The sequence below is a fragment of the Alteromonas sp. G4i35 genome (genome assembly GCF_054960375.1).
Window position 1 is genome coordinate 1 of record NZ_JBHNZD010000015.1, and the last position, 57671, is coordinate 57671.

Annotated in this window: 55 protein-coding genes (1 of these 55 running past the window's edge); 14 read left to right on the top strand and 41 right to left on the bottom strand. The window is 45.8% G+C overall.

Features of this window, described 5'->3' with window-relative positions; genetic code table 11:
- Positions 1–827 (top strand): LysR family transcriptional regulator (locus ACFI6L_RS11090; RefSeq protein WP_462574008.1); only part of this gene is annotated, 827 nt, incomplete at its 5' end.
- Here the strand turns inward: ACFI6L_RS11090 and ACFI6L_RS11095 are convergent.
- The 5 genes from ACFI6L_RS11095 to ubiG form a co-directional block, all read right to left on the bottom strand.
- The gene (locus ACFI6L_RS11095) at positions 817–1476 is read right to left on the bottom strand and encodes a glutathione S-transferase family protein (protein WP_014951077.1); all 660 of its coding nucleotides are present in this window, start codon (positions 1474–1476) and stop codon (positions 817–819) included. The genes ACFI6L_RS11090 and ACFI6L_RS11095 overlap by 11 nt on opposite strands.
- On the bottom strand, positions 1476–2084 hold the full coding sequence (locus tag ACFI6L_RS11100; RefSeq protein ID WP_462574009.1) for a glutathione S-transferase family protein: 609 nt from the start codon (positions 2082–2084) through the stop codon (positions 1476–1478). The genes ACFI6L_RS11095 and ACFI6L_RS11100 overlap by 1 nt, the downstream gene beginning before the upstream one ends.
- Positions 2085–2273: 189 nt before the next feature.
- The gene (locus ACFI6L_RS11105; RefSeq protein WP_462574010.1) at positions 2274–3287 is read right to left on the bottom strand and encodes a lipase secretion chaperone; all 1014 of its coding nucleotides are present in this window, start codon (positions 3285–3287) and stop codon (positions 2274–2276) included.
- Positions 3287–4276: an esterase/lipase family protein gene (locus ACFI6L_RS11110; protein ID WP_462574011.1), complete on the bottom strand. Its 990-nt coding sequence runs from the start codon at positions 4274–4276 to the stop codon at positions 3287–3289. The genes ACFI6L_RS11105 and ACFI6L_RS11110 overlap by 1 nt, the downstream gene beginning before the upstream one ends.
- A gap of 249 nt (positions 4277–4525) precedes the next feature.
- Entirely contained in the window at positions 4526–5278 is a 753-nt protein-coding gene (ubiG, locus tag ACFI6L_RS11115; protein WP_462574012.1) for a bifunctional 2-polyprenyl-6-hydroxyphenol methylase/3-demethylubiquinol 3-O-methyltransferase UbiG, read from the bottom strand.
- 164 nt (positions 5279–5442) lie between these two features.
- Here ubiG and ACFI6L_RS11120 point away from each other — a divergent pair, with 164 nt between their 5' ends.
- Positions 5443–5802 (top strand): DUF2237 family protein, encoded by a 360-nt coding sequence (locus ACFI6L_RS11120; RefSeq protein WP_014951082.1) that lies wholly within the window; start codon positions 5443–5445, stop codon positions 5800–5802.
- Positions 5803–5883: 81 nt separating this feature from the next.
- Here ACFI6L_RS11120 and ACFI6L_RS11125 read toward each other — a convergent pair whose 3' ends face one another.
- The 15 genes from ACFI6L_RS11125 to ACFI6L_RS11195 all read right to left on the bottom strand — a co-directional run bounded on the left by ACFI6L_RS11125 (position 5884) and on the right by ACFI6L_RS11195 (position 23976).
- On the bottom strand, positions 5884–7317 hold the full coding sequence (locus ACFI6L_RS11125) for an aldehyde dehydrogenase family protein (protein ID WP_014977646.1): 1434 nt from the start codon (positions 7315–7317) through the stop codon (positions 5884–5886).
- Between the two features lie 32 nt (positions 7318–7349).
- Positions 7350–8990: an acetolactate synthase large subunit gene (locus ACFI6L_RS11130; RefSeq protein ID WP_462574013.1), complete on the bottom strand. Its 1641-nt coding sequence runs from the start codon at positions 8988–8990 to the stop codon at positions 7350–7352.
- A gap of 151 nt (positions 8991–9141) precedes the next feature.
- Positions 9142–10026, bottom strand: coding sequence for a dioxygenase family protein (locus ACFI6L_RS11135; RefSeq protein ID WP_462574014.1), 885 nt, complete (start codon positions 10024–10026; stop codon positions 9142–9144).
- Between the two features lie 142 nt (positions 10027–10168).
- Positions 10169–10570, bottom strand: coding sequence for a DUF4112 domain-containing protein (locus ACFI6L_RS11140; protein ID WP_014977648.1), 402 nt, complete (start codon positions 10568–10570; stop codon positions 10169–10171).
- Between the two features lie 94 nt (positions 10571–10664).
- The gene (hemH, locus tag ACFI6L_RS11145) at positions 10665–11744 is read right to left on the bottom strand and encodes a ferrochelatase (protein WP_014977649.1); all 1080 of its coding nucleotides are present in this window, start codon (positions 11742–11744) and stop codon (positions 10665–10667) included.
- 212 nt (positions 11745–11956) lie between these two features.
- On the bottom strand, positions 11957–13558 hold the full coding sequence (locus ACFI6L_RS11150) for an AbgT family transporter (RefSeq protein WP_207198752.1): 1602 nt from the start codon (positions 13556–13558) through the stop codon (positions 11957–11959).
- Between the two features lie 295 nt (positions 13559–13853).
- Positions 13854–14735 (bottom strand): protease modulator HflC, encoded by an 882-nt coding sequence (gene hflC, locus ACFI6L_RS11155; RefSeq protein WP_014980558.1) that lies wholly within the window; start codon positions 14733–14735, stop codon positions 13854–13856.
- A 5-nt stretch (positions 14736–14740) separates the two neighbouring features.
- Positions 14741–15892 carry an FtsH protease activity modulator HflK gene (hflK, locus tag ACFI6L_RS11160; protein WP_014980559.1) on the bottom strand — a complete coding sequence of 384 codons (1152 nt, stop codon included), beginning with the start codon at positions 15890–15892 and terminating at the stop codon, positions 14741–14743.
- Between the two features lie 67 nt (positions 15893–15959).
- Positions 15960–17249 (bottom strand): ribosome rescue GTPase HflX, encoded by a 1290-nt coding sequence (gene hflX / locus ACFI6L_RS11165; RefSeq protein WP_462574016.1) that lies wholly within the window; start codon positions 17247–17249, stop codon positions 15960–15962.
- 17 nt (positions 17250–17266) lie between these two features.
- Positions 17267–17515: an RNA chaperone Hfq gene (hfq, locus tag ACFI6L_RS11170; protein ID WP_014951092.1), complete on the bottom strand. Its 249-nt coding sequence runs from the start codon at positions 17513–17515 to the stop codon at positions 17267–17269.
- 78 nt (positions 17516–17593) lie between these two features.
- The gene (gene miaA, locus ACFI6L_RS11175) at positions 17594–18487 is read right to left on the bottom strand and encodes a tRNA (adenosine(37)-N6)-dimethylallyltransferase MiaA (protein ID WP_051129072.1); all 894 of its coding nucleotides are present in this window, start codon (positions 18485–18487) and stop codon (positions 17594–17596) included.
- Positions 18488–18530: 43 nt separating this feature from the next.
- The gene (gene mutL / locus ACFI6L_RS11180; RefSeq protein WP_069945114.1) at positions 18531–20390 is read right to left on the bottom strand and encodes a DNA mismatch repair endonuclease MutL; all 1860 of its coding nucleotides are present in this window, start codon (positions 20388–20390) and stop codon (positions 18531–18533) included.
- Between the two features lie 94 nt (positions 20391–20484).
- A complete protein-coding gene (locus tag ACFI6L_RS11185; protein ID WP_462574018.1) occupies positions 20485–21834 on the bottom strand; it encodes an N-acetylmuramoyl-L-alanine amidase in 1350 nt (449 codons plus the stop codon).
- Positions 21835–21919: 85 nt separating this feature from the next.
- Positions 21920–22402, bottom strand: coding sequence for a tRNA (adenosine(37)-N6)-threonylcarbamoyltransferase complex ATPase subunit type 1 TsaE (tsaE, locus tag ACFI6L_RS11190; RefSeq protein ID WP_014951096.1), 483 nt, complete (start codon positions 22400–22402; stop codon positions 21920–21922).
- A 74-nt stretch (positions 22403–22476) separates the two neighbouring features.
- Positions 22477–23976 carry a bifunctional ADP-dependent NAD(P)H-hydrate dehydratase/NAD(P)H-hydrate epimerase gene (locus tag ACFI6L_RS11195; RefSeq protein ID WP_014977653.1) on the bottom strand — a complete coding sequence of 500 codons (1500 nt, stop codon included), beginning with the start codon at positions 23974–23976 and terminating at the stop codon, positions 22477–22479.
- 6 nt (positions 23977–23982) lie between these two features.
- On the opposite strand from ACFI6L_RS11195, the gene queG reads away from it, so the two are divergent.
- Positions 23983–25125, top strand: coding sequence for a tRNA epoxyqueuosine(34) reductase QueG (gene queG, locus ACFI6L_RS11200; RefSeq protein ID WP_014980562.1), 1143 nt, complete (start codon positions 23983–23985; stop codon positions 25123–25125).
- Positions 25126–25189: 64 nt separating this feature from the next.
- Here queG and ACFI6L_RS11205 read toward each other — a convergent pair whose 3' ends face one another.
- From ACFI6L_RS11205 to nudC, 3 genes are all read right to left on the bottom strand, one after another.
- Complete coding sequence (locus ACFI6L_RS11205) at positions 25190–25813, bottom strand: hypothetical protein (protein ID WP_014980563.1); 624 nt, start codon at positions 25811–25813, stop codon at positions 25190–25192.
- Positions 25814–25836: 23 nt separating this feature from the next.
- Complete coding sequence (hemE, locus tag ACFI6L_RS11210) at positions 25837–26928, bottom strand: uroporphyrinogen decarboxylase (RefSeq protein WP_014951100.1); 1092 nt, start codon at positions 26926–26928, stop codon at positions 25837–25839.
- Between the two features lie 268 nt (positions 26929–27196).
- Positions 27197–28030, bottom strand: a complete 834-nt coding sequence (nudC, locus tag ACFI6L_RS11215) for an NAD(+) diphosphatase (protein WP_080760052.1) — start codon at positions 28028–28030, stop codon at positions 27197–27199.
- Between the two features lie 161 nt (positions 28031–28191).
- On the opposite strand from nudC, the gene rsd reads away from it, so the two are divergent.
- From rsd to ACFI6L_RS11240, 5 genes are all read left to right on the top strand, one after another.
- The gene (gene rsd / locus ACFI6L_RS11220) at positions 28192–28656 is read left to right on the top strand and encodes a sigma D regulator (protein WP_462574019.1); all 465 of its coding nucleotides are present in this window, start codon (positions 28192–28194) and stop codon (positions 28654–28656) included.
- 35 nt (positions 28657–28691) lie between these two features.
- Positions 28692–29165, top strand: a complete 474-nt coding sequence (locus ACFI6L_RS11225) for a transcriptional repressor (RefSeq protein WP_014951103.1) — start codon at positions 28692–28694, stop codon at positions 29163–29165.
- Complete coding sequence (locus tag ACFI6L_RS11230) at positions 29155–29619, top strand: chemotaxis protein CheX (RefSeq protein WP_014951104.1); 465 nt, start codon at positions 29155–29157, stop codon at positions 29617–29619. Before ACFI6L_RS11225 ends, ACFI6L_RS11230 begins: the two co-directional genes overlap by 11 nt.
- Positions 29609–30046, top strand: a complete 438-nt coding sequence (locus tag ACFI6L_RS11235; RefSeq protein ID WP_039233612.1) for a secondary thiamine-phosphate synthase enzyme YjbQ — start codon at positions 29609–29611, stop codon at positions 30044–30046. The genes ACFI6L_RS11230 and ACFI6L_RS11235 overlap by 11 nt, the downstream gene beginning before the upstream one ends.
- Before the next feature lie 101 nt (positions 30047–30147).
- Positions 30148–31344 (top strand): OmpA family protein, encoded by a 1197-nt coding sequence (locus ACFI6L_RS11240; RefSeq protein WP_462574020.1) that lies wholly within the window; start codon positions 30148–30150, stop codon positions 31342–31344.
- A 126-nt stretch (positions 31345–31470) separates the two neighbouring features.
- Here ACFI6L_RS11240 and dnaB read toward each other — a convergent pair whose 3' ends face one another.
- The 5 genes from dnaB to ACFI6L_RS11265 form a co-directional block, all read right to left on the bottom strand.
- Positions 31471–32856, bottom strand: a complete 1386-nt coding sequence (gene dnaB / locus ACFI6L_RS11245) for a replicative DNA helicase (RefSeq protein WP_014951107.1) — start codon at positions 32854–32856, stop codon at positions 31471–31473.
- A 115-nt stretch (positions 32857–32971) separates the two neighbouring features.
- Entirely contained in the window at positions 32972–33442 is a 471-nt protein-coding gene (locus ACFI6L_RS11250; protein WP_278346268.1) for a hypothetical protein, read from the bottom strand.
- A gap of 254 nt (positions 33443–33696) precedes the next feature.
- Positions 33697–34698: a DUF4097 family beta strand repeat-containing protein gene (locus tag ACFI6L_RS11255; protein ID WP_278346269.1), complete on the bottom strand. Its 1002-nt coding sequence runs from the start codon at positions 34696–34698 to the stop codon at positions 33697–33699.
- Positions 34699–34711: 13 nt separating this feature from the next.
- Positions 34712–35209 carry a hypothetical protein gene (locus ACFI6L_RS11260; protein ID WP_039229236.1) on the bottom strand — a complete coding sequence of 166 codons (498 nt, stop codon included), beginning with the start codon at positions 35207–35209 and terminating at the stop codon, positions 34712–34714.
- Positions 35202–35777 carry an RNA polymerase sigma factor gene (locus tag ACFI6L_RS11265; protein ID WP_014951111.1) on the bottom strand — a complete coding sequence of 192 codons (576 nt, stop codon included), beginning with the start codon at positions 35775–35777 and terminating at the stop codon, positions 35202–35204. The genes ACFI6L_RS11260 and ACFI6L_RS11265 overlap by 8 nt, the downstream gene beginning before the upstream one ends.
- 117 nt (positions 35778–35894) lie before the next feature.
- On the opposite strand from ACFI6L_RS11265, the gene ACFI6L_RS11270 reads away from it, so the two are divergent.
- The gene (locus tag ACFI6L_RS11270) at positions 35895–36545 is read left to right on the top strand and encodes an MOSC domain-containing protein (RefSeq protein WP_282765255.1); all 651 of its coding nucleotides are present in this window, start codon (positions 35895–35897) and stop codon (positions 36543–36545) included.
- A 21-nt stretch (positions 36546–36566) separates the two neighbouring features.
- On the opposite strand, the gene ACFI6L_RS11275 is transcribed toward ACFI6L_RS11270, so the two are convergent.
- Positions 36567–37679: an MBL fold metallo-hydrolase gene (locus ACFI6L_RS11275; RefSeq protein WP_014977662.1), complete on the bottom strand. Its 1113-nt coding sequence runs from the start codon at positions 37677–37679 to the stop codon at positions 36567–36569.
- Positions 37680–37968: 289 nt separating this feature from the next.
- Here ACFI6L_RS11275 and ACFI6L_RS11280 point away from each other — a divergent pair, with 289 nt between their 5' ends.
- The gene (locus ACFI6L_RS11280) at positions 37969–38658 is read left to right on the top strand and encodes a response regulator transcription factor (RefSeq protein WP_014977663.1); all 690 of its coding nucleotides are present in this window, start codon (positions 37969–37971) and stop codon (positions 38656–38658) included.
- Entirely contained in the window at positions 38655–40085 is a 1431-nt protein-coding gene (locus ACFI6L_RS11285; protein ID WP_462574021.1) for a HAMP domain-containing sensor histidine kinase, read from the top strand. Before ACFI6L_RS11280 ends, ACFI6L_RS11285 begins: the two co-directional genes overlap by 4 nt.
- Here the strand turns inward: ACFI6L_RS11285 and ACFI6L_RS11290 are convergent.
- From ACFI6L_RS11290 to rpsF, 7 genes are all read right to left on the bottom strand, one after another.
- Complete coding sequence (locus tag ACFI6L_RS11290) at positions 40063–41193, bottom strand: PepSY-associated TM helix domain-containing protein (RefSeq protein WP_239244240.1); 1131 nt, start codon at positions 41191–41193, stop codon at positions 40063–40065. The two genes, ACFI6L_RS11285 and ACFI6L_RS11290, sit on opposite strands and share 23 nt — an antisense overlap.
- 13 nt (positions 41194–41206) lie before the next feature.
- Positions 41207–43252, bottom strand: a complete 2046-nt coding sequence (locus ACFI6L_RS11295; protein ID WP_061096100.1) for a TonB-dependent receptor — start codon at positions 43250–43252, stop codon at positions 41207–41209.
- 96 nt (positions 43253–43348) lie between these two features.
- Positions 43349–44437: an efflux RND transporter periplasmic adaptor subunit gene (locus ACFI6L_RS11300; protein ID WP_014951118.1), complete on the bottom strand. Its 1089-nt coding sequence runs from the start codon at positions 44435–44437 to the stop codon at positions 43349–43351.
- Between the two features lie 13 nt (positions 44438–44450).
- Positions 44451–47636 carry an efflux RND transporter permease subunit gene (locus ACFI6L_RS11305; RefSeq protein WP_462574022.1) on the bottom strand — a complete coding sequence of 1062 codons (3186 nt, stop codon included), beginning with the start codon at positions 47634–47636 and terminating at the stop codon, positions 44451–44453.
- A 459-nt stretch (positions 47637–48095) separates the two neighbouring features.
- A complete protein-coding gene (gene rplI / locus ACFI6L_RS11310) occupies positions 48096–48548 on the bottom strand; it encodes a 50S ribosomal protein L9 (RefSeq protein ID WP_012519953.1) in 453 nt (150 codons plus the stop codon).
- A gap of 26 nt (positions 48549–48574) precedes the next feature.
- Entirely contained in the window at positions 48575–48802 is a 228-nt protein-coding gene (gene rpsR, locus ACFI6L_RS11315) for a 30S ribosomal protein S18 (protein ID WP_012519954.1), read from the bottom strand.
- An 11-nt stretch (positions 48803–48813) separates the two neighbouring features.
- On the bottom strand, positions 48814–49215 hold the full coding sequence (gene rpsF / locus ACFI6L_RS11320) for a 30S ribosomal protein S6 (protein WP_014951120.1): 402 nt from the start codon (positions 49213–49215) through the stop codon (positions 48814–48816).
- Between the two features lie 246 nt (positions 49216–49461).
- On the opposite strand from rpsF, the gene ACFI6L_RS11325 reads away from it, so the two are divergent.
- The 3 genes from ACFI6L_RS11325 to ACFI6L_RS11335 all read left to right on the top strand — a co-directional run bounded on the left by ACFI6L_RS11325 (position 49462) and on the right by ACFI6L_RS11335 (position 52073).
- Entirely contained in the window at positions 49462–49749 is a 288-nt protein-coding gene (locus ACFI6L_RS11325) for a YebG family protein (protein WP_014951121.1), read from the top strand.
- Positions 49750–49971: 222 nt separating this feature from the next.
- Positions 49972–50775: an ABC transporter ATP-binding protein gene (locus tag ACFI6L_RS11330; protein ID WP_075177275.1), complete on the top strand. Its 804-nt coding sequence runs from the start codon at positions 49972–49974 to the stop codon at positions 50773–50775.
- Entirely contained in the window at positions 50775–52073 is a 1299-nt protein-coding gene (locus tag ACFI6L_RS11335) for an ABC transporter permease (protein ID WP_462574023.1), read from the top strand. The genes ACFI6L_RS11330 and ACFI6L_RS11335 overlap by 1 nt, the downstream gene beginning before the upstream one ends.
- Positions 52074–52190: 117 nt before the next feature.
- On the opposite strand, the gene ACFI6L_RS11340 is transcribed toward ACFI6L_RS11335, so the two are convergent.
- From ACFI6L_RS11340 to ACFI6L_RS11360, 5 genes are all read right to left on the bottom strand, one after another.
- Positions 52191–53774 (bottom strand): methyl-accepting chemotaxis protein, encoded by a 1584-nt coding sequence (locus ACFI6L_RS11340; protein ID WP_061486742.1) that lies wholly within the window; start codon positions 53772–53774, stop codon positions 52191–52193.
- A gap of 156 nt (positions 53775–53930) precedes the next feature.
- Positions 53931–55436, bottom strand: coding sequence for a sensor histidine kinase (locus ACFI6L_RS11345; RefSeq protein ID WP_462574024.1), 1506 nt, complete (start codon positions 55434–55436; stop codon positions 53931–53933).
- A gap of 87 nt (positions 55437–55523) precedes the next feature.
- A complete protein-coding gene (locus tag ACFI6L_RS11350; protein ID WP_014951126.1) occupies positions 55524–56606 on the bottom strand; it encodes a methyl-accepting chemotaxis protein in 1083 nt (360 codons plus the stop codon).
- Between the two features lie 152 nt (positions 56607–56758).
- Positions 56759–57160: a hypothetical protein gene (locus ACFI6L_RS11355; RefSeq protein ID WP_462574025.1), complete on the bottom strand. Its 402-nt coding sequence runs from the start codon at positions 57158–57160 to the stop codon at positions 56759–56761.
- Between the two features lie 44 nt (positions 57161–57204).
- On the bottom strand, positions 57205–57671 hold the 3' portion of the coding sequence (locus ACFI6L_RS11360; protein ID WP_462574056.1) for a sulfite oxidase. Its footprint extends 892 nt past the window's final position; 467 of the gene's 1359 nt are visible here — the last part of the coding sequence; its start codon lies beyond the right edge, outside the window; it ends in the stop codon at positions 57205–57207.

The following is a 57671-nucleotide window of genomic DNA, read 5'->3' on the forward strand; positions in this document are numbered from 1 at the left end:
CAGTGACCACAGGCGCGTTGTCTAAAGTAGTAAAGCGCATAGAGCATAAATTGGAGGTGCAAGTATTTGACCGAGTAGGTAAACATATTCGACTCAACCAACGGGGTAACAAATTTCTGCTTTATGCCACTCATCTTGTGCACGAAGCCGATCAAGCTCTCAGTGAGTTTAGAGGAAGTACTGCTGTATACAACGTTACTGTTGCTGGCCCATCGCTATTGCTTCAATACTACTTACCTACGTTGCTTTCCAAGCCCTCTTTTTTACAAACTCACTTTCACGTAAATATTAATGCTTGTTGGGAAGGTAAAGCGCTGGATAGTGTGTCAAAAGGAGGAAGCGATCTCGCTATTGCCACCTCTTTTGCGATGGAAGAACGAGAGAAAGACCCTTCTCTTCATCATATATCGCTAGGTTCGTCTACATATGTGGTCGCTGCAGCGGAAAACCACGCTGCGGTAACTGAAGCAAAGAACGGCGCATTAACAAGTCAAAGTTTGTACGGTTACGCATTCGCCTGCCCTGATGTTTCGCCCTTTTGTGGAATAAAACGCGGCATCGGTTCTGATGGATGGAGAGACGACAAAGTGCCCCGCTCAATTCGCTATCGATGTAATGATTTTGGCACGCTGATATCCATTGTTCGACAAGGACTGGCCTTGGCCTACGTGCCTGACTTCATAGCAAAAAGCCATAACCTTACTAGCGTCGATGTATTAGGTTATGACTTTTATCATACGGAGCACTTCGAACTTGTTTACAAACCTAGCATGGCATCGGGATGGCTCAACCGGTTTGTCGACTCAGTTAAAAGCGCTATTTCGTAACAACATTTTTAGCCCCTTTGATCAGTGCTTCTCTGTCAATTTTATTAGGGACTTCCACTCCACGCCGTGCGGCTGGCCTCGCTTCAATACTGTTTTTCCAACGGGTTAAGTTGTCTAACCCTTCTATGCTTACACCAGACCATTCATAGGTACGCACCCAACACCAGTTCGCCATGTCAGCAATACTGTAGTCGTCGACCAAATACTCTCGATTTTCTAGCCTCCCATCTAGCACGGTGAATAGGCGACGTACTTCGTTTTGATAACGTGCTATCGCCACCGGAATTTTTTCTTCTAAGTAACGGTGGAACACATTAGCTTGGCCCATCATTGGGCCTATGCCTCCCATCTGAAACATGACCCACTGTAAAACCTGGCTTTTGCGCTTTGCGTCGGAGGGTAAAAACATACCGCTTTTTTCTGCGAGATAAATCATGATAGCGCCAGACTCAAACACGATGTGACCGTCGGCTTCTCTATCCACAATTACCGGAATACGGCCATTGGGGTTCATTGCCAAAAATTCAGGAGTTTTCTGCTCTCCCTTCATCAGGTTTACGGCATGGGCGGTGTATTCAAGCCCCATTTCTTCAAGCGCTACCGACGCTTTCCAACCGTTCGGTGTGGCTGCGGTGTATAAATCGATCATTAGGCTTTTGCACTCTCTCTGTTACTTACCGCCTCATACCAGCGCGCCAGATTGACATGCTCGTCAGTCATACGAATTTTTACCACACGGGCGAAATCCATAGCGCATAACGCGGTTATATCAGCAATAGAAAAGGTGTCACCAGCAATAAACTCTTTAACACCAAGTCGACGCTCTAAAATGTTCAAATATTTCGACGCATTAATACCCGCTTCCTTACCGAATTCAGGAACCGGCGTCATACGATCTTTAAAGTAGCCTGTAGTATGTTGAAAACACATACCAATTTGCATCATAAACGCGAACTCTACTTGTCGTTGCCACATAGAAATAGTCGCTTTTTCAACGGGCGCTGTTCCCATTAGCGGTGGCTCTGGCTGCAGTGCTTCAAAATACGTACAAATGGCATCGGTTTCGGCAATACAGGTGCCGTCATCAAGCTCTAAAATAGGTATCTTTCCCAGCGGGTTCTTCGCGCGCATTTCCGCAGTTAGATTTTCACCCTTTTGAATGTCGACCTGAACGTAGTCAACGTCAATGCCCTTCTCAGCTAAAAACATTCGTACTCGACGTGGGTTGGGCGCAGTCTTTGTTTCGTAGATTTTCATAATGATGATTACGGGCCTTATGGTGATTAGTCAGGAATTGTAATAACCCAAGATTAGTAACTGTGCAGTACGCTTTCAAATCACTCTGTATATGACTCATACTATTCAGCGCCTTTATGGTTACACCTCTGTGTTTTTCGCAGATAATTAACCAGTTGCAGGTCTTGAACCAGCTCTATCTAGATGCTGCTACAGCGCTGTGAGTACTTTAAGACGCTTTATTTCATTGTCAGTAAAATGGGCAGATTGATACTCTTGCAGTGCTTTTTCTATTGCGTTTGAATCAAGAGATTGCTGAACCAAGTTATCGCGGAATGTTTTGTATTCGGCAATTCTGTTTTGCCACTGAGCTTGTTGTGCCCATGTTTTGGAAAAGCGTTCTGCAACTTCGCTACCAAATTCAGCCGCCACTGCGTTATAGCGATCGTTAATAGTGCTGTGGTTGTTTTTTATTTCGTTTATTCGATGCATATTAAGCGTGGGCTGGAAGGCTTCACGTTCGGCGGAGTTTCCCGCTTTAATTGACTCGACGATAAGGGCCTTTCTTTCGTCTCTGGACAAGGTGTTTTCTTGGGCAACACTTAAACGTGCTAGCGCCGCCTCATCTACCTGCGCTTCTTGACTAAACAGATAGTGGTATTCAGTATTATTAAAGTAAGTTCGCCTAATTTCCTCTCGCTCATCTAGCTTAAACGACACATCCTGCAAGCTGTGACTGGCAAGGTCGACGTCCAATTCAACCAAAGACAGCGCCACTTTGTAATCGACATACCGGACAAATAAGTCGATTGCGTCACCTTGCGTGCTGAGTGTGAATACTTCGTGAGCATGGGTTGTGTAGGCAAGTTTCACTGCTTGCGGCACTTCTGAGGAACGTGTAAATACGAAGCGATCGAAAGCGTCTTTGGTTGAGTAATTGAGTTCAAAGGGAATGAGATCAGCTTTTGTACGATCAGCTGCAATATCAGTGTCACTATCCCGATGACTACCTACATCAGTTACTTGATGTACTGCACCGCCTCCTTCTAACTCGTATTCTCCGGCTTTCGCTTGTGCACCTGAGGATGAGCGTTGACTGAAAATTTCTGAACTAGAGGTTTGAGATTCAGACGCTAACTGGTTGTAAAGAATAGTACCGAATACTAAGAGGGCAAGCAGCCCTCCTAGTATGGGAAAAACACGGCGTAATTGACGATTCGCCACTACAGCCCTAAGCCTTTCAGTCGGTTAGCCTGACGAACAAACACGTCTACTGGGTCGATTTCAAACCAGTGCGTTATGCCAAAGCTCTGGTTGACTTCATCAAGGTGGTTCATTTTATAGTTGTCTTTAAGTACTTTGCCTAAATGAGAACTACAGGTCGATACTAGCCCATCGTTTGGCTCTTTGAATGCGGTGCCAGTAATAGCCAAGAATGGGTCAACTACATCAAGTGCATTGGTGTAAGTTCTGCCTCCGCTCCACGAGAAATAGTACACGCCATTTTCAGCCAACATTTTTCCATCGTTGCGGCAGTAGGCAGTAGGCATCCCTTCTGGATATTTTTGATTGAAAGCAACAGAGCCAGACGTAGACAATGAATTAAGCGCAGCGATTGAATCTGTAGGTTTGTCTCGCGGATCTGACCCAGAGGCAATCTCGATGATATTGGCGAACGCATTAACTACAACGCCCGCAGCACCTTCGCCCACTGAACCTTCAGAAAAAGCGTCTCGTAGTTCATCTGCCACTTTGCTTCCCCAGTTTACGCCGGCAACTGAACTTACCGAAGCAACCTTATCTGGGGCAACGCTTGCGGCGTAACGTGCCGTTGGACCACCGTGACTGTGTCCAATTAAATTCACTTTGTCAGCTCCTGATAGCGCCAGAACTTCATCAATGTAATCGAGTAACTGTTCACCGCGGACTTCGGTCGAGTTTGCTGGTGAGACCTCTGCGATATAGACAACAGCGCCGTTTCGGCTAAGTTTGTGCGGTACCTTATAGAAATAATCAACAAATAAGATATCTTCGAACCCAAACAGACCGTGAACTAACACAATAGGGTGCTTGGTTTTTGCGTAGGTGCCAGCGTAGGCTTGGCCAGACAAGCCTAATGTCATACTGAACAAAGCTAATAACACGGCGAATTTACCGAGCCATGGTTTTGTAGAGCGTATTCTTATAGAGCGTAAGTGGTTATATAGTGTCATCGAGTGTGTCCCATAATTATGGTTATATGTGGTCTGTGGTCAGACCTTTGTTATAATTATGTAAACACTATGTAAAGATCAACCTTTGTGTGAAATCTTTAATAAAGGCTTTTACTGTGTATAGGTAAATTTTCGACGGAGTTAGTTATTATTAGTCAGTTAATTCAGAAAGATAGCGTCAGGTATGAAGTATGTTAACCCATACCATTTGCACTAAACATACAGGACATAAATAACACTTATAGTCGCTTATTTATGTTTGGAATATGCTTGAATGTAGTTTACCGCTAGGCTCGAAGTGGTTAGCCACTCTCCTTTAAGTGGGTTTAGCCTCATACCGACCTGATACTTAAGGGTAAACTCATTTCCAATCCAGCGTTTTAATTCGCAGGGCTTAACAAATTTCTTCCAGTCATGGGTTCCTATTGGTAAGTAGCGCATTACGTATTCCGCCCCCACTATGGCAACAACATAACTTTTCAGCGTGCGGTTCAGCGTCGCCAAAATCAGGAGGCCACCCGGCTTAACCAAACTTGCGCACTCGCGCATAAGCTGCTGCTGGTCAGGCACGTGCTCAACAACTTCGGCGTTAATTACCACATCATATTGCCGACCTTCTTCTACTACCTCGCTTGAGAGTTTATGCTGATAGTCTACCTTTACTCCTGTATTTTGAGCATGGCGCCTTGCCACTTCTATGCTCACCGCACTGGCATCTATTCCCGTAACTTGAGCGCCTAATTTTGCTAGCGGTTCGCTTATTAGCCCACCGCCACTGCCAATATCTATCACTGATAAGGCAGAATAATCGGGAGGCAAGTTGCCCTGACCGAAATGATTTTCTATTTGTGCTTTTATAACGTTTAGTCTTGCCCGATTAAAATCCAGCGCGGTTTTGTATTTGCCTTCTGGGTCCCACCAAGAGTCAGCCAGCGCATCGAAGCGCGCAATCTCTTGTTCAGAAAAGTTACTGTCACCTGTTTTTTTGCTTTTATCGAGCACGATTTTTTACCTTAAAACGTAGTTACCGTAGCGCTTATTGTTGACCCTTGTCGAGCAGGGTCATAAGGTGGATAGATAAGGTTCTATTCATCCTAAATTCGCTACTTGGCGATTTGAATAAGACATACCTATTAAACCATACGTTGTAAAAGAGGGTTCTGATTTTGGCGAACGCAAAAAATGTTTATGGACGCCCACTCCAGCTATGCTGTGGAAATACTGGATTTACTCGAGAAGGATTTTGCTATGTACCAGACGCTGATGTGGGTAATCACAGCGTATGCGCGGTTGTCACTGACGAATTTCTTCAATTTTCGCTACGACAAGGCAACGACCTCATCACGCCGTGGCCTAGTATGACATTTCCTGGCCTGTTAGCAGGCGACAGATGGTGTTTGTGTGCCGCTCGCTGGCTACAAGCCTATGAGGCAGGTGTAGCGCCGAAAGTACGCTTGGAAGCCACACATGAAAAAGCGTTAGATATTATTCCACTTTCACTGCTAGAAGAGTACGCGGCAGATTAATCTAAACCTGCCGCCTCGCCCTCGAATGCTTATATTCGCACTATTGCGCGAACATTGCTTGATTGAGCAGTGAAGTTCAATTTACTGCTGAGGAGTACGAATAACCATAAGTCGAGTCTCAGACATATCTTCAATCGCATAGCGAATACCTTCGCGCCCTAGACCTGAGTCCTTCACGCCACCATAGGGCATGTTGTCCACCCGCCAGCTAGGTACATCTCCAATGACCACACCACCAACGTCAAGCACGTCCCATGCTTTGTGCGCTTTGTATATATCGCGGGTAAACACACCTGCTTGAAGTCCGTAGCGGCTGTTATTTACTTCTTCAAGCGCTTCGTCATAGTCATCGAATGGCACCAGAATAGATAGAGGGCCAAACGCTTCTTCGGCACTGGCATCACAATCCTTTGGTACATTTTCCATTACCGTAGCCTCAAGCATGGCGCCGTCTCGTGTTCCGCCGCATAGAATGGTGGCACCTTTCTCTTTTGCTTCTTCAATCCAGCCGTGAAGGCGCTCTGCTTCGCCTTCTGAGATCATAGGGCCAATAAAGGTGTCTTCATTAGACGGGTCGCCAGACACTAACGCTTTCACTTTTTCCACATAGCGCGACTTAAACTCATCGTATATTTTGCTGTGCACTAAAAGGCGCTGAACACTTATACAACTTTGCCCTGATTGATAATAAGCTCCGACAATTACCCGGTCGATGGCGTCTTCAATATCGGCATCTTCATCAACTACACATGCGGCGTTACCGCCAAGCTCCAATACCACCGGCTTCTTTCCTGCTTTTGCTTTAAGCGCCCAGCCCACATCAGGTGAACCTGTGAAGCTAAGCAGCTTTAGTCTTTCATCAGTAGTGAATAAATCAGCGCCGTCGCGGCTACAGGGTAGAATAGAAAATGCGCCTTTGGGTAAGTCGGTTTCAGCTAATACCTCACCAATAATAAGCGCACCAATAGGGGTTCGCGAGGCAGGCTTAAGTACAAAGGTACAGCCTGCTGCGATTGCAGGAGCCACCTTGTGCGCAGCCAAATTCAGAGGAAAATTAAACGGCGATATAAATGAACATGGACCTATGGGGACCTTCTTGGTCATGCCCTGATAACCTTTGGCGCGCGCCGAGATTTCTAAATTCACCACCTCGCCGTTAATACGCACTGATTCTTCTGCCGCTATTTTGAAGGTATCGATAAGACGGCTGACTTCGCCCTTAGCGTCTTTAATTGGCTTACCAGCCTCTATACAAAGCGCTTGTGCCAACTCGTCGGCTCTTTCGGTAAAGCGCTTCACACAGTGCTCTAGCACCGCTTGTCTTTCGAAAGGAGCCATGGCGGCCATCGCAGGCTGCGCTTCTTCTGCTGCAGCAATGGCCTTATCGATGGTATCCGCATCGGCCATCGCCACCTTGGTTGCTACCTCTCCGGTGTATTTATTAGTCACGTCCAAGTCGGTATTGGCATAATGTGGCTCACTCGCTAAATAATAGGGATAGCTTTCCTTCAACATTTTTTACTCCTTACCTTTCTGTTACGTTTGGCTTAAAGCTTGGCGCTAAGCTCTTTAATAGTATGATTTAGTGTTTTGTCATTCATACTGTAATCAACTGGACAATCGATAATATGTACGCCTTTTGTGTTCAAACACTTATCAACCAAGTGAATAAGTACATCCGCATCGTCAACTCTCCAGCCCTGCGCGCCGTAACTTTGTGCGTATTTAACAAAGTTGGGGTTGCCATAATCTAAACCAAACTCATCGAACTGCATGTTTGCTTGTTTCCACTTGATCATTCCGTACGCATCGTCGCGCAAGATGATCACCACAAGGTCAAGCTTAAGTCTAACGGCAGTCTCAATTTCTTGGCTATTCATCATAAAGCCGCCATCGCCGCATACGCTTACCACAGGGACATCAGGCTTCACTAATTTGGCTGCTATAGCTGATGGCAAACCGGCTCCCATTGAAGCCAGTGCGTTATCTAAAAGCAGGGTATTCGGATGATATGCGGGGTAATTTCGGGCAAACCATATTTTATATACGCCGTTGTCTAACGTAACAATGCCGTTATCAGGCATAACTTTACGAATATCGCGTACAAGACGTTCTGGTAAGATAGGGAATCGATTATCGTCTTCTGCTTCAGCACGGTGGTCTACATAGGCTTGATGCACATCTTTGTAGAAGTCGAGTTTCCAACTGTCTTGGGGAGTAATGCCTTCTTTTATTTGCCAGATGCTGTTAGCAATATCTCCAACGACTTCGAGTTGCGGGAAGTAAACAGGGTCTACGGCAGCCGAATCAAAGTTGACATGAATCACTTTTTTATCGTTGTGATGCATGAAGAACGGTGGCTTTTCTACCACATCGTGGCCTACGTTGATAATAAGATCGGCACGCTCTATTGCCCTGTGTACAAAGTCACCGTCAGACAGAGCAGTATTCCCTGCAAAGCGCGAGTCGCTTTCGTTTAGTACCCCTTTGCCCATTTGGGTGGTAACAAATGGAATGCAGGTTTTATCAACAAACTCCCTGAGCATTTTCGCTGTTAGCTTTCTGTTTGCTCCGGCGCCAATCAATAACAAAGGTGACTGGGCTTCTTCAATCATAGTAACCGCAGCAGCAATTGCTTTGTATTCGGCGATAGGTCGACGGGCCATGCTAGGTGTTAGTATTTGGGCACTGGTTTGTTCTGCGGCAATGTCTTCCGGTAGTTCAATGTGTACAGCGCCCGGGCGCTCTTCATGGGCTAGACGAAATGCCTCTCGCACAGTAGAAGGTATTCTATCGCCACTCACAATCTGGTTGGTGAATTTAGTGATCGGCCGCATCATGTCAACGATGTCGATAACTTGAAAGCGACCTTGCTTGCTGGTTTTGATCGGCTTTTGCCCAGTAATCATCAACATTGGCATAGCGCCAAGTTGAGCATAAGCCGCGGGAGTAACTAGATTAGTGGCCCCAGGTCCTAAGGTCGAAAGGCACACTCCCACTTTTCCGGTAAGCCTGCCGTAAGTAGCAGCCATAAAACCAGCACCTTGCTCGTGACGCGTCAGCACCAGTTTAATAGAGGACTCGCGCAACGACTCAAGTAAGTCGAGGTTTTCTTCACCTGGGATACCAAAGACGTATTCCACGCCTTCTGCTTCTAACGCTTTAACAAATAAATCGGACGCTTTCATGTGCTGCACGCTCCTTGTAATTTGAGCAGAAAATAAAGTTCTTATTAGTTGTGCTACGAAACAATGCTGCGAATGGGTTTACTGTGCGTAATAAAATGCCCGTTGCTAACGGGCATGTTAAAAAATAGTGTATAGGAGAGAAAAAGGAAGTCTAATCACTGATTATTATGCGCTTGTATGCGAGCAAAGAACCATCTTCGTTTTGTGACACACTAAATGTATATTCATTGTAGTCACTGCCAAACACTGTATCTTGCCCCAGCAACGTGTCTGGCTCACCCCGGTGACTGTAGTCGGGATGATTGGTACAAATGTCTTGGCAAAAGCTATCGGAAAAGCCAAATTGAGAAACCAATTGATCAGTATTGTTGCGACGTATACGAAAATGGATGTGGATAGCTCGGCTACTGTACCAGCCGGGAAAACAGCTTTTTAGGTTTATTCTTCCGCTAGCATCTGTCACCGCAATACCTCTGAAGCACTTCGCACTTAATGCATCCGCTTCATTTCCCGTGCAAAATGCCGAATTAAATCCGCTGGCATCGACACTATCACTGGTATCTCCTGAATAAACGCCATCTACATCGCAATGCCATACTTCAATTTCATAACCCGATAGGGGATTACACGCTTCATCAATTAACTGAAGACACAACATCATCGGCAAACCTGTTTGCTCATATGAGATGTCGTCAAGATAGTCACTTTGAAAATAGCACGGGCCTTCCGTTTGAGAACCTGTGAGAGCCACACTGCATACAGAAGCAGTGTCAAATAAACTATCGTCTGGAAAGTCTGACGTCATAGCTGACGTGCCACCGCTTGCCCAACCGTCAAAATCTTCTTCAGGTTCGGCATTTGAATCGGTGTCGTTATTGGAAGATGAGGAGTTAGATGCTGTGGAACTTGTAGAGGTGGAATTAGAACCTCCACAACCCCACAACCCGATAGCAATAGGAGCCAATGTAAGCCCCACCGCTGTTTTCATAAAGCGGCGTCGCTTGAGCGGCTTTTCCGTTAATTTTTTTGATGTCATCGTGCGTTGCCCTTGGTTGTCTTTGCAAAAAAGACATTTAGCTAAAGGACAAGGTTCTCTTATTTACTCAAGCTTTACGTAGCTTTACACAGTAAATAAGCAAAGTGAAAAAAGCGCAGGTATTTGGGTAACTAAACCTAGGTTATTCAGCACTCCATTCGGATAGTGCCTTCTGTGTTACTTTATCTACCTCATGTTTATTTTCGCTTATCCACCAGCGCTCCATAATACGGACATTTTTCTGATTGGCTTTATAGAATATATCCACAATGTCGCCAACAAATGGAATAAAACCTAAGCCAAAGTCGATTGCTGAGTTTTTTACCATTTGAGCTATTAGCGCTTTGGGCATACCCAATGATTTTCCCAGCCAAACTATTCGAAGTGAAACGAAGAGCATCAGCGCGTCACCGGCTCCTGGGATAAGGCCCACGATTGAATCCAAGCCTATTCTTATTGGGATAAAAGGGAGCTTTACAGCAGTATCCAGCAAGTTCGCCAGTTTTTGCGCTTTAAGTAGTGCCTTTGGTGCTTTTCCTTCCACGACCTTATCTCCCTTTTAATATAATAAATGCGCCACCAAGGGTGATTTCCCTATTGGTTTTTCTCGAAACGTTTACTGTCAGCTTTTTTAAACGCTACTTTTCAGCGCCTAGCGCTCTTGCTAAGCCTGCGCGCAAACCGTTGTCCGACTGTACTGTCCACCCATGCAGGTTTTCTTGCACTATGTCAAAAAGCACGTCTATATGTTCTTTGTCACTGTTAAGTGCCGCGATGTATTCATAGCGCTCACCACCAGCTTCCATAAAGTACTCGCGATTCTCTTCACCAATTTCTTCAATAGTTTCCAAGCAATCGGCTGAGAAGCCAGGGCACATAACCTGAATGGATTTCACCCCTTTTTCAGGTAAAGACTTTAACGTTTCATCTGTATACGGTTTCAACCACTCTTCTCGACCAAAACGAGATTGGAAGGTTGTCATATATTCGTCGTGTGAAAGGCCAAGTTTCTCGGCAAGCAAGCGCGACGTTTTGTGGCACTCGCAGTGATAGGGGTCACCATTCATTAAATAGCGCTTAGGAATACCGTGGTAAGACAAAATAAGCTTGTCCGCTCTTCCATGGGTTTCCCAATGCGCTTTTACTTTGTTCGCCAGCGCGGTAATGAAATTATCGCGGTCGTGATAGTGATTCACGAAGCGAAGTTCTGGGAGCCAACGGCGAGAGGTGAAATCCTTAGCGATAGCATCAAATGTGGAGCCAGTTGTCGACGCGCTGTATTGAGGGTAAAGCGGTAAAACGACGAGTTTGCGTACGCCTTTTTCCAACATGGACTCGATGGTATCACCAATGGCGGGCTTGCCGTAGCGCATGGCAAAATCAACAATTACGTCATCGCCATATTGGGTTTTACAGCGTTCAGCAATAGCTGATGCTTGCGCTTTAGTAATAGCCATAAGTGGAGAGCCTTCTTCCGTCCATACGGTGGAATAAGCCTCAGCAGAACGCTTAGGGCGAAAGTTTAAAATGATACCATTTAATACAAACCACCAAATCGCTTTAGGCACTTCCACAACCCGCGGGTCAGAAAGAAACTCTTTCAAATAAGGGCGTAACGCCTGCTTAGTTGGCGCTTCCGGTGTCCCCAAATTCGTTACCAGTACGCCAATTTTATCTGGTTGCCCGTGAGTAAAACCTTTGTTCGATTTGTATTTCATGTATTCATAGTCCGAGAAGTACTGCGCTATATCCGTATTATACTGAATTACCTTAGATTATGATCTGCTATAACGCCAAAAAAGTGCGATTGCGTTAATAGTTTTTGGGCATTAAAAAAGCGACAGGTGTTCGAAAATACTTTTCAAAAACACATGCCGCTTTCTTAGTTTGCTGCCGCATTATGCGTGTGGCAGCCCGTAAAGCTATCTATTTAAGGCTGATAGTAAGTCGCTGCGCCCGGGCCTACCGGCATACCGAGTAGGAACACCCAAATGTAGAACAAAATTGTCCAACCTACGATAAACACCATTGAGTAAGGCAGCATCATGGCAATGAGCGTGCCCATTCCCAAGTCTTTCTTGTACCTTGCAGCCATGGCCAAGATGAGTCCGAAATAGCTCATCATAGGTGCGATAACGTTTGTGACTGAATCACCAATACGGTATGCAGCTTGAATCACTTCAGGCGCGTAGCCTATGAGCATGAGCATTGGCACAAAAATAGGTGCTGTTACCGCCCATTGCGCTGATGCACTCCCTAGCGACAGGTTCACTACACCACACATCAAAATAAACAGAATAAACACCGCTGGGCCATCTAACCCTGCCGCTTGTAACAACGCAGCACCTTTAACGGCTAATACTGTGCCTAGGTTTGTCCACTTGAAAAACGCAACAAACTGCGCAGCAAAGAATACTAGCGTAATGTAAAGACCCATTGCCCCCATGCTTTTAGACATGGCATCAATAACATCTTTGTCGTTCTTCATCGACTTGGTAACTTTACCGTAAACAAAGCCAGGAATAGCAAAGGTGATAAATATGAATGCAACAATGCCTTTAAGGAACGGAGAGCCCGCTACTTCACCTGTTTCTGGATGACGCAATATACCGTTTTCTGGCACTACCGTCAGCGCTAGTATCGCGCAAACAATAACAAACGATATACCTGCCCAACGCAGGCCTTTCTTTTCTAAATCCGTAGGCGCGTCCATTGATTGCTTGCCTAAATCTATGGAAGCATCAGCAGGGTCAAATTTACCGAGTCTCGGCTCAACAACCTTTTCGGTGACCAACGCGCCCATTGTGGCTACAACGAAGGTACTGATGAACATGAAGTACCAGTTTACTTCTGGACCTACCATATAGTCGGGGTCAATCATGTGAGCAGCGGCTTCCGTGATACCCGACAACAGTGGGTCGACAGTTCCAAGCAGTAGGTTGGCGCTATAGCCAGCCGATACACCTGCAAACGCGGCGGCCAGACCCGCTAACGGGTGACGACCTAACGAGTGGAAAATCATCGCTGCCAGTGGAATAAGTACCACGTAGCCAAGCTCTGATGCTGTGTTTGAAATGATACCTGCGAAGACGATAGCAAAGGTCACGGCACGTTTAGAGGCATTCATTACCAACGCGCGCATTGCTGCTGATAACAGGCCAGAATGTTCTGCTACCGATACACCAAGAAGCGCAACAAGTACGGTACCCAGTGGCGCAAAGCCTGTGAAATTGGTAACCAAGCCTGTCACTATTCGCTGCAAACCTTCTGCGCTCATCAGCGATATGACTTCAATCATACCGTCTTCTTCACGCCCCTTTGCACCTATTGGGCGAGGGTCAGCTACAGCAATGTCAAAGTAACCAAGTATCCCACTAAGTAACACAATGAAAAGTGAAAGCAGAGCGAACAGCGTTACTGGATGTGGGAGCAGGTTTCCTAACCATTCCACCGTGGTGAGAAATCGCGAGAATAACCCACCTTGTCCGCCCCTATCATCGGCAGACACTGTATTTGTATTTTCCGTTGTCAAAATCTTCCCTCTGTCGTTTATTGACGTCTACCACACCAAGGTTAATGCTGGGAAGGCATCAACCTTGTACATAAATAGTGACGTGTTTTAATAGTATTCAGACGGTATTTTACCCGATTTAGTAAAATTTTGGCAGTAGATAGGGTAAATGAAGGGTTAAGTCAGTGTACATTTTCCTAAATTGCCCGGCTACACAGATTAAATATAACTCGCTATATCATACCGTTAGCCTTTCAAAAGGCGTAAAAAAACCAGTCTAAAAAGACTGGTTTTTAAAGCTTCAAATTACGGCTATTTAGTTACCGTTTGACTTGTTCATATACTTGAAGAAGTCGCTGTCTGGTGCAATAACCATGACATCTTGTTTGCTGTTAAAGCTTTGCTTATACGCGTCCATACTGCGCAGGAAGCTGTAAAAATCAGCGTTCTTTGAGTAAGCGTCAGCGTAAATTTGTGCCGCAATCGCATCACCTTCACCGCGAAGTTGACGTGCATTACGCTCAGCATCAGCAAGCATTACCGTTACCTTCGCATCAATGTTTGCCTTAATGACTTCGGCTTGCTCTTGACCTTCTGAACGATGCTCACGAGCTACGGCGGCACGCTCTGCGCGCATACGCTGGAAGATCGAGTTGCTCACTTCAGTGGGTAAGTTAATCTGCTTAACGCGTACGTCTACAATTTCAATACCAAGCTCATCAGACGATGTAGAAGCTTGTTCCATTGCCTGGTTCATAAGCGCTGAACGCTCACCAGAAACGATTTGTGCAATAGTACGAGTACCAAACTCAGAACGTAGGCCGTTGTTTACTTTTTGCTTCAGTAGCGCTTCTGCTTGCAGCTTGTTGCCACCCGTTGATAGGTAGTAACGTGCAAAATCTTCTATGCGCCACTTAACATAAGAGTCAACAATCAGGTCTTTCTTCTCGCTTGTTACAAAGCGATCAGGCGTTCCATCCAACGTTTGAATACGCGCATCTAAATGGCGTACTGAGTCAATGAACGGAAGTTTAAAGTGTAAACCTGGCTCAAAAACTCGAGTTTCACCGGTCGCGTCATCGCGCTGAACCTTACCAAACTGAATAACAATGGCGCGCTCGCCTTCTTTAACTGCAAACAGTGAGCCTGATGCAAGCAATACAAGAAGAACGAATACTGCAATTAACAAATTCTTCATTGTGCTTATCTCCCCTCTCTGTAGCTATCGCCACGCAAGCCTGTACTTGGCGAGCTGTTGCGGCTGCGGCCGTTAGCATCAGTTACTGGTGCTTGTAAGCCTTCCAGTGTATTGCGCGTATTCTTGTTGTTAGTAGATTGCTGACGTTCCATAATCTTATCTAAAGGCAAATACATCATGTTATTACCGCCTTTGCTATCAACCATGATTTTACTGGTGTTACCCAACACTTCTTCCATGGTCTCTAGATAAATACGTTCGCGAGTAACTTGAGGAGCACGCTCGTACTGAGGAAGCAGCTCTTCAAAACGTGCCACTTCACCCTGCGCTTCTAACGTTACACGTTCTTTGTATGCTTGCGCTTCTTCATTCATACGATTGACTTGACCACGTGCACGAGGCTCAATTTCTCTCGCATAGGCTTCTGCTTCGCGAATGAAACGTTGTTCATCTTCCTGTGCAGCAATCGCATCATCAAAAGCATCTTTAACTTGCTCTGGTGGGCGGGCATCACGGAAGTTCATATCGATAATGGAAACCCCCATATTGTAGGGTTCAATGATCGCTTGAAGCTCTTCCCATACACGCTGACGCGTTACTTCACGGCCGTCGGTAAGTACGTCGTCCATTTTGGAGTGGCCAACTACGTAGCGAATAGCGCTATCAAGAGACTGACTTAAACTCTGCTCAGGGCTTTCAACGGCAAACGTCCAACGATATGGGTCTACAACGCGAAATTGCATTTCCATTTGAACGCTTACCACGTTTTCGTCCTCTGTAAGCATAGAGCCTGAAGATGACTGGTCGCGAATTGACTGAACATCAACTGGGATTACTGAGTCAATAAACGTTGGCGCCCAACGAAGACCCGGCTCAACCTGCTCGTGGTACTCACCGAAGCGAAGCACTACGCCACGTTCTGCTTCACGAATAGTGTAAAAACCACTAATGAACCAAATTACGACAAGTAAACCTACAAGAATACCAGCGCCGATACCACCTAGGCTTTTGCCTGAGCCACCGCCGTTGCCACCTGACTTTCCAAACTTACCAAATAAGTTCTTAAAAACATCGTCCAAATCTGGGGGACCTTGCTCTTTCCCACCGCGATTCTTCCACGGGTCGTTATTATTGCCACCCGGCTCATTCCAAGCCATGCTGATACTCCATAGATTACTGTTATATTTTTGAATTTCGCATGCTCAATGCAGTGACTAGCACTGACTAATGTCGCACAACATACTCTGATATTCCGTTTTCCAGACGTTTTTCAAGTCTGTTCCAGTCAGCGGCGGGCATTCTTACATCAACTACCCAGTCTCCCTGACTGTCGTATTCTTCACTAGCAATACAGTTTAGTTCGTACAACACGCCGCGCAATCGACTTTGTGCAGGCGGAATCTTTAATGTGTAATTCACCATACTTTTACCTAAACATTCGGTTAAAGCTTGGCTCAATAATTCCGTTCCTTCGCCTGTTTGTGCAGATAGCCACACTCTAACAGGCACGCCTTCGTCGTTTCTTTCTATACGCGGTTGAACGTCGTCTAGTTTATCAATCTTATTACAGATTAGTAATTGTTGAATCTCTCCAGCTTCAATTTCTTCAAGTACATCATTAACTTCATCCATGGTTTCGCGATATTTTGCATCAGCAATATCAACCACATGGAGCAGTAAATCTGCTTCTTGAGTCTCTTGAAGTGTCGCTTTAAACGCAGCAACGAGGTCGTGGGGAAGATGACGAATAAAACCTACCGTGTCGGCTAAAATAGCCGGCCCTACGTCTTTTAAATCGATTTTGCGTAACGTGGGATCTAGCGTTGCAAACAGCTGATCGGCAGCGTAAACGTGTGAGTCGGTAATGGTGTTAAACAGCGTCGATTTTCCCGCATTCGTATAGCCAACTAAGGATACCGTTGGAATTTCAGCGCGTTTGCGCGAGCGGCGACCCTGCTCGCGTTGCTTTTGCACTTTTTCCAAACGACGAAGAATGGCTTTAATACGACCACGAAGTAGTCGACGGTCAGTTTCTAGCTGTGTCTCACCTGGACCGCGAAGACCAATACCACCTTTTTGACGCTCAAGGTGGGTCCATCCTCTGATGAGACGAGTTGAGATATGCCTCAACTGGGCTAGTTCGACCTGAAGCTTACCCTCATGTGTTCTTGCGCGCTGCGCAAAAATATCAAGAATTAGCCCCGTTCTATCTAACACCCGGCATTTACACACCGCTTCTAAATTACGCTCCTGAGAAGGAGAAAGCGCGTGGTTGAAAATAACAACGTTGGCATCGTGTGCTTTCACTGCCGCTGCTATTTCCTCTGCCTTACCTGAACCAACAAAAAACTTAGCATGAGGCGCACTGCGCGAAGTCGTAATAACTTCTACCGCATTAACCCCTGCTGAAGACACAAGCAATTCAAGCTCACTTAAGTCTTCTTTACTGTTCTCGTCGGAAAAATTAACATGAACAAGTACAGCCTGTTCACCGGCTTTATAACGGTCAAACAAGCGCGTTACCTTTTAAATTATTCACCTTTAGTATTTTCAGAATCTCCTGCGCTAGGCATTGTGATAGCGCGTGCTGGAACAACAGTAGAAATCGCGTGCTTATACACCATTTGGCTTACTGTGTTCTTCAGTAAAATTACGAACTGGTCGAAAGATTCAACCTGTCCCTGAAGTTTAATACCGTTTACCAGATAAATTGATACTGGAATACGTTCCTTACGCAAAGCGTTCAAGAATGGGTCTTGTAAAGATTGCCCTTTAGCCATTTGATATCCTTAGTTTTTATTATTCGTGATAGGAATTTCACTATCACTGCACGTCTAATATATACCACACTCAAACATTTAAAGTGTGACTTTCGCTGTAATTTTAGTCAAATTATCGTTAGCAAATGTGTCTAGCCATGTAACCTGCTCCCAGCCCCGTAACCACGTGAGCTGACGCTTGGCGAGCTGCCTTGTAGCGATAATGCCTCTTTCACGCATTTCTGCGTAACTCAATTGGCCGTCTAGGTACTGCCACATCTGTCTGTACCCTACCGAACGAATAGAAGGCAAATCTTCATGAAGATCACTGCGTTCGTAGAGCTTTACTACTTCATTCTCAAACCCTTGCTCCAACATCAAATCAAAGCGGGTCGCTATACGTTCGTGCAACACTGCCCTGTCTGCGGGCGCTATGGCAAATTGTGCAATGTTATAAGGGCACTTTTCACCCTCTTGTTGTTGCCAATGTGTCAACGTCTTGCCGGTACTTCTATACACTTCCAGCGCACGGGTAATTCGTTGTGGGTCGTTGGGGTGAATTCTCTCACCACTAATTGGGTCTACACCACGTAATTCATCGTGTAATTTAGACCAACCCAAGCGTTGTGCCTGCTGTGTTATTTCGTCCCGTATCTTTTCATCTGACTTAGGTAGTGGCGAAATTCCATTTATCAAGGCATTAAAGTACATCATTGTACCTCCAGCCAAAATTGGCACCTTGCCACGCGCTAAAATATCGCCAATTAGCGCATTAGTGTCGTTTACAAATTGCGACACCGAATAGCTTTGTGCAGGGTCGATAATATCAATTAGATGATGTACTACACCTGCTTGCTCTTCCTGCGTTGGCTTCGCAGTGCCGATGTCCATACCTTTATAAACAAGGGCTGAATCAACACTAATTACTTCGCTTTCAACCTTGGCCGCTATATCAAGCGCCAAGCCTGTCTTGCCTGATGCCGTGGGGCCCATAATTGCTATTACTGGCAATGCAGAATTTATGCCATTGGACACCTTATTCTCCCCATACATCTAGCACTGAATTTAAGGGGCGCACTTTAGCAAATTGCTCAATAATTTCCCATTGTTTCACTTCGCTCTGCTGATCCAACCAGTACCACAGCGCATTTGATGTCTCTTCATCTAAAACATGTTCAGGCAAAACCAATGATTTTACGGCATCATCAAGTGAATTTACTTCATCATTTAGTTCAACTAATAAGAAGTATTCAAACCACTTGAGCCACGGCAAGTGCCTGGTGCCGGCCGGCACCTGTTGCAGCCGATATTTGCCAGCCACTTTATTCACTTCAAAATGCGCGTCGTTTAGCAGTGTAACCAATTGCTCATTGACATTATTGAGCGAAACAGCAACGGGCATTAACAACGGTTGTCCATGCTGCGCTTTTAAAAATAGTTCGCTTAACCAGATACTTGCAACTTTAGTTGCACAAAGAAGGTAAATTTTTTCTGATTTTGGGTAAATTCTACACTGGGAAGTTAGATTAACGTGCTCTGCAACGGGCATCGGGTCTGCATTGTTGTTAATAATGTCGCTATTTGGCGTCATTAACGCATTATAATTTGACTGATATGCCGCACTTGGCCCTCGACTTTGCTTATGTGCAGCGCCACCACTTCGTCCACCACTGGCACTTCCCGAGGATGTATTTCTTGGACTGCCTGTAAATTGCCCATAAGACTGTGGCGCGCCTTGCGAGACTCCCCCCGTCGAGTAACGAGAAGACTCGTTGAACGCCTGTGCATTATCCGACGTTTGATTCTGTAAAGGCCTAATGTAATCGTGCTCTACCTGAGAAGACATGAAATCTGAGCCCGAAGGACGGCTTGCGTCCATTCCTGATAAAGGCTGTTCGTCGGTCATGGCATGCAGTGCATCACTCACGGTTTTACAGATAAAGTCGTGTACCAATCTGCCTTGTTGAAACCTCACCTCATGCTTGGCGGGATGAACATTTACATCCACATCTTTAGGGTTAACCGTTAAGTACACTACAAAGCTTGGTTGCTCCACCACACCCCAAACGCTTTCGTACGCTTGGCGAATAGCGTGCATAATAAGCTTATCTCGCATGCCTCTGCCGTTAACAAAACTGAACTGGCAATCATTGCTGCTGCGAAGCATGGCCTCATTACCTAGCCAAGCATCAATGTGAAGACCTTCATACTCGGTACTTATATGTACGGCGTTTTGAACAAACTTTTGTCCAACCACAGCGCCAATTCGGGTGGCTAAACTGCCTGCTTTGTCGGCGATAAAGCGCTTTGCTACTTTATCGTTGTGTTTTAAAACAAATGAAACCTTGGGATAGCTCAGTGCTATGCGTTTTATGACTTCTTCAATATGCTGAAATTCGGTTTTTTCGGTGCGTAAAAACTTACGTCTTGCTGGCGTGTTGTAAAACAGATCCGCCACGTCAATTGTGGTGCCAACAGGGTGGGCCGCTGGCTGAATATTTACCGCCATTTCCCTACCCTCACAGTAGGCCTGCCACGCCTCTCCTTGAGACTCAGTGCGTGATGTCAGTGTTAACCGGCTTACCGAGCTAATACTGGCCAGCGCTTCGCCACGAAAGCCAAGAGAGAGAATTTGTTCTAAGTCATCCAGAGTGGTGATTTTGCTGGTTGCATGGCGACTTAATGCCAGCTGCAGTTCACTTTTGACTATGCCTGACCCATTGTCTTTTATTCGAATGCGTTTGTGGCCACCTTTTTCAATATCGACTTCTATTTTGGTGGCACCAGCATCAAGGCTGTTTTCTAGTAATTCTTTAACCACAGACGCGGGGCGCTCAACCACTTCACCAGCGGCAATCTGGTTTGCAAGTTGGGGAGATAAAAGCTGTATAGGCAAAGGACTACCCTATGATATTAACTATATGGATTCGTGGCGATACGACATGTAAGTGCAATGAGTGCTGAAAAAGCCGATGAAACAAAACCTAGGTTTAGGTTCTCGGAATATTTAGTACCTGCCCTACGCGTACAACATCACTTGAAAGATCATTCGCTGCTTTGATGCTGCTTACTTTTACATTGTAACGCTGTGCTAATAATGAGAGCGACTCGCCGCTTCTTACTTTGTGCGTTCGGTTGTTCGCCCTTTCTTGTGCCCACAGTGTACCATCAGGGGGAACTTGCTTGAAGTAACGCTTAGTCGCATTAAACATGGCATTCGCTAAGCGTTCGCGATGTTTAGACCAGTTCAGATTCTTCTCTTCTTGCGGATTAGAAATGAAACCAACTTCGACCAAAATAGAGGGGATGTCAGGCGCGGTCAAAACTGCAAAACTGGCGGCTTGTGGTTTTCTTTTATGCAGACTGGTCACCTGCTTTAGCTCTTCAACCACTTTATTACCTAAATCGTGGCTGGTCGCCATACTGTGATCCATCGATAAACCCAGTATGGTTTCAGTAAGATATCTCTCGCTTGATTTATCATTGATCACTTCAGCTGCACCACCGAGTAATTCAGAGTGACGTTCAGATTTCTCTAGCCAGCGGCCTAATTCAGTGTCTGCTCTTCGCATGGATAGTACCCACACCGAACCGCCTCGCGGTTGAGGCTGACTAAACGCATCGGCGTGGATGGAAATAAGCAAATCGGCTTTTTTCTCGCGCGCAATTTCAGGACGTCGATTAGGAGAAACATAATAATCATCGCCACGAGTCATGATGGCGCGCATACCTCGCTCCCGGTTTATCATGTCTTCCAGTTTTTTGGCGATACTCAGGGTGATGTGCTTTTCATAGGTACCAGCCGGACCGATTGAACCTGGGTCATGCCCACCATGCCCGGCGTCGATGGCGACGATAATGTCTCGGTCTCGGGCACTGGTAGAATCATCAATAACGACCGAGCCAGTTGATGCCGACGCTGATAACGTTGGCGACGGCTTCGGCGCGCTATCTGGTAAATCGACAACCAGCCTGTGTCCGTAAGCACCATCGGGGGTTACTGCAAATAACGAAGGCTTTGTATTTCTATTGAGCTCAACAACCACTCTGGCAGATGATTTGTTTTTCGGTGTGGAGTAGCGCAGCTTTTTAATCAAATCACCGCTGTTTTCAATGCCAGAAAGCTTAGCGGTGTCGCTGGTGTTGTTAAGATCGATGACAAGCCGAAGCGGATTTTTAAGTGTAAAATAGGTGAACTCTGGCGCTGATTTCATATCGAAAACAACGCGCGTATTGTCCGGCAACGGCCATATCCTAACCCCGTCGATGTTATTTTGCGCACCGTGTGCGAATTGCACGACGAAACACAATAATAATACCGAAACTATACTGCGCACCATAATTAGCCTTTCTGTTATTGTTATGCTGCTCTCGTCAACTCCGGAGCGGCTATTTATTCAGTTTTTCTTTCATTTCGCATTTGCGCTAAACGCGCTTGCATTGCTGAAGCAATTTCGCACCGTGGGCACTTTTTGCTTCCAAATTAAACTGCCTACCCGATGGCGTAATATTTATACTAATCACTAAGTCTGGGGATGCCAAGTATTCGCCCCCTTTTTCCGACCATTCAATAAGCGCGATAGCGCCCGAACCAAAGTAATCGCGAATTCCCATGAACTCTAACTCTTCTGGGTCGGCTAAGCGATACAGGTCGAAGTGATAGATATTGACGCCATCCAACTCATAAGGTTCAACCAATGTATAGGTTGGACTTTTAACGCTACCTGAATGACCTAAAGATTGAATGAAATATCGGCTAAATGTCGTTTTCCCTGCACCTAAGTCGCCGTTTAAATAAATAACAGCATCGGTAGGGAGTTGACTCGAAACAGCCTGCGCTAAATCTCTGGCAAGCTGCGCAGTATCATCTACTTCATTAGCAAAAAAAGAGGTATGCGGGTAAGACATCAACAATATTCCACAGTAACAGAAAGCCGAATAACACAGTAGATGCCTGCCCGTTCAAGACAAAACCACGCTAACTAGTGGTTTATAAGCGCACGTACTGCGTCAAACAAATCGCTCGCTATCATACCACGTTGACCATACAGTTGGGCAATATCATCGCCAGCCTTAGCATGAAGCACTACACCATATTTCGCTGCAATATCTGTTTCTACGCCTTGCGCGAGCAACGCGCCCAATATTCCGCTTAATACATCACCGCTTCCTGCGGTAGCCATACCTGGATTACCGTGACGGCAAACCCAGGTTTTCTTTTCATTGTCGATAAGCGTGCCCGCCCCTTTTAGTACACAGACCGCATGGTATCGCTGTGAGCACTGCCTTGCGTAGTTAAAACGGTCGCTTTCTACATCATCAATAGAAACACCGAGTAAACGCGCAGCTTCGCCCGCGTGAGGGGTTAAAATACTGTCAGACAAGGTGTACGCGGTTGACTGCTGACACAACAGATTTAGCGCGTCAGCATCAATGACCACAGGCTTATTTTGGCTTTGACAGTGCTTCATGGTGGTTTCAAATGCGCTTTCTGCCCATTCATCTTGCCCAAGACCCGGTCCAATAACCACACAGGTTGCCCAAGCTAATGCATCTTCCAAATTAAAGTCGGTGACCATGAGTTCAGGTCTGCCTGCACTGACCTGAACGACTGACGACTCATGGGTATACACGCGCACCATGCCCGCACCGCTTCTCAGCGCGGCTTCACTGGCGAGTCGAATGGCACCTGCTGTTCCGCGGTTACCGCCAATGCACAACAGTCGACCATAAGTCCCTTTATGACTGTTAATCTCCCGTGGCCCCATACCTTTAAAGTGGTCGATATTTAGCATGGTCGCGCTCGCTTTAGCTAATGCTTGGAACGCTTTGCCGATACCCAAGTCCGCATACACTAACTTACCGCACGATTGTTTACCCGCACCAGTAACAAGCCCCGGCTTAATGCCCACAAAAGTAACGGTGATATCAGCCTGAACACATCGCCCCAGGCTCTGTCCTGTATTTGCATCAAGCCCTGACGGCACATCAACGCTTACAACCGGTGTTGATGACGCATTCACCGCATCAATGATGTCTGCAAACTCATTGCGAATATAGCTATTAATACCTGTACCAAGAAGCGCATCTATCACTACGTCAGACTTCTCGAGGAGCGCAGCGTCAAACCCATTGATACTGCCTCCTGAATCGAGCCAGCGCTGCTGTGCTTTGCCAGCATCACCATCCAGCGTACGTTCAGGCTCAACCGCACATAAATGCACTTGTTTACCCGCAAGTTTTGCGTTTATTGCTGCAATGTAGCCGTCACCCGCATTGTTACCTTGGCCCACCAGCACTAAGTAAACGTCTGAGTTTGGCATAAGCTCAAGACACTGCTTAAACACCACATCACCAGCTCGTTGCATCAACGTGAACATATCGCAGCCCGAATTCGCGGCGGCTTGTCCCTCATTTTCCCTAACCTGATCGGCCCGAAATAATTTGTATGATAAACTTGACGTTAATTGAGTATCTAGCATGAGCACATGTCCGAATTTAGTTCTATCGACCTTGTTGAATTAACCAACAATATCAAGGCTTGGGGTACAGCGCTAGGCTTTCAGCAGGTTGGCATCAGCGATATTGATCTACATCAGCACGAGGCACACCTTCAGGAATGGTTAGACAATGGGTATCACGGTGACATGGCCTTTATGGAGAGTCATGGGATGAAGCGTGCCCGGCCTGATGAGTTGGTCCCAGGGACATTACGGGTTATCAGCGTTCGCATGAACTACTTACCTCCTGACGCCTCGTTTGCTAAGCATTTAAAAAAGCCAGAAATAGGATACATCAGCCGCTATGCATTGGGCCGTGACTACCACAAAGTGCTGCGCAAACGTCTGAAGCAATTGGGAGAGAAAATCACCGCATCCTTGGCGCATACCCAATATCGCCCGTTTGTAGACTCAGCCCCCGTATTGGAACACGCTATTGCTGAAAAAGCGGGTATTGGCTGGACGGGGAAACACAGCCTGACACTCAACAAAGAAGCCGGCTCTTGGTTCTTCTTAGGTGAGCTGTTCATCAATTTGCCATTACCCACTGACTCACCAATTGAAGAGGGTTGCGGCACCTGCACGGCGTGTCTAACCATCTGCCCGACCAATGCAATTGTTGCGCCTTATAAAGTAGATGCCCGTCGCTGTATTTCCTATCTCACCATTGAATCAGACAAAGATATTCCCGAAGATTTACGTCCCATGATGGGCAATCGCATTTATGGCTGTGACGATTGCCAACTTGTTTGCCCTTGGAATCGCTTTGCCGATGTTACCAGTGAAGAAGATTTCCACCCGCGACAAGTGCTTCACGGCCAAAGTCTCAATGCGCTTTTCGGCTGGTCTGAAGAAACCTTCTTACGCAATACGGAAGGCTCTCCCATCAGGCGGATTGGCTTTGAGAAGTGGCAGCGTAATATTGCCGTTGCGTTAGGAAACGCTCCGTATGATGAACAAAGCATTCTGCTTTTGAAAGAAAGACGAGGGAGCGTGAGTGACTTGGTGGACAGACATATTGATTGGGCTCTTAAGCGGCAGCAAGAGAAGCAACAAGCGTCTGATGCAAAAAACAGGCAGCAAGCGCGGCTTATTCGCGTAATTGAAAAAGGTTTACCAAGAGACGCCTAACGCAGTACACGCTTGAATAAGGCATACCGCGAATTCATTTAGTTTAGCTATATAGGTTTTCGGGTTAACCCGCCGAAGCAAGCTGACTGTTTAAATCGGCCTGAGTGCTATTCCGATAACGCACACGAGCATTTGGCGAATGGGATGCAGCGAAAGAAACGTTAAGTTTCAGGCCTCGCTGTGCCACTTGCGTGGTTATGATGGGCGAGCCGAATTCCCACCACGGCTCCTGTTCCAATGCTTCAATAACTCGCGACAGCTCAGTTTCAGAACCGTCATACTCACCCGTTATTTCGCAATGTCCGTTCTCACATTTTACCGAGTCTAAAACAAAGCGCTCATTGTTAGGCGGCAGCGCAAAAAACGTATTGAGTGAGCCTTCGGTTTTCGTGTAGAAAACCTCTGGCGCCATGATTTGGACATTCTCAGCAACGGGGGCAACATTCATCTCGCCGTTTTTCGTAACGCTTGTATCCAAGAGCACCGCACCTGCTTCATTCGAAACCAACTTGGCGGCGGGCTTAATAACTTTCAGCTCACTCGTTTCCGTGGCACGAGAGCGCGCTAACACATTGGTTAGTCGCTCTTTTTCTGCATTGGATTCACTGAGTTGGTGTTGATAGCCAGAAAATTTATACCCCGCTATCAATGCAAACGCTATCAGCAACAACACAAGCCACGTTTTCATTTTACTTCCTTTATCGAAGTCGCTTACTTGTGATATTGCTTACTAAGTTCATGTACCGCATTAACGAACACACCTGCATTTTCAGGTGGTACGTCTAGATGGATACCGTGACCTAAATTAAATACGTGACCGCTACCTTCACCGTAACCTTCTAGAATGGACGCCACTTCTTGCTCAATTCTTTGCGGTTGAGCATACAGCATTGATGGATCCATATTACCTTGAAGTGCAACTTTATCGCCAATGCGCGCACGCGCTTCTTTAATGTCGATAGTCCAGTCTAAACCTACTGCGTCGCAGCCTGTCGCCGCAATCGATTCTAGCCACATGCCACCGTTTTTGGTGAACAAGGTAACAGGTACTTTACGGCCTTCATTTTCACGGGTCAGCCCACTTACAATGCGCTCCATGTACTGAAGCGAGAATTCTTTGTAGTCACGAGGAGATAACACGCCCCCCCAAGTATCAAATACCATGACTGACTGCGCGCCCGCAGCGATTTGAGCATTTAAATACTCAGTAACAGAATCAGCCAGTTTTGCTAGTAACGCATGAAGCGTTGCTGGCTCAGCAAATGCCATTTTCTTGATTTTGGTAAAGGCTTTACTTGAACCACCTTCAATCATGTAAGTCGCGAGTGTCCAAGGGCTTCCAGAAAAACCAATTAATGGCACTTCACCTTTAAGCTCACGGCGAATAGTACGAACGGCATTCATTACGTACTGTAATTCACCTTCTGGATCAGGAAGGCCTATTTTATCCACATCCGCTTTACACGTGATTGGATTTTTAAAGCGAGGGCCTTCACCTGTTTCAAAGTAAAGACCGAGGCCCATCGCATCTGGAATGGTCAAAATATCCGAAAAGAGAATTGCAGCGTCGAGAGGAAAACGACGTAAAGGTTGTAGCGTCACCTCACATGCAAGTTCTGCATTCTTGCACAACGACATAAAATCGCCTGCTACTGCACGAGTCGCTTTGTACTCTGGGAGGTAGCGCCCGGCTTGTCGCATCATCCATACAGGTGTGACATCAACCGGCTGCTTAAGTAACGCACGTAAGTAACGATCGTTCTTTAACGCGGGCTTATCAACACTGGGGAAATTTTGCGACATATAACTCACCTAAATTACTGAAGATATTTGAGCGCGAAAGTATACCAGTATTCTTAACTAAGGTGTGCTAAAACCTGTATTAAAAAATCAATGTTTTAACGACAAATCGGTGTAGTGTCGATTATTAAAGACAAACAATACTTGAACATTACTTTAAAAAGACGCTTGCACTTAAAGTGAGTGTTTGCTATTACTATAACCGTTAAAGAAAAGAAGCCCTACATGGGACCGTGCTAAACTTATTGAAACCCTGCTTCGGCAGGGTTTTTTATTTGTCGCCGATCAGAGACACCGTTTCAGCAATTAATTGTCCCGCAATAGACACTTTCGGTGGAATAGTCGGCAGCGCATCTATATCAAACCATTGCGCATCATCTATCTCGTTCTCCTGACAACGAATTTCCCCTTCGTCATACTCGGCAACAAAACCGACCATTAAGGAATGTGGAAATGGCCATGGCTGACTATTGTAATAGCGCAAGTTTTTAACCTTAACGCCAACTTCTTCGAAAACTTCTCTGTGGACCGCTTGCTCCAGACTTTCACCACTTTCTACGAAGCCTGCAAGGGTTGAATACATATTGGATTCTCGGTGGCGAACGCCTTTGGCCAACAATATTTTTTCGTTGTCGTGTATAGAAACAATGATACAGGGAGACACTCTTGGATAACTGCGATGTTGACAGCGGTGACAATGCATTGCCATTTCCCAATCTACGCGTTCAGTCTTGGCTCCACATTGCCCGCAAAATTGATGAGTACGCAAGAAGTGGATGTATTGCCAGGCTCGCCCAATAACGGAAAAGGCAATATCGTATTCGGCAAAAAGAAGCTGTCTAAGCGATACCCGTTCCCAACCGGGTTCGTCAACATGCTCAGCGCCCAAATCAACAACATATACGGGCAGATCTCTATGCGCCGTCTCATTGAGCGGCGGAAGTTGATGAATTTCATCGACATAAGATGCTAAAAATGGAATATCACTCAGGTAAGCAACGGGGATAGACTCAGACGATTCTTGTACTACAATTTTGCCGCGACTAAAAACTACCCACAGGGCTTGCTGAGCAGCTAGTTTCGCCTCATCCAACTTTATCATCATTGCACATCACTCCTGTTCTTTAATGCTTCATACTACACTAAATACTGAGCGTATAGATCGCCACCATACATTTTGAAACGAACTTTTTCGCGCAAAATTTGTGTCGCTAGTGCACAGTGTTATACTGAAACTTATTGTCGCTAAACGGGTAACACATCAAAATGTTGCAACAGTTAGAAAGCGTTAAATCAAAATGGGGCGGGAAAAGCCACGTTATTGACCGCTGGTTAATGGACAGACAGGCACTGTTAGTTTCTTTCTGTGAACTAGCAGGTATTAACAAGCGAAGCGAGTGTTTACCTGACCCAGATGAAATAGACAACTTTTGCAGCGCATTACTCGATTATTTGTCGGTAGGACACTTTGAGGTTTTCGATATGTTGGTTGAAAACGACAATGAAGGCCTTGCACTACGAGATAAACTTTACCCCAGATTGACAAAAACCACTGACGCAGCACTCGCATTTAATGATACGTTTGCACAAGCAGTAACGCCCGAGCAGGCCGCTGATTTTGATTCAGCCCTAGCCAAGCTTGGTGAGACATTAGAAGAGCGTTTTGCCTTGGAAGATGAGTTAATAGCTCATGTACACACTAAAAAACGTGATCCAGAAGTGACGCTTTAATATAACAATGAAAGTCGAGTTTACGGTTATCATCAATGAACAAAACCACACTTATTCATAAGGCACGGGCTTATTGCGAGCAACGCGGCGCCAGATTCACACCGCTTAGAGAAAAGGTGTACGAAATTCTTGTTTCAAAGCACGGCCCTATGGGTGCTTATGAACTACTCGACTCACTGAAAGAAACAGAGTCTAGTGCCAAACCTGCGACAGTCTATCGCGCCCTTGATTTTCTTCTCGATTTTGGGTTTATTCACCGTTTAGAGTCTACTAATGCGTTTGTGGCCTGCTATCATTTTGGTTGTAACCACCCTGTTCAGTTTCTAATTTGTGACAGCTGTGGTGATGTTGCTGAAATTCAATCTGAAGGTCTTCAAGAGACCCTTGATAGCCAAGCAAAGCAACACGGATTCAAAGTATCGAAACAAACTATAGAGGCCCATGGATTATGTGCCGATTGTCAACAAACGGAAGATCACGCTGCCCAGGAGAGTGTACATGAATGCTGATTTTGTGAACCCGTTTATTGCTGGTCTTTTGAACGTGCTTGAAACCATGGCTCAAACTAAATTGACCCCGGGCAAGCCCAAGCGCAAACAAAGTGATATCGCCAAAGGCGATGTATCGGGGCTAATTGGCATGGTGGGCCCTGACGTTCGCGGCTCTATGTCTATTACTTTTGACGAGTCGTTGGCCCTGACCATAATGGAGAGAATGGTTGGCGAGCGCCCTGAGAAGCTTGATGCAGAAGTAGGCGACATGGTTGGCGAAGTTACCAACATGATTTGCGGTAACGCAAAACGAGACCTTGCTGAACGGGGTTACGAGTTTGGAATGGCAACACCCATCGTTGTATCAGGAAAGCAACATACGATTAGTCACCAGGTTGATGGTGCTAAAATTATTCTTCCTTTCATGTGCGACGAAGGGTTAGCGCATTTGGAAATCTGTTTTGACAAATAATTTCTGGCAGTCTGAAAAAATTACACTCGACAGCTACCCGAGAGGATTTCACCTGATAACACAGCAGGTGGAATCTGCACTACCCAGTATTCGTCATGTTGAAGTCGGCCTTTTGCACCTATGGCTTCAGCATACAAGCGCTAGTTTGACAATCAATGAAAATGCCGACCCTACAGTGAGGCATGATATGGAAGCGTTCTTCAACCATAGTGTAAAAGAAGAGCTTTCTTTTTTCAGGCATACTTATGAAGGTAAAGATGATATGCCTGCTCACTTAAAATCGAGTATACTAGGGTGTCAACTTACTATACCTGTCCAACAAGGCAAGCTTGCACTTGGCACGTGGCAGGGTATCATGCTCGGCGAACACCGAGATCATGGTGGAAGACGAACAATTATTGCCACATTACAAGGGATCGCAGCCTAACCCATATTATAAATGGCACAATTTGTGCTAGCGTTAAACGTTAAGCACAACACAAAATTATCAAAAATCGATAATCACTCAACGTTAAACAGGATGTGACTATGAAACAACACTTTAAAATGGCAGCGCTATCTCTTGCTGTAATTTCTTCGACTAATGCATTTGCACAAGACTCTTCTGAGCCAGAGTACAAAAACTGGTTTGGTTTGTCTGGCATGTATTACAACACTGACGACTCACGTCCGTTAGATCTAACTGACGGCGGCCTTTACGACGATGGTCGTGGCGTAGCTTTTGAATACGGTTTCCGTTTTACTCAAAGCTGGGCAGCACGTGTTGAATTTACAGCCCTAGACCTTGATTATGCAGGCGGCGGTGATGAAAGCGGTGAAATGGTTGGTGTTGACGCACTATACTTCATGCCAAATGATGCATGGTTCGTTTTTGGTGGTGTTAAGCGTCAAGCAGTAGGCGAATCAACTACGCTTGGTAACATCGGTATCGGTAAACACTGGGACATCCACGAAGATGTTAAACTTGTTACTGAAATCGCCGCTTATCACGACTTCGGTGAAGATTACAATGACTACAGTGTTAAAGTTGGTATCGCGATCCCATTTGGTAAAGGCACTCCTGCCGCACCTAAAGACAGCGACAACGATGGCGTTGTAGACAGCAAAGACCAGTGCCCAATGACACCAGCAGGTGTTCGTGTTGACGCAAATGGTTGTAGCATCGATGATGATAACGATGGCGTTCTAAACAACGTTGACCAGTGTCCTAACACTCCAGTTGGCACTAAAGTAGATGCAACTGGCTGTGCAATTAAAGATTCGGACAACGACGGCGTTGTAGACAGCAAAGATATGTGCCCTGATACACCAGCTGGCGTAAAAGTTGATGCAAAAGGTTGTACAGTATTTGACGAAGAGACAGTAGAAATCACACTACGCGTTCTATTCGACAACGAAAGTGCTGTAGTTAAAATGCCAAAAGATCCAGAAATCTCTGAATTTGCTGAGTTCATGAAGCAGTATCCTTCAACAACTGCGGTAATTGAAGGTCACACTTCTGCACCAGGTAGTGAAGCTTACAACATGGACCTTTCTAAGCGTCGTGCTGCGAACTTCAAAGAAGTAATGGTAGACATGTACGGTATCGAAGGTTCTCGTTTAGAGACTATCGGTTACGGCGAAACTCAGCTTCTAGACAATGGTAAGAATGCTGAAGCACACCGTGTTAACCGTCGCATTTCAGTGACAGTTAAAGACACAGTGAAAGTAGCTGAAGAAAAGTAATTCATTGTATATGAATTGAAAAAGGCGCCTTACGGCGCCTTTTTTGTGTCTGAAATACTTTAACTTGTTAACCCTTAAAATGTAGACCGTGGCCGCGGTCGAAGCCTTTTGTCGCTATAAGAGGGGCTAATATTCGTCGGCTATGGCAGGGCCTGCATAGTTGTCAAACCGTGAGAACTGACCTTGGAACGTAAGTCGACAGGTACCAATTGGGCCGTTACGCTGTTTACCAATAATAATCTCTGCAATGCCCTTATACTCACTGTTTTCGTGATAAACCTCATCACGATAAATAAACATAATAAGGTCGGCATCCTGCTCGATAGAGCCAGACTCACGAAGGTCAGAGTTTACAGGACGTTTATCGGCGCGTTGTTCTAGCGTACGGTTAAGCTGTGAAAGGGCAACTACCGGCACTTCAAGCTCTTTAGCCAATGCTTTCAGTGAGCGAGAGATCTCTGCAATTTCCAATGTTCGGTTGTCGCTAAGAGAAGGTACGCGCATCAACTGAAGATAATCCACCATGATTAGACTGATTCCACCGCGTTCGCGAGCGAGTTTTCTTGCGCGACTTCGCACGTCCATTGGTGTAAGGCCTGATGAATCATCAACAAACAAACAATCTTTGTCTTTGAGCATCGCCATGGTGTTGGAGATACGTGCCCAATCTTCATCATCCAGCTGCGCAGTACGAATTTTGGTTTGGTCAACGCGGCTTAATGACGCCAACATACGCATCATGATTTGTTCTGAGGGCATCTCAAGACTGAAAACAAGTACAGGTTTGTCTTCTGCCATCATGGCGTTTTCAATCAAGTTCATGGCGAAAGTAGTCTTACCCATCGATGGACGAGCCGCCACGATAATAAGGTCAGAGGGCTGCATACCACTGGTCATTTTGTCTAGGTCGGTAAAGCCGGTAGTAACACCGGTAACGTCTTTATTGGTTTTCACCAATTCTTCTAGACGGTCAATGGTCTTCCCTAAGATAGACTCGACATCGCGAGGACCTTCGTTTTCACCAGTTCTTCGCTCGGCAATTTCAAATACTTTACTTTCGGCCAGGTCAAGAATGTCTGCACTGTCACGGCCTTCGGGGTTGTACCCAACTTCCGCTATTTCATGCGCCACGCCAATAAGCTCTCGGGTTATCGCGCGCTCACTGATAATTTGCGCATAAGACACAACGTTCGCAGAACTTGGCGTGTTTTTGGCAAGTTCACCTAAGTAGGCAAAACCGCCGGCATCTTCCAGTTCATCATGCTTTTCCAGCTCTTCTGATACTGTTATAAGATCTATTGGCTGGCTACTGTTTAGTAGTCGAGTGATAGCACGAAAGATAATTTGGTGTGAGCGATTGTAGAAATCGTTATCGGTAACAAGCTCCGCGACTTTGTCCCAGCTTTCAGGGTCAATAAGCATGCTGCCCAAAACAGATTGCTCAGCCTCAATGCTATGAGGTGGAACCTTCAATTTTTCAACATTCTTATCGTTTTTAGACGCAGACGCCACGAGTGAAACCTATTCCAATGCACAAAAGTCAGTTGGATATTATGCGCTTTTAACGTCCATCACTCAACAAAGGAAGTCGTCATTTTGTTGCAAAAGCGCAAAAAGACAACATCGTTTAAAGCGTTTTCTCCAGCTTTAAAAACGTACCGTCAACCAAGGTGTAGGCGCTGCCACCTTCCTGAAAAATGAGTGTAGAACCCATGATTGCTGAATTATCAAGGCACGACAAACTTACTTCAGTAATCTTGTCGTCGCTAAAGCCGAGCGATGATGGAGAGGCTTTAAAAGCAGCATAAAAATCTTGATTACTGATATTTTTCGTTGAATACACCGGTGACTCACAGAATGCCTGATCGAGTTTAGCCGAGTCTGAAGCATAGGTTACCGAGCGACCCAAAAACTTTTCTGACTCTATTGATGAGTGAGCTGAAACACCTATATTATAGGCCTTAGTCACCACCCAAGTACCTTCGTAATAAGCGGGTTCCTGAACAGCACAGCCTAGCGTAAATGCGCATATTCCAAACGCACCAATAATTAGACTATGAAATCGCCAAAACCTTTTGACGTGTCCAACAATACTCAATTTAACCTCCAATCAAAAAATAACAAACCATGTGATGATGTGGGTGAAGCGTGCAGGTCCGCTAACTTGTAACTAAGAGCCATTAAAACGCACTTTTGTTACTTACAAACGCTCAGCTACACATTTTTAGCGACCAAACAAAAAAAGCTGCGATCACTCGCAGCTTTTCATTAATCACCACATGTCTGATTAATAAATGTGGACTAAATTCATTTTTTCAACCTAAAGTTTCAATTATGTTGCCTATAGCTTATTCACTTTTGGTCTATTTCAATTCGCCCGTGTACCGTAGAGATGTCTACATTTGCAGCCCCACCGTTGTGGATAAAGCGTAGCCAGCTACCTGGGCCATACTTAGGCTTTTGCGACTTTTCATCACTGATATTGTTTACAATGTTGCCGCCAGCGTGCGTCTCAATATCAAATTGTGCCGATACGCCATCTTGAAAGACAAATTCCATCGCACCGCCTACAGAATTCGCTTTTACGCTACCGTTCTTATTAAGACCTAAACTTGCGTAAGTCCTTCCATTAACCGTATTGATTTGCAGTACGTCCACCGCTTGAAGAGACACATCGATTCGACCGTTGACGGTTTCTACTGATACGTCTGGGCTATCGGAAGTGATGTCGAGCTTGCCATTAACTGACGCAAAGCTCACTGGCGTTTTTCCTGAGTGTGACGCTTCAATTTCGCCATTCACTGTTTCCGCCTCTAAACGGCCTCTCACATTCTCAAGCACGATATCGCCATTAACCGACTCAACTTCAACCCGCTCACCTATGTTTTTAAGGGTTACGTCGCCGTTTACCACCTCAACATCTACTGCTTTTGTTATACCTTCTGCAATAAGATCAGCATTGACCGCGGTATAGTGAAGGTCGCTTGCTGAAGGTATATAGATAACAAGGTCGTCGCCATCTTTACCTTTATTAAACCAGCTCTTTGAGTGGCGCTCGACTTCAACGTGTATAACCACGACATCTCCACGTCTTTCAAAGATAAACTCTTCAGTTTGATCGCCCAGTTCACCGGTGACACGAACCTGAGACTTATCCCAAACTCGGATGTCTGCTTTTCCGTTGATGTGTTCAATGTCCACTTTCGGCGAAGACGATGTGTCGATGGTCTTATCTACTTTTTCTCCTGCAAACGCCGCAGTAGCGATACTTAGCAGCGCAGTAGTAAGTAATACCTTGGCCCCCAAAGGTGCCATGAACGTGTGCAAAAATGTGCTTTTCGTATTTATATTCATCTTTAAACCCTTATTAAATTTGCTGCCACTTTGGCGCGTGCACTCGCTCAATTAAGGCAATCTGCTGTTGATATACGTGATGCAGCATTTTAATTAATGCTGAGTTGTCTGGATCGTCCTTTAATGCCGCTTTAATAACATCTGCAGCATCGTCCAATTCTTTCAATTGCTCTTGCCAATCTTCCGTTAGCGCTGTTGTACTTTCATAACTAGCAAGAAGACTATTCACTTGTTGTTGCTGCTGCATACTCATTGCGTCAATCAAGGCATAGCCATCGCTTCGACTTTCATCAGCTTTAAACGCAAAAGGAGCCGCAAACCACAATACAGTAACTAAACAAACGCTTGCGGCTATCGCCATCCACTGTTTTGATGTAACCGTAGATGATGAAGCGTCGCCTTGCTGCGATGTTATGCCGAGTTCAATACCTCGCCACAAATCTCGTTCTGGCTGCTTCTCTTTTGATATCCCAGAAATATGCTGAGCAAGCTTGTCGTCAAAATTACTCATCATCGACTCCCATAAAATCTTTCAATAATTGCTTAGCACGGAAAAATTGTGCTTTGCTTGAGCCCACTGCCATGTTCAACATGCTGGCAATGTCTTCGTGTCTGTAACCTTCAATTGCATGGAGGACAAAAACCATTCTGGCTCGCTCGGGTAAGCGAATAACTAATGCTTCTAAATCCACATCGGTGCTGTTTTCTTCAGCCGGCATCTCGTTAATGCCGCTGTTTTCCAAGTTAAACATCCGCTGCACCCACCCTTTCTGCTTACGCATATAAGAGATGGTAATGTTTGCCGTAACACTGTGTAACCATGTGGAAAATTGGCTTTGCCCATCAAAATTACCCAATTTTTTCCATAGCTGAATAAAGACTTCTTGCGAAGCATCTTCTGCCATTCCCTTTTCACCTGTAAGCCGGTAACAAAGCGCGTAGACTCGCCCAATATGTTCATCGTAAAGGGACCGAAACGCCTGCTTATCGCCCTTTTTCGCTTTAGATATCAGCTCATTTTCGCTTTTATTACCAAACACCACATTGGCGTGTACAACACGTTGTTGTGTGTGTTCCATTCTTTTCTCTTTGTTATTTGTGGTGCTGATTAGCATTAGCACTTGTTAGTGTTATAAGGTTAGTCGTACCCTATAGTAGAAAGGTTTAAATGCACAAAAATATTTTTTGGAGATGCCATGTCTACCTCATTTTCTGTTAACGCTCTGTTTGCTGGAAAACCTCAGCCGCTAGGCCCTCGTGGGGCACCAAGCAGTATTGTTAAAGCCCCCGTCGACGCGTTAACGGTACATAGGGACAGAACCGATGAAGACGAACAGGCCAACAAACGGCTTCACGGTGGACCGGAGAAAGTGCTGCATCAGTTCAACCCGACCAACTATCTGACATTAAGAAAGCATTTTCCTGAAGGCGCCTTTTCGCTGGGCAGCATTGGCGAAAACATCAGTGTAGAGGGCATGGACGATGCTACCGTTTATATCGGCGATATATGGAAGTTCGGCGAGGTAGAACTGCAAGTAAGCGCACCCCGTGCCCCTTGCAATAAAATCTCGCAACGCTTCGAAGTGCCCAATTTAGATAGATTTGTCGGAGAACGAGGTATCACTGGCTGGTATTACCGGGTTATTAAAACCGGAACCATCAGTGTTGGCGACGAAGTAACACTACTGCACCGTGAGGACGATACCGTTAATGTTCACACCCTAATGCAATGCGCCCATACCAAAGCAGACAAAGCCCTGGCCCAAAAGCTAGCGAATCTTGAGGCGCTTGATGACGAATGGCGCGGAAAATGCCAAAAAATTGCGGATAAGATTGCGGATAAATAAGCCATTTATCCGTAGCTTAAATTAAAAAGACGCCTGTTCACCTTCATTCAAAATAACCCAAGGCATTGCAGGGTTTAGCTGCTTCTTCATTTTCATAAGACGAAATAGCGCAGAATGTGACGTCTTGTCACCCATCATCCAGCTGGCATTTCCATAGCCCCAAGGCACTACGGCTTTACAGCCTAGGTCTTGGGCCGCAACAATGGCATCTTCTGGCGTAGTATGTACCTTGCGATACCATTTAGGTGAGGTTTCGCTGAAATAAGACGCTATAGGTAACAGGCAAACATCTATTTCACCAAAGCGCGCTTTAATATCCTTGAAGTGCGGTGAATATCCCGTATCCCCCGCAAAGAACAATGTTTTGCCTTCACTCTCAAATACCCAACCACCCCACAGTGTCGCATTGTCGTCCTCGTACAAATAAGGCACCCAAATTCGGTTACTGAAATGATGGGCCGGCACGAAGTGGATAGAGGTTTTGCCTACGTTTTTGCTGGTATACCACGCCATTTCTTTAATGGTGTAGCCTCTATTAGGGAAGTGCTCTGCGAAACCTAACGGAACAAGATATTCGGGCTTTGTGCCTAATTCGGCAATATCGGCTTTATTGAAATGATCATAGTGAATATGGGAATAAACCACAGCATCGGTTTGTGCGAGTTTGTCTTCACCTACCTCAGCGGGTTCGTTGCGGCTGAACCCCTCCGCCAATCGAAAAGCCCAATTGACGGGCCAATCAAACTGCCCAAACACAGGGTCAATAAGTATTTGCTCACCACTTGCGGTGTTAAGTAAAAAACTTGCGTGCCCTAACCAGGTGACATTAAAGCCGGTGTGCGAGTTCACTGTCGGGTTGTTGCCAACGAACTGACAATTTTGCATGTCACTTTCACATTCAATATCGGCAGACGCTGGGTAGCAATCATTAGTGCACGTGACGGGGTATGCTTTAAAACTGTCGTAAATATTGCTGAATCTGTCCTCATACCCAGGCTCATTGGCGTGCTTGATTACAGCATTTTCACCTTCTATCTGAGTAACATGATTAGAGCTGGCGCAACCAGTAACGACACTTCCTGCTACTACTAGCGACGCCGACAACGTCGTTAACTTCTTTAAACTCATTACCATTTTTAAGATCGTGTCCTTGTAGCTCCAACCTAGGAGGCAAAGCGCTTAGTTGACTGCTGCGTCTATGCTTTATTTACTCAATTGTGCAGACATCAAGAGCACCGCAGTTTAGCGCAAGCACTAAGATAGCTGTTAACCGTTATTGTAAAGCGAGAAACCATCAGCACCACAGTAAATTTGTAACAATATAAAAGCGCGCGTTAGCGGCCCCATTTATCGTCACAAACCGATTAGTTGCAAATGATAACTATTATTAATAGTATGTTTAAAATTCTTTCCTGAAGCCATTATGCGTAAAACCCGAATACTCATTGTTGAAGATGACGCGACGTTAAGTGAACAAATCACACAGCTGTTGCAGTCTCGAGGATTTGACACTCGCCACGAAAGTGACGGTAATGCTGGATTACAAGCTGTGCTTGAGGAGAACTTTGACCTTGTGTTACTCGACATACGCCTTCCCTCTTTAAACGGCTTGTCGCTGTTAAACCAATTAAGGCAAATAAAGCAAACACCGGTTATGATGATCACCGCGTCAGGTGCCGAGCAAGAAAGGATTGAAGGCTACCGTAAGGGCGCAGATGACTACTTACCCAAGCCCTTCAATTTTACTGAAATGATGCTTCGCATCGACGCACTGTTGCGACGCAGCAAAACACTAAACGACTCAGGCACGCAAAAGTCGGAAATCATTGTTGATGTGCTTTATTTAAATCGCATTCAGCAAGTTACCAAATACCACTCAAGACTACTCGAATTCACGCCAATACAATTTAAGCTTCTTTGGATGTTAGTAGATAACAAAGGGGAAACGTTGAGCAAAGCATTTCTTTATCACAGCGTGCTTAACAAACCCTTTTCGAGGTACGACCGAAGCTTAGATATGCATTTGTCTAGAGTACGCAAAAAGCTCGTTGAGACTGGCATGCCCCCTGAACGCCTTGCCACTGTCCACGGCCAAGGATATCGCTTTTCGTGAAAAATAAACTGCTATGGCGACTGTGCGCATTTATTGCCGTTGGTACTGTTCTGTTATTTTGGGCCATCGCGTGGCTTACCAATCATACCGAGACCAGCATGAGTTTTATCGATAAAGCTCATCAAGAAACCCTTTATTCCTATGGTCAAGAAGCGGAGAAAATCTACCTGGAGGATGGAGAACAAGCGTTAGCTGCTTTTTTGCAAGAAGTGAAGACAAAGGAAGACACGTGGCTTGCCGTAGTTAACTCCCAAATGACCACATTCGCTGACACTCAAATGTTAGATGAGTTTGTTGACCGATTTCAAATAGGCCGCAGCCCCGAATGGAAAATACATTTGTACTTTTCTGAAAACCCTGTGATGGAAGTCCCCTTCGTCGATGACAATACGCACTTTTTAATTCAACTTCCACAGCGTATGCGCCCAGGTTCGTTATTGCTCGCCACACGCTTAACGCTTCAAATTGCATTACCTCTAGTGATATTAAGTCTGTTGAGTTTTATGCTGTATCGACACCTAATGACGCCACTAAAGCAATTAGAAAGTGCCACAAAAGATTTCGCAAATGGCAATTTAGAAGCCCGTGCAATGGCTGCAATGCCCAAGCGAAATGACGAACTTACTGGGCTTGCCCAAACGTTCGACAAGATGGCCCAAAGAACCAGCAGTCTCATTTATAATCAAAGAAGTTTGCTTGCTGATCTCTCTCACGAGCTTCGCACGCCTCTTGCCCGCATTGATATGGCAATAGACTTTGTAGAGCAAGACATTAATCGTGAACAAGCACTTTCACGCCTGCGTTATGAAGCGAGCACGATGAGAGAGCTTGTTGAAGATACCCTAACCTTTGCATGGCTAAATACAGAATCGCCACAATTGAACAGCGATGACTTTGACTTGGTAGAACTTATCAATGTTATTTGTGAAGATGCGCGGTTTGAATACCCTGATAGAACCTTGCATGGCGACACACCTGAATGCGCGAATATTGAAAAGAGCAGCCAGCTTGCTTTGGGTCAGGCGTTAGAAAATATTATTCGTAATGCTTTGCGTCATACCCCTGAGCAAAGCAAAGTGAGTTTAACGCTGACCAGCGATAATAATAACTATGTTATCACGGTTACAGACGAAGGCACCGGCGTCCCTGAATCAATGCTAGACGCCATATTCGAACCTTTTTTCAGGGTTGACAAGGCACGGGCAGCCAAAAACTACGTACATGCCGCAAAGCGCTCTGGCTTTGGTCTTGGGCTTGCACTGGCGAAACGTCAAATTGCCGCTGTGGGCGGCGACATTTCGGCGATAAATCGCGCTGCACTAATCAAAGGCAACGCATTACATAGAGACGCTAGTGCTACAAAGCAAACAGGGCTAGTCGTTACCATTACCCTGCCTAAGTCTTTTAATGCTGCTTTCGCAAATTGAGAAGTCTCTGCACACCAAGTAGTGTGCCAGTATAAACTAAGATACAGCAAAGCAAGCTTACCAGCCCTGCGATGGTCTGCCCTATAAAGCCAAAGTATTCTCCCGTGTGCAAAAAGCGGGAGGTACCCCAAGCCTGACTCCCTTTGGGCCAATCGGTTTTGTAAAGTGTCCTAGTGATGTCACCGGTTTCCGTGTCGAAATACAGTGAATACGCTAACTCTTGCCTGTGCCCTATACTTTTATCGATATAAAACCGTGCAACACCCTCACTTTTGCCAATTTCCATCCACATGGAATACCAATCCTGATAGCCATTTTCATTGGCGTGTTGCTGAGCTTTGGTAAATAGCGTGTCGTAACTGACAACGTCGGCGTCTAGCGTCTCAGGCATAGCTTTCTTTTCGCGAGTAGGGACTTGTTCACCGTACATTCCATACAATGCTTTGTTTGCCCACTCAAAATAAAACAGGGTAGCCGTTAGTCCAATCACAACTAAAAAAGGCAGTGACCACATACCAAAAACAAAATGCCAATGTCGGCGACGGTGCTGTTTATTAGTGTACTTTTGCCGTAACCACATTTGCTGCTTTAAGGATTTTTTCGATATGTGTTTGGGCAACCATATAATGACTCCCGATAACAGCAAAAAAATAAAAATAAGATTGCTATAAGCCGTTATGGTTTTGCCAATTAATTGGTAATCCCCTTCCATTAAAAGATATCGATGCAGGTCAGTTATGACATGAAATGCTTCTTCAACGACCCCTTCTCCTTCTCTTAATATATCTCCGGTATAGGGGTGAATAAGATAGCTGTGTTCGCCGGCCCATGCGGGAATTGCCGCTCCCTCGCTATTGACCCATCGAACAAAAATATGCGCTTCGTTAGGATGCTTTTCACGAAGTATTGATACAACCCGCTCAGTCGAGATTACCGATTTTTCGATATCAATCGTTTGTGCATAAGCCATTTCACTTAGCTCTTTGAACTGGCGCTCGTAAGTGAGTAATACACCGGTAAAAGCCATAATGAAAACGACAATGCTGGCCAATAAGCCAGCAAAGAGGTGGGCCCAAAAGACCCACCTTTTAAACGTGGAAAAGTTCATCTAAAGGCGTTGCTTAGAAATCGTAAGTCACAGACAAACGAATATCTCGTCCAGCTTCTTGCGGACCAATAACGCTTGGGAATACTTCGCTGTAGTCACCCACACTTGAATGGTCGATATACGCTTCATCAAACAAGTTCGTTACCGCCAGATTTAAGCGAAGGTCGTTTGTGACTTCCCACTCGCCATAAATATCCACTAGGGTATAGTCTGCTTTGTTAAGTGAATAAAGCGAGTCGGTCCAACCGTTTTCCAAGGCCTGATGTAGTGTATCTATGTTGATGTCGTCAACCATAGTGATGTTAAAGCCAACGCTAATGTCTGCAGTAACGGTGTAATCTGCACCAAGTACCCACGTATCACCGCGACTATTACCTAAGCCAACAAACTCGTATCCGTTAATATCGATGCTGTTATAGGGTACGCTGTACAGATCTTCACGAGGCATCAATTCAACGTCTACGCTTGAAAACCCAAAGTACACGTCAACAGAGTCCCAGCGATACGCAAGGTTAAACTCTACGCCAGATGATTCTAGGTCGCCGATATTATTAAATACCGAGTTTCCTTGATAACCGCTAAATAGCACATCATCAATAGTAGATTCATAGGCGCTAAGGCGCGCATTAAGGTTATTCGCGCTGTATTCGATTGACGCTTCAATATTGGTGACAGTTTCAGGCACCACGTCACTGGCTACAACGGGAACGTCCTCACCATCATATAAGTATTCGTCAAGCGTGAAACCATCACCAATTTGCTTACCGCGCGCCGCTTCTGCGTAACCAAGACCAAGAGTCCAAGCTTCGGTAAGCTGATATTCAAGTCCGACGTTAAAGCTAAGTTCATTGTCGTCTAGTCCAGATGGCTCATCGGTAACGGGTGTGCCGTAATAGTCATCGATCAAGATTTGTTGCTGAAAATCAAAGTCGTCATAACGAACACCGTAGCTCAACAACAACTCTGGTGTGATATTGCTATGAGCTTGCGCGTAAATACCCATTACGCTGCCTTCTTCTGCGTTCTGCACAGGACCTACGCCAGGACCACTTTCTACCTCATCTTTACGATAGTCGATACCGTAGGTGAATACGTGGTTTGAAATGTCGGTGGTGTTTCTAATATCAAAACCATAGGTATCGATATCAGACAAGAAATCGAAACGGCCGCCGCGGAACGATGATGAAGTTTGGTATGCAGTGGCCTCTAAGAAAACCAATGCGCTGTGGTCAAAGCGGTAGTTCGCTACGTAGGTATCACGCTCTGCTTCACTAGGATAAAGTGGAGCACCTTCTAGTACTACCCAGTTAGGTCTTGCCGAAAACTCACCCTCTTCATCGCGTTGCTCTGCACTTATTGAAAGGTATTGATTATCCGCAATGTAACCACTGGCTTTAAGGAACATGAGATCTTGATCTGCGGCAGTACCCAGCACTTCGTTGCCGTCGCCGTCTTCAAAGTTATCTCTGTCAACCGTGCTGTAGTAACCTAGCAAGCCCCATGAATCACTTAGCTTTCCATAAAGGCTGCCGCTATATCGGGTGCCTTCGTTTGAGAAATAACTCGCTTTTACTCGACCACCAAATTGTTCGTCGCCTCTCAATAAATCTTGTGCATCTTTGGTTTTAAAGCGGATTGAACCACCAATGGCACCTGGGCCACTGGTTGCTTCACCTGCACCAGCCTGCACATCGATTTGCTTCAAAAGATCGGGATCTAGCGTCACGCGGCCTATGTGGTGAAATAGGGTTGAGGTTTGTTGCGCGCCATCTACGGTTACATTCAGGTAAGCATCTTCTAGTCCACGGATAAAGATTTTCTGTGCTACACCTACTGAACCGCCAACGCTGACCGACGGAGACTCTCTAAAAACGTCAGCTAAATCGTTTGCCTGAAACTGCTCAATATCCTCGGCAGTAATGCTCAAGTTAGTTGCTGCGCCTACCACAGCAACTCGCTCTATAGACTTGGTTTCTTCATTCTGGTTTTCTAGGGATTGCGCAAATACTACCGGACTGGATAGCGTGCATACTGCACTGGCTAAAACTAACTTTTTCAAGGATGTCTCCATTTGATAATCAACAATTACAAATAAGAAACATTCTCATTAACTTTAGTCTAAATGGATAGCACTTTTACATTTGTTACAATTCTCTCAGTTCTTCGCTGTCAAAGACTCACGCTCATTGTTGTAACGTACTTTCTGGCCTGCACGCAGACGTTCAGCTCCTCTCACCACAACCGAGCGCTTCGGGTTCACATCGCCAAACACTTCAATTCTATCGCCCATCCCCACCCCGGTTGTCACCTTAACTTGCTCCGCTTCATTATTTTCATTGAGCTGATAGATAAAGGTGCCCGACTTTCTTAGTACCAGTGCATCGCGGGGTATGGTGACACCATCATGAGTATCGCTGCTAGGCAACGCCACGCGCACTGCACTGCCTATAGGAAAGTCACCGGGGTTGATGGCAATTCGTAGCTCCATCATGCGCGATGTACTGTTGCCTACCGGTACAATGGCACGAATAGATTCTTCTACTTGGTTCACGTTATTGTGAACGCTAACGCTCATGCCGTTAGCAATATAGGGTAATACGTTGAGCGGTGCGCGCACCTGAACTTCAACGCTATCAGGGTTTACCACGCGAAGCAGGGTTTGCCCTACCCCAGTGTATTCGCCCGGCGACTGCAGCCTTTCAACCACCAAAGCCGTAAAGGGAGCACGAATACTGCTTTGTGCTATCTGATATTCGGTGAATTCTAAATCCAATTTGGCTTGCGCTAACTCCTGCTTAGCATTCTCTAAGTCTGCTTCCACTTCCTCTAACTCGCCTCTGGACGTGTTTTGACTGGCCTGAAGGTTTTTGTACCTCGCGAGTCGTTTGGTAAACAGTTCAACCTGCGACTGCCATCTGGCAATATTTGAGGCATTTTGATTGCGGGTAATGCTTAAGCGAGTATCGTCGACTTTAACTAAAGGCTCCCCCGCTTTTACCACATCACCTACATCTGCCATCCAAGTGATGCGACCGTCTACCTCAGAAGCAAGGTTTGCATCGATAACGCTTAGTACCGTTCCAGGAACCCAGGTAAGTTGTGAAATCGCTTGCTCTCTGGCTTCATCTATTTGTACCAGCACCGGCGGTGGTTGATTGCTATCCTGTGCTTGTGCGCTCAACGATACACAGCTTGCAAATAAGGTAAACAAACTAAGGGCGAGAGTAGAAGTCGTTGCTTTCATGGTTGTCTTTTCCTTACACATGATCGTTGTATTTATTTTGTTTTGCGGTGGATGAGGTAGTCGGCGAAGCGCCAGTGCTCTCTATGCGCTCGGCCAGGGGTTTGAGTATATTTACAGATGACGTTGAAGCCGTCATACGCAGCAAGGTAGGCAGTAATAGCAAGGTGAATATGGTACTCACCGTCATTCCTCCCACAATAACAGCCGCAAGACCTCGGTAAATAACGCTGCCTGCACCTGGTAGCAACAGCAGGGGCAGCATGCCAAAGATTGAAGTCAGCGTGCTCATAAAGATAGGCCGTAAACGTAGTTTGATTGCTTGTTCTACCGCGTCATCACGGGTCAGCCCTTCTTGCTCTCCTATACGAGTCTGATGCACGAGTAAAATGGCATTGTTTACTACAAGCCCTAGCAAAATAATAAAGCCAATCATGGTTAACAGGTCCATGGGCTGGAAGGTAAAGATGTTCATGATACGAATAGCAATCACCCCGCCCACCGTGGCTAGCGGAATAGAAAGTACTACCAGCACGCTGTCTTTTAACGATTTAAACAACCCCGCCATTAACAGCAGTAGCAACACCATGGCAAAAAGAAAGTTATCAGCCATCGAGGCAATAGCGCCTTTTAAGCTATCCGCGCTACCACCATAATTAATAGCGCCATCAGTAGGCATCATGGCCATAATGGCAGGTTCAACCTCAGAGGTAATCACTTTCATGGCTTCTTCTAAACTCATACCCTCTGGCGGATTTACGTTTAGCGTGAGTGTTCTTCGACCATCAATGCGCTGAATACGACTTGGTCCTACGGCTCTTTCAATACCTACCAGTTCGCCTAATTGCACCACCTCGCCTGATGGCGTCATGACTGGCGTGCTATTTAAGTCTTCGGGTGTAAACCAGGGCGCTGAGCGGAAGATAATATTCATGCGTTTGGTGCCATCGAAGTACTCCCCCACATACATACCATCACCCATGGCACGCACTAGGTTCCCCATACTGCCGCGATTTAACCCGACTTCCATCATTCGGCTGTCATTAGGGTAAAAACGAAGCTCTGGCTCAGCTTGCTCTAGTGGAGGATTCGAACGCGCATTAGCGTTAGGGAAAACTTCTCTCAATTTGTCTAAACCTGCTTGCGCAGCGATGCCGAGCATGGCTTGGTCGGTACCTTGAAGATGAATGTCGATTGACCGACCGTTTCCAAAGCCGCCAAACAAATTGCCCTGTTGTGAAAAGGTTTGTGTATCCGGCAAATCCTTTAAAATTTCATCGCGAACAATGGCTTCTAACTCTTTGACCTTAGACTGATCTTTAGCGCGCACACCCAAATTTCCGCCATTTGGCCATGTGATAATGTAGTAGTTTTTCAGCGCGGGCTGCTTTTCTCCGTCCATATAAGGCTGCAGTCGCTCAACGATAATTGGCATCACTTCTTCACTAATAAAGTTTTCACTGGCACCTGCAGGCAAACTTAAGAAGGCGTCAACGGCATCGCGTTTTACAGGCGGCAAATAATCCATGGAAGGCATAAGCAAAACACTACCTGTAATAGGCACGCCCATGAGTGTTATGACTAATACAAGGCGGCGAAGCGGCGTACTTGATAGCGACATAATAGCGCGGGTTATCTTAGCCCATACCCGCTGTAAGCTATCAGCTGGCATGTTGCCATTAAGGTATTTAGCGGCAACGACAGGCAATACCGTTACCGCAACCACTAGCGACATACACACTGCAATGGCAATGGTAAGAGCGAGGTCAGCAAACAATTGCCCTTCAACATCTTCCAAAAACATGACGGGAATAAAAATAGCAACGGTGGTGGCTGTTGACGCCATGAGGGCACCAAACACTTCTTTCGTTCCCCGATGGGCACAATCCTCCATGTGCGTTTGTGAATTTGGGTCTTTATTTTCGATTTCGGCTTCGGCGCTCTTGCGCGTTCTTACAATGTTTTCCAGCACGACAATAGCGGCATCTAGCACCATACCTACCGCGAAGGCGAGTCCTGCCAGTGAAATGATATTGAGCGAGCGACCGGTAAGTTGAAGCACCACAAAAGTGCTAAGTAGTGAGATAGGAATGGCCAATGCCACAATGAGCGTTGCCCGCAGCTGGCGCATAAAGAGCCAAAGCACGGCAATGGCAAGCAGCACGCCTATAAATAAATTGCTGGTAACTAGCTGCACCGCTCTATAGATAAACACTGAGGCATCGAAGCTTTGCGCCATTACTAACTGTTCAGGGGCCAAGTCCTGTTCGTTTATTTGTGCAACTTTTGCTTTTACGGCTTCTAAGGTAGCTAAAACATTGGCGTTGTTTTGTCTGTCTACGCGAATAGATATAGCCGGATTGCCGTTTTGCACACTGTAGTTTGCACCGTCAGCGCGGGTGATTTTAATTTCGGCAATGTCATTTAGCGTGATAGGGCTGCCGTCTCGCCATTCAAGGATCATTTCACCCATTTGCGTAGGCTCGTAGCGACCTTCAAAACGCAGGGTATAGCGTCTTCTGCCCACATCGACAAAGCCGCCTGAAATATCATTCGCACGCCCCAACTCGTTGGCAACTGCCGTTAGGTCAATGCCTAACTGCGCCGCTTTAAACGGGTCGAAAACAATTTGAAACTCCTCAACGCCGCCAACCCCGCTTTCCATACGCGCCCTTGCAACGCCCGGGATGGATTCAAGCTGAGGTTTAATGACATCGGTAAAAAAGGTTACATAGGTATTAATTTCGTTTGGATTGCCCGGAAGGCGCTGAAGAAAAAAGTAGGTCAAAGCGGGGGCGTCTCCCCCACTTCCAGCAAGCATAATATTAGGGGACAAGGCATCGCGAGGTAGTGGCGGTACGCGATTCATGCGGCTAATCACTTCAATGAGCGTTTTCTGCATGTCCGTATCTAAACCAAACTCTAGATTAATCCACGCATTACCTTGGTTTGCCCATGCATTCATCGACTCAAGGCCAGGGATCCCTTGCAGCACTTCCTCTTGAGGTTCAATGATCTCCGACTCAATTTCTTGGGGCGACGCAGCGCGCCACGAGGTCTGGATGTTGATATTCGGTCGTTCAATGTCAGGAAACAGCTGTACAGGTAAATTAAACAGGCTATATAGCCCTAAAAATACCAGCAGTGTTATTCCTATACCTACCCCGGTCGCGTTTTTTATTGCTTGCTTAGTGATGTCCATAATATGGCACTTATGCTTTTTATTGTTTGGTTTACTATAGGTCGCAGGAATGACAGAAAAAGTTTAAAGCCATGACACTAAGAATTTCAGCGATTATTAACATTTTGTTTAAATACCGTTTAAAAAACGTTATTTATCGCAGATGAGTGGACCTCAAAAATACGCCATTTGTCGGCGCTGGACATATTTGCTTACACCCATCGTTATTTAGGCGTCGCGACGTGGAGTGAGGGTAGGGATATTTTAAACTCGCCCTTCGGGAAGGTCTGGCAAGCTTCACTCTGGGAATTTGAAAAGCAACGGCCATCCCTGCATTCCCACGCTTTGTTAGGAAACTTGCCAGCGCCTTCTGGGTGGGCAATCATCTATGCGGATTGGTATTGGTCTTTAAGTATCGAACAAAAATTTAGAGCAAAAAAAAGCCGCTCTAGGAGCGGCTTTTTTCAAATACGTCAGCGATTACGCTTCAGCAATGATGATCACTTTGATTGAAGTGATAACGTCAGAGTGAAGTTGTAAGTCGATGTCATACTCACCAGTCTCACGAAGAGTACCAGTAGGTAGTTTAACTTCTGCTTTTTGTACTTCAACGCCAGCTGCAGTGATTGCATCAGCGATGTCACGAGTACCAACAGAGCCAAATAGTTTACCTTCGTCACCAGCAGGAGCTGCGATTGTAACTTCAGCAAGCTCAGCAACTTTTTCAGCGCGTGCGTTAGCAGCAGCTAGTTGCTCAGCAATTTTCGCTTCAAGTTCAGCACGGCGTGCTTCGAACTTTTCAACGTTGTCTTTAGTTGCAGGAACCGCTTTACCCTGTGGGAAAAGGAAGTTACGAGCGTAACCAGACTTAACAGTCACTTGGTCGCCCAGGCCGCCAAGGTTGGCGATTTTATCTAGTAGGATGATATTCATCTTAGCTAACCCTTATATTCGCCAAATTACTTGTGTGAATCAGTGTACGGAAGCAACGCAAGGAAACGTGCGCGCTTGATCGCAGAGGACAGCTGACGCTGATATTTTGCGCTTGTACCAGTAATACGGCTAGGGACAATTTTACCGCTCTCAGTGATGTAGTTCTTAAGAGTAGCGATATCTTTGTAATCAATCTCAGTCACACCTTCTGCAGTGAAACGGCAGAACTTACGACGTCTGAAAAAACGAGCCATGGGTGATCTCCTTAAGCGTTGTCTTCAGTGGTTTCAGTTTTCTTTTCCGCGCGATCTTGGCGAGGAGCAGAATCGTCACGACGCTCACGACGAGGCTCTTCTTTCATCATTGGAGAAGGCTCAGTCACAGCAGTCTTAGTGCGCATAACCATGTTACGTAGGATCACGTCGTTGAAACGGAAAGCATTTTCCAATTCATCAACAGCTTCTGCAGACGCTTCAGCATTGATTAGTACGTAGTGGGCTTTGTGCAGCTTTTCAATTGGGTAAGCCAGTTGACGACGGCCCCAATCTTCTAAACGATGAATCTGACCACCGTCTTGCTTTAGGATTGTGGTATAACGCTCGATCATACCAGGTACTTGTTCACTCTGATCAGGGTGAACCATAAATACGATTTCGTAATGACGCATTATAGCTCCTTACGGTTGTAGCCTCGACAGTACAGCCGACTGTATGGAGACAAGGAACGAATTGGGATGGCTGTAAGGGCGCGCATTATACGCAGCAGTTACTAATTGCACAAGCATTAATCACCTTTAGAACAATCATCTGCCCTTTTCCCAAACACTACGCTCAGACATTTAATCAAAATACTGTTTATTTATACAGCAAAATGCTGTACAGTTTTTGTGTCTTTAATAAACAGGGGACCTACCATGGCCATTACCACACAGTATGTTGTTACGCACAAAGGGGTAGAAAAATTGGTAACTACCGACAAAAAAGAAGCCGATCAGTATGACAAAATGCTCGATGCAGCAGATAACCTTGCTGACTACATTCATGCGAAGGGCATCAAGCTAGACGATAGCGTAGTGGAAGAGCTCACCATCATGCTGTCTAAAAACAAAGATAAAATCAGTAAGATTTTCAAAGGCGCTACCGCAGAAAGCGTATTAGAAGATGAAAGCGCAGAAGTAGTAAAGCTACAAGCTAACGGCTGATAATTTAGGCGCGCCTCTCTTTTGCGTCGTTATGATGAGCAATTAATAAGAGCAATTGCCGCTTTAGGCTGATGAGATCTGATAGCATAGCTATACGCAAAAATGTTATTTGATAACATTACCTCAACGCGGCAATGTGTTTTCTCTGGTTTTTAACTGGGTGAACAGACGTGTCGCTTTTGCTAATGTGAACATAAGACGTAAATACAGGTCGGGCTTAGCGTGAATACCATCAATAAAAACAATAGCACTCACTCCCAGCGCAACGCAGTGTCTGAAGAGCACAACGCAGTGAATAAAGAGCGTAACACAGCGATTGAAGTTAGCAATTTACAGTTTTCGTACACCAAAGAAAGCCCCCCCATCATTGACATTAAAGCGTGGCAAGTTTCGCAAGGTGAGCACGTTTTTCTCTCAGGGCCTTCGGGTAGCGGAAAGAGCACATTGCTCAATTTGCTGTGCGGAACATTAACTCCAACTCAGGGCGACATTGCCTTATTAGCGCAGCCTTTCTCCGCATTATCGAACCGACAGCGGGACAAGTTTAGAGCACGCAATATCGGCGTTGTTTTTCAACAATTTAATCTTATTCCCTACCTTTCTGTGGCACAGAACATTAATGCGGCGGTGTATTTTGCAAGTACAAACGTCAGCAAGACAGCATCAGACGCAAAGCTTCGTCATTTACTGGACAAGCTACAGCTGCCTTCTCACGTGCTGCATGCGAAAGCTGACGCATTGAGTATTGGTCAGCAGCAGCGCGTTGCCATTGCCAGAGCACTGATTAACGACCCACAATTATTAATTGTCGATGAACCTACCTCTGCCCTAGATACCGATGCCAGAGATAGTTTTATGTCGCTGCTAAAAGACGTTGCAGGTGAAAGCACCATGATTTTTGTTAGTCACGATAAAGCCATGGAGAGTTATTTCGACCGCCACTGCAGCATGAGTGAATTAAGCCCAAGTACAAACCACATAAAAACGCGAGGCGATGAGGCCCCAAAAGCACAGGAGCGTGCGTAATGCTAAGTACCATTGCTATTGAAAGCTTAAAGCGCAGGAAAACAACGGCAATCCTCACACTTTTAAGCATTACCATCAGCATTAGTTTACTTTTGTGCGTGGACATTATTCGCACCCAAGTTAAAACCAGTTTTACGCGCACCGTTTCTGGTGTTGATCTTATTGTTGGCGCACCAAGTGGACAGCTTAATTTACTCCTGTCGTCAGTGTTTAATATAGGCACTCCCACCAAAGGTATTGAATATAAAAGTATTGCGGCGCTTCAATCTAACAAGCAGGTATCGTGGCTTATCCCACTATCTTTGGGTGATACCCACAGAGGTTTTAGAGTAGTAGGTACGACCAACAGCTTTTTCGACCACTTTAAATACGGTGATATGCAATCACTTGAAATGGCAGCAGGCTCGGCATTTACGCAGCCACTGTCTACCGTTGTTGGCGCAGATATCGCCAAATCATTGGGGTACAAGGTAGGGGATAAGATTATTATTTCCCATGGTCTGGGTAGCGTATCGTTCAACAACCATGATGATCACCCTTTCACTATCTCAGGCATAGTTAAGAAAACCGGTACGCCCGTAGATAAAGCCGTATACGTTACCCTACAGGGACTTGAAGAAGCCCACACAGGACCTAAACATTCCCCCACCTCAATGTTAGGCCGTAAATCTGCTGACAAGGCGAACGAGCATGAGCATGAGCATACAAAAGAACATGCAGTTTACAATAGCGAAGCGTTTACGCCTGAGTCAGTATCCGTGGTGATGCTGGGGCTTAAACATCGGGTAACTGCACTGCAGCTTCAGTATCAAATTAATCAAAGTAAAAAAGAGCCGCTAATGGCTATTCTACCGGGCATGGCACTCGCAGAACTTTGGCAAATTATGGGAAATGTTGAATCGCTATTGCTTGGCCTTTCCGGTCTTATCGTCATCTGCGCGCTAATTGGGCTTGCGACTATGCTGCTGGCAACGATGAGAGAGCGTTATCAAGAAATCGCCGTTTTACGAACTATAGGCGCAGGACCGTTTACCTTACTGCTACTCATACAGATTGAAGCGATGCTGCTTACGATTGTGAGTGCCGCACTGAGTTTAGGCTTGGTAGCTGGGCTTATGAGCGCACTAAAACCTTGGTTAAGCAGTACCTATGGGTTGTTTTTAAGCAGCCCACTGTTTGGACAAAGCAGTGTTATTATCATTTTACTGATACTGGGGTGCACATACTTGGTTTCGCTATTCCCCGCTGTGGCGGCCTACAGACGCGGCCTACACGCGGGACTAAACGCGAACTCATAAATACCCATGCCTACAGCGTTGTTTCCGGTTTTATAGGCTTTTATTTAGCCCCACATCTGTGCGCCAATAGGCAATAGGTCTTTTAATGGAGCGAGCTTAAGAGAGCTGGAGAGAGTATTACTCTCCCACTCGCTTATCTGTACTGAAACGCAATATTAGTTCGTGAACCTGATTAACCGTTGCGCGTAAATCGTGACTCGCTGCAAGCGATGCTTCAGATGAACGCTGGGTTTCAGACGCGCCGTCAGCAACCTCTACTAACTGCTGGTTAATATGCTCTGCCACCGTGCTTTGTTCTTCCACAGCGGAGGACATCTCTACCGTGGCATCGGCAATACCTTTTACGGCGTTATTAATTTCAAACAATGCACCTCGGGTTTCTTCTACTATAGCGCTGCCGTGCTCTGCTGAAGCTAGCCCTTCCGTCGATACCCTTACAGCGCGGTCAGAACGCTCAGCCAATTCATTAATGATATTGTGGATTTTATCGGTCGATTCGCGAGTTTTCGAAGCTAAAGTACGAACCTCATCGGCAACAACCGCAAAACCTCTTCCTTGTTCGCCAGCCCTTGCAGCTTCGATCGCAGCATTAAGCGCTAACAGGTTAGTTTGCTCAGCGATGGTCGAGATGATATTGGCCGCTTCGCCAATATCGCTGGTTGACTGAGCCAACTCTGTCACTGTGGTAGAGATAGACTCAACCGCCTCGCGTAAGGCGACAATCGCCTGCATGGCTTGTTCTGCTTTTTGGTTGCCTGTCTCTACATTAGATGCCGCTGTCCTTGCGCTCTTTGCGTTACTTTCTACTCGTTCGGCAACTTCTTGAATCGCTTGACTCATTTGCGTTACCGCAGACGCAATTTGCTGTGTAGCTTGATTTTGCTGAACAACCGCGGCACTGGTGCTTTCTGCTTGTTGATGCGTGGTGTTAGCAATTGATTCGAGCCCCGCTGATGCATCTTTAATTCGGGTTAATGCCGTGCGATTTCTGGCAAGTTCACACCCCAGTGCAAGTTTGGCTTGGCTTATGTGAGGGGGGTCTGGGAAGTAGGTTTGTGCCACCGTTTCATTAGCGTAGCTTTCTGGGCTAAGAGAAAGCAGCGCGCCCCAGTCTTTTCTTGTCTTGGCTTCTTGAGCAATCATTAAAACTATAGCTCCAAGCAGCGCAATACCTGCCGCTGCCCAACCATGGGTAAACGCGAGTACTAAAACAAGTAGGGCGCTTAACAGTATTGTTGGCGCCATGTGCATGAGGCCTTGCCCCAGTCGCGACATCGGCGATACCGCAGATTTTCCTTCCTGCATTCTGGCGTAAACGCTAGATGCGCGTGCTATTTCGTCATTTAACGCCGGCACTCGAACAGATTCGTAGCCTACTACTGACTTACCTTCATAAACGGGAGTCACAAACGCCGAAACCCAATAGTGATCGCCATTTTTTCTTCTGTTTTTGACTAACCCAATCCAGCTTTGCCCTGATTCCAAAGTACGCCACATTTCTTTGAAGACAGGAGCAGGCATATCTGGATGACGGATAATGTTGTGATTTTTGCCAATGAGCTCTTCGCGACTGAAGCCACTTGCTTCTACAAATGCGCTGTTACAATGCTGGATTACACCGCGCTTATCGGTAGATGAAATAAGACGATGATGTGCGGGAAACTTGTACTCTTTTTGGGTAACTGGCTGATTATTTCTCATTGGGTGCTTTCTCCATGTAGCAAAGCAATCATCCGTTAATCGTATAAGATGTTGCTTATCTCCTAAGACTAGAACATAAAATAATTCTGTCTAGCAGGAAGCAAAGATTAACGAAATTCTATAATCTATCAGCTATTTAGGGAAGCACTTTATACTTTAGGCTAGAGGCAATAAAACCGCAACGCTTGTTCCTTTACCCTCTTCACTGGTGATATTAATTTTTCCGTTGTGTTCCTCGACAATAGTCATGGAAATAGACATGCCTAACCCTGTTCCTTCACCAGGAGGCTTAGTTGTAAAGAAGGGCGTGAATATTCTATCCAGTGTTTCTTTCGACATACCGATACCTTCGTCTTCTACGATAAGCATGGCGTTCTTTTCATCTTTTTGTACTTTTAGGGTGATAGACTTTCCTTCTGGGGTAGCATAGATAGCGTTGGTTACGAAATTAACCAATACCTGCTGAATTTGTCCTGCGTTACCAAGGAAATAAACGTCTTTATCCGGTACTTCTAAATAAACTTTGTTTTTGTACCTGTGCAGGTTGTTCGTTAGCTTGATAACCGTATTCATAGCTTCTACAGCGCTTATTTGCGTGTGCTTTCCTGAGCCTGGATACGAAAAACTTCGCAGCGCTTTTACAATTTCAATAATACGTTCAATGCCCTCGTGAGATTCATTGAACATCTCTGTAATTTCGCTCGCACTTTCTTGTAGTGAAAAGCGTTTTTCCAGCGCCTCGAACTGCGACTCTACCTCTCCACCAGCAGTGCGACAAAGCTTGCCTATTTCTTCTAACGCGTGTTGATAATCGCTAAAAATTTCTTTTGCAACCACCGTATTGCTTCGAACATAACCGATAGGGTTATTGATTTCGTGTGCTATACCCGCAGCAAGTTGCCCCAACATCGCCATCTTGTCTGCACTAACCAGCCTTTCTTCTAGAAAGTCTCTGTCTTTTTTAACCGAACTCAATTCTATTTGCCGACTGGTGAGCTCAGTTTTTTTGTTCTGGTAACGAGACGTAATGTTTAGATAATGTTTGGTGGTATCAAGAACGTGTAGCGTTTCTTCTTCTAAGTGATCGTCTTTGGTAAGCAACACGAGCCAAGCGAATTCGCCGTCTGCCATTTCATGCATAAAGTGAAGTAGCCTTGCTTCTTCTTTTGTATCTGGTCGCTGCACTGCATTAACGCACCAGTGGGAATAGCTCTCGCGCAGTGTCAGAGGGGTTTCGTCTTTGAGAAGTTTGGCGAGCTCGGGAGAGCTATACCATCCATTTTCGTGAGATAGCACCTGGCTATCATCCCCCACAGTTAGCGCTTCACCTTCTACAATAAATGCTTTTCCACAATGGGCACCGCTAAATTCAACCGCCGATTCCAGCGCAGAAAATATAAAACTCTTACCCGGCTGAGCATTTGAAAGCTGTGATGCGGCTCGGTTAAGGTACAACAACTCCCTTTCCCGCTGTTTTGAATCTTTTAAGGCTTTTCTTAGCGCTTGATTCGCTAAGTAAGCATCTTGTGAGTAGGTTTCAAGAAAAGACTCTGCGTTTTTACGCGCTATTTTTTGACGTTTAAGCTGTCGTTCTAAAGAGTTAACGCGGGCTTCCAGCGCTAGAATGCGCTCTTGTTCGGTGGAATACGATGTTTCACTCACCAAAAAGCCCTCCGTTTAGGGCGCCGCTATGAATTCGGGCGCCACGCTTTTCAATAGGGCCAGTTGAACCGCAAGGCTCTACGGGCGCTAATTAACTAGCCTATCAAGTAGTGTTAGTACTCTCTCACTGGCTTGTTCCATTTCCATAAGCTTAGCATCTGCCTCAGCATTGTTGCCATTTTGTTTAGCTAGAACGGCAGCGATACCGCTACTATGCACTTTTGCATGCGGCGCTTCAATCTCTCTGAATGCCGTTGTCTGGCCAATCGCTTTGTTAGCATTGTCACTATACCACTGCCCAAGGCGGCAGTTCTTATGATCGCCAAAGTCCGCCACAGATTTATTGCTGTAGCCGCACAGCACTGCATAAACCTCGGCCTTCCACACTACATGATCCAATTTTACTGTTTGAATGAACGTAGCAATTGCGCCTTCGCTAATGGTGGACTTCATACTGTCACAGTGTTGCACCATAACTTCGTAGCTGCCATTTAGCTGATTAATGCCGGTCTCTAGCTGCTCGTTGTTTCCGCGCAGCTCATTGACACCTGAAACCGCTTTGGAAGTAGACTGAATTATACCGTTCACCAGCTCAGATACTTCTGTTGCTGATTTGTTGGTTTCTGTCGCCAATGCACGTACTTCATCAGCAACAACACTAAACCCGCGGCCTGCATCGCCTGCTCGCGCAGCTTCGATAGCAGCGTTTAGCGCAAGTAAGTTAGTTTGGTCAGAAATACTCGTAATAGTAGTAACAAATTTATTAATGTTATCTGCTGTTGTTGATAGCCCCGATATACGTTCGCTCATGCTGCCCATTTGGACATTAAGCCCGCTCATGTCGGTAACAATTTTGCTTAATGTAGTCGCAGAATCACTAAACAACTCATTAATATTAGCAACAGACTGGTTCTCAGCATCGATACGTTGATAAGTAGCCAACACCGTTTCACGAATACCTTCTAATTGACGCATTGCATCAACAATGCACTTCATTACAACGGAATCGTTCGACGATGCATGCTGACCGTTTGCAGCCTCAATGGCATTAATGAGTTCACTATTTTCTGCCTCTAAAACGTCAATTTTGTCTAAGGCTTCTTGCACTCTTGCTTCTAGTTTACGTACTTGCGCTTCTTTTTCTTCGTATTTACTGCGAGATACAAACATGTGTGGTTACCGATATGTTTTTTATAGAGTTATTTTGTTCAGATTAACAGATATCCAGACCATTTAACTATTAGTCTGAAGTAGCGTTATGCTATGAGTATCGGCGGAATCTTGAAAAACTGATGAAATAAAACGCTCGGTTGAGACGAGCTTTATTTTTGTGGCAGTAGATGCGGCTCTAGGGGCGGGCGACGGGCGCCTTTTTTAGGACCATACCACAACGTCAGATAGTCTAGGATAGCGGGCTCCGCATCACCTAATGGCCATAGCTTTTGCGTGTCTTGCATCCATCGAATAGTTTCGAGCCATCTCTCTCTGCTCATTGCGTTCTGTGTAATTAGTGAAGGCGAATGGCATGCGCTACAGTGTGCAACCACTAGATTATAGCCGGCCGCTACAGTAAGACCTGACTGGGGGTCAACAGACACAGTCGTGGCGTCAGCGGAATGCATACTTGAGCCGCTATTTTTATCGCTACTTTCATCGATGGCCGCAACCAGTGGTGTGCTAACTAACCCTGCCATAATAGAAACAAAAACGAATAGACGGCGCATGCGAGCGCTCCATATCTCAAACACGTTACTCGGTACCATGTGTTTTACACAACCCGCACAGCAATGCGATGGCAGGCATTGTTTAAGTAGCCTTTTGGATTCCAGCCCGGCAATACCATAGGTTGTGCTTTTCCATTTTCATCTACGGCTTTGGCCCATATTTCGAAATAACCTTGTTGAGGAAAGGCTATTTTTGTAGTGAATTGCTGCCATGCATGTCTATTTACGGGTAGCGTGAGCTCTGCTATTTGCCACGTTTGTCCGAAATCAATAGATGTGTACACTTCAGCCACTTTACCCTCACCACTCCATGCATGACCGCGCACGCTTAGTTTCTTGGCCAAAGGATGATCAGTGCCCGATTGTGGAAAAGTAATGAGTGACTTAATAGGCATAGCTTCAATGATACACATATCTTCATCGGCTACTTTCGCCCCCGGAGCAACGGGTTTACAAGGGAGTCGGTACGCTTTGCCCAGCATTTTTGCACCGTCATGCACGCGGTCTCTGA

What these genes read in the sequence shown, in the direction of transcription:
- ACFI6L_RS11095 (WP_014951077.1), bottom strand. Translation starts at nt 1,476, where the DNA reads ATGATCGATTTATACACCGCAGCCACACCGAACGGTTGGAAAGCGTCG.
- ACFI6L_RS11100 (WP_462574009.1), bottom strand. Translation starts at nt 2,084, where the DNA reads ATGAAAATCTACGAAACAAAGACTGCGCCCAACCCACGTCGAGTACGA.
- ACFI6L_RS11110 (WP_462574011.1), bottom strand. Translation starts at nt 4,276, where the DNA reads ATGACACTATATAACCACTTACGCTCTATAAGAATACGCTCTACAAAA.
- ACFI6L_RS11125 (WP_014977646.1), bottom strand. Translation starts at nt 7,317, where the DNA reads ATGTTGAAGGAAAGCTATCCCTATTATTTAGCGAGTGAGCCACATTAT.
- ACFI6L_RS11130 (WP_462574013.1), bottom strand. Translation starts at nt 8,990, where the DNA reads ATGAAAGCGTCCGATTTATTTGTTAAAGCGTTAGAAGCAGAAGGCGTG.
- ACFI6L_RS11135 (WP_462574014.1), bottom strand. Translation starts at nt 10,026, where the DNA reads ATGACATCAAAAAAATTAACGGAAAAGCCGCTCAAGCGACGCCGCTTT.
- hemH (WP_014977649.1), bottom strand. Translation starts at nt 11,744, where the DNA reads ATGAAATACAAATCGAACAAAGGTTTTACTCACGGGCAACCAGATAAA.
- hflC (WP_014980558.1), bottom strand. Translation starts at nt 14,735, where the DNA reads ATGAAGAATTTGTTAATTGCAGTATTCGTTCTTCTTGTATTGCTTGCA.
- hflK (WP_014980559.1), bottom strand. Translation starts at nt 15,892, where the DNA reads ATGGCTTGGAATGAGCCGGGTGGCAATAATAACGACCCGTGGAAGAAT.
- hfq (WP_014951092.1), bottom strand. Translation starts at nt 17,515, where the DNA reads ATGGCTAAAGGGCAATCTTTACAAGACCCATTCTTGAACGCTTTGCGT.
- miaA (WP_051129072.1), bottom strand. Translation starts at nt 18,487, where the DNA reads ATGGGCCCCACGGCATCAGGCAAGACAGGCTTGGCGCTTGATATAGCG.
- ACFI6L_RS11185 (WP_462574018.1), bottom strand. Translation starts at nt 21,834, where the DNA reads ATGGTGCGCAGTATAGTTTCGGTATTATTATTGTGTTTCGTCGTGCAA.
- tsaE (WP_014951096.1), bottom strand. Translation starts at nt 22,402, where the DNA reads ATGTCTTACCCGCATACCTCTTTTTTTGCTAATGAAGTAGATGATACT.
- ACFI6L_RS11195 (WP_014977653.1), bottom strand. Translation starts at nt 23,976, where the DNA reads ATGCTAGATACTCAATTAACGTCAAGTTTATCATACAAATTATTTCGG.
- queG (WP_014980562.1), top strand. Translation starts at nt 23,983, where the DNA reads ATGTCCGAATTTAGTTCTATCGACCTTGTTGAATTAACCAACAATATC.
- ACFI6L_RS11205 (WP_014980563.1), bottom strand. Translation starts at nt 25,813, where the DNA reads ATGAAAACGTGGCTTGTGTTGTTGCTGATAGCGTTTGCATTGATAGCG.
- hemE (WP_014951100.1), bottom strand. Translation starts at nt 26,928, where the DNA reads ATGTCGCAAAATTTCCCCAGTGTTGATAAGCCCGCGTTAAAGAACGAT.
- nudC (WP_080760052.1), bottom strand. Translation starts at nt 28,030, where the DNA reads ATGATGATAAAGTTGGATGAGGCGAAACTAGCTGCTCAGCAAGCCCTG.
- rsd (WP_462574019.1), top strand. Translation starts at nt 28,192, where the DNA reads ATGTTGCAACAGTTAGAAAGCGTTAAATCAAAATGGGGCGGGAAAAGC.
- ACFI6L_RS11225 (WP_014951103.1), top strand. Translation starts at nt 28,692, where the DNA reads ATGAACAAAACCACACTTATTCATAAGGCACGGGCTTATTGCGAGCAA.
- ACFI6L_RS11230 (WP_014951104.1), top strand. Translation starts at nt 29,155, where the DNA reads ATGAATGCTGATTTTGTGAACCCGTTTATTGCTGGTCTTTTGAACGTG.
- ACFI6L_RS11240 (WP_462574020.1), top strand. Translation starts at nt 30,148, where the DNA reads ATGAAACAACACTTTAAAATGGCAGCGCTATCTCTTGCTGTAATTTCT.
- ACFI6L_RS11255 (WP_278346269.1), bottom strand. Translation starts at nt 34,698, where the DNA reads ATGAATATAAATACGAAAAGCACATTTTTGCACACGTTCATGGCACCT.
- ACFI6L_RS11260 (WP_039229236.1), bottom strand. Translation starts at nt 35,209, where the DNA reads ATGAGTAATTTTGACGACAAGCTTGCTCAGCATATTTCTGGGATATCA.
- ACFI6L_RS11265 (WP_014951111.1), bottom strand. Translation starts at nt 35,777, where the DNA reads ATGGAACACACACAACAACGTGTTGTACACGCCAATGTGGTGTTTGGT.
- ACFI6L_RS11270 (WP_282765255.1), top strand. Translation starts at nt 35,895, where the DNA reads ATGTCTACCTCATTTTCTGTTAACGCTCTGTTTGCTGGAAAACCTCAG.
- ACFI6L_RS11275 (WP_014977662.1), bottom strand. Translation starts at nt 37,679, where the DNA reads ATGGTAATGAGTTTAAAGAAGTTAACGACGTTGTCGGCGTCGCTAGTA.
- ACFI6L_RS11280 (WP_014977663.1), top strand. Translation starts at nt 37,969, where the DNA reads ATGCGTAAAACCCGAATACTCATTGTTGAAGATGACGCGACGTTAAGT.
- ACFI6L_RS11290 (WP_239244240.1), bottom strand. Translation starts at nt 41,193, where the DNA reads ATGAACTTTTCCACGTTTAAAAGGTGGGTCTTTTGGGCCCACCTCTTT.
- ACFI6L_RS11300 (WP_014951118.1), bottom strand. Translation starts at nt 44,437, where the DNA reads ATGAAAGCAACGACTTCTACTCTCGCCCTTAGTTTGTTTACCTTATTT.
- ACFI6L_RS11305 (WP_462574022.1), bottom strand. Translation starts at nt 47,636, where the DNA reads ATGGACATCACTAAGCAAGCAATAAAAAACGCGACCGGGGTAGGTATA.
- rplI (WP_012519953.1), bottom strand. Translation starts at nt 48,548, where the DNA reads ATGAATATCATCCTACTAGATAAAATCGCCAACCTTGGCGGCCTGGGC.
- rpsR (WP_012519954.1), bottom strand. Translation starts at nt 48,802, where the DNA reads ATGGCTCGTTTTTTCAGACGTCGTAAGTTCTGCCGTTTCACTGCAGAA.
- rpsF (WP_014951120.1), bottom strand. Translation starts at nt 49,215, where the DNA reads ATGCGTCATTACGAAATCGTATTTATGGTTCACCCTGATCAGAGTGAA.
- ACFI6L_RS11325 (WP_014951121.1), top strand. Translation starts at nt 49,462, where the DNA reads ATGGCCATTACCACACAGTATGTTGTTACGCACAAAGGGGTAGAAAAA.
- ACFI6L_RS11335 (WP_462574023.1), top strand. Translation starts at nt 50,775, where the DNA reads ATGCTAAGTACCATTGCTATTGAAAGCTTAAAGCGCAGGAAAACAACG.
- ACFI6L_RS11340 (WP_061486742.1), bottom strand. Translation starts at nt 53,774, where the DNA reads ATGAGAAATAATCAGCCAGTTACCCAAAAAGAGTACAAGTTTCCCGCA.
- ACFI6L_RS11350 (WP_014951126.1), bottom strand. Translation starts at nt 56,606, where the DNA reads ATGTTTGTATCTCGCAGTAAATACGAAGAAAAAGAAGCGCAAGTACGT.
- ACFI6L_RS11355 (WP_462574025.1), bottom strand. Translation starts at nt 57,160, where the DNA reads ATGCGCCGTCTATTCGTTTTTGTTTCTATTATGGCAGGGTTAGTTAGC.